This is a genomic window from Paraburkholderia domus (assembly GCF_905220705.1).
In the GTDB taxonomy this organism is placed as follows: domain Bacteria; phylum Pseudomonadota; class Gammaproteobacteria; order Burkholderiales; family Burkholderiaceae; genus Paraburkholderia; species Paraburkholderia domus.
This window is the reverse complement of record NZ_CAJNAT010000041.1, coordinates 1-54,435: the sequence shown is the minus strand read 5'-3', so window position 1 is coordinate 54,435 and position 54,435 is coordinate 1. Positions and strand designations below refer to the sequence as shown.

At 61.8% G+C, this 54,435-nt stretch carries 46 protein-coding genes and 1 tRNA gene; 12 read left to right on the top strand and 35 right to left on the bottom strand.

Annotated features, from left to right (window positions below; translation table 11 throughout):
• Positions 1-328: 328 nt before the first annotated feature.
• The 5 genes from KHO31_RS35795 to KHO31_RS35775 all read right to left on the bottom strand — a co-directional run bounded on the left by KHO31_RS35795 (position 329) and on the right by KHO31_RS35775 (position 10,380).
• Complete coding sequence (locus tag KHO31_RS35795) at positions 329-3,949, bottom strand: sigma factor-like helix-turn-helix DNA-binding protein (protein ID WP_201084178.1); 3,621 nt, start codon at positions 3,947-3,949, stop codon at positions 329-331.
• Positions 3,950-4,377: 428 nt separating this feature from the next.
• On the bottom strand, positions 4,378-5,886 hold the full coding sequence (cuyB, locus tag KHO31_RS35790) for a cysteate racemase (RefSeq protein ID WP_201084179.1): 1,509 nt from the start codon (positions 5,884-5,886) through the stop codon (positions 4,378-4,380).
• A gap of 120 nt (positions 5,887-6,006) precedes the next feature.
• A complete protein-coding gene (locus KHO31_RS35785; protein ID WP_201084180.1) occupies positions 6,007-7,320 on the bottom strand; it encodes an MFS transporter in 1,314 nt (437 codons plus the stop codon).
• 76 nt (positions 7,321-7,396) lie between these two features.
• Complete coding sequence (locus KHO31_RS35780; protein WP_236061800.1) at positions 7,397-8,617, bottom strand: CaiB/BaiF CoA transferase family protein; 1,221 nt, start codon at positions 8,615-8,617, stop codon at positions 7,397-7,399.
• Positions 8,614-10,380, bottom strand: a complete 1,767-nt coding sequence (locus KHO31_RS35775) for an acyl-CoA dehydrogenase family protein (RefSeq protein WP_201084181.1) — start codon at positions 10,378-10,380, stop codon at positions 8,614-8,616. The genes KHO31_RS35780 and KHO31_RS35775 overlap by 4 nt, the downstream gene beginning before the upstream one ends.
• Positions 10,381-10,489: 109 nt before the next feature.
• Between KHO31_RS35775 and KHO31_RS35770 the strand changes: the two genes are divergently transcribed.
• A complete protein-coding gene (locus KHO31_RS35770; RefSeq protein WP_201084182.1) occupies positions 10,490-11,368 on the top strand; it encodes a LysR family transcriptional regulator in 879 nt (292 codons plus the stop codon).
• Positions 11,369-12,172: 804 nt separating this feature from the next.
• Here KHO31_RS35770 and KHO31_RS35765 read toward each other — a convergent pair.
• The 3 genes from KHO31_RS35765 to KHO31_RS35755 form a co-directional block, all read right to left on the bottom strand.
• Positions 12,173-12,478, bottom strand: a complete 306-nt coding sequence (locus tag KHO31_RS35765; protein WP_201084183.1) for a single-stranded DNA-binding protein — start codon at positions 12,476-12,478, stop codon at positions 12,173-12,175.
• 112 nt (positions 12,479-12,590) lie between these two features.
• Positions 12,591-13,514, bottom strand: a complete 924-nt coding sequence (locus tag KHO31_RS35760; RefSeq protein ID WP_201084184.1) for a LysR family transcriptional regulator — start codon at positions 13,512-13,514, stop codon at positions 12,591-12,593.
• A gap of 208 nt (positions 13,515-13,722) precedes the next feature.
• On the bottom strand, positions 13,723-14,631 hold the full coding sequence (locus KHO31_RS35755) for a LysR family transcriptional regulator (protein ID WP_211625648.1): 909 nt from the start codon (positions 14,629-14,631) through the stop codon (positions 13,723-13,725).
• A gap of 154 nt (positions 14,632-14,785) precedes the next feature.
• On the opposite strand from KHO31_RS35755, the gene KHO31_RS35750 reads away from it, so the two are divergent.
• The 3 genes from KHO31_RS35750 (at position 14,786) to KHO31_RS35740 (ending at position 17,144) form a co-directional block, all read left to right on the top strand.
• Positions 14,786-15,529, top strand: coding sequence for an SDR family oxidoreductase (locus tag KHO31_RS35750; RefSeq protein ID WP_211625645.1), 744 nt, complete (start codon positions 14,786-14,788; stop codon positions 15,527-15,529).
• 79 nt (positions 15,530-15,608) lie between these two features.
• Positions 15,609-16,505, top strand: a complete 897-nt coding sequence (locus KHO31_RS35745) for an SDR family oxidoreductase (protein ID WP_211625643.1) — start codon at positions 15,609-15,611, stop codon at positions 16,503-16,505.
• An 84-nt stretch (positions 16,506-16,589) separates the two neighbouring features.
• Positions 16,590-17,144 (top strand): cyclic nucleotide-binding domain-containing protein, encoded by a 555-nt coding sequence (locus KHO31_RS35740; protein WP_211625641.1) that lies wholly within the window; start codon positions 16,590-16,592, stop codon positions 17,142-17,144.
• A 49-nt stretch (positions 17,145-17,193) separates the two neighbouring features.
• On the opposite strand, the gene KHO31_RS35735 is transcribed toward KHO31_RS35740, so the two are convergent.
• The 3 genes from KHO31_RS35735 to KHO31_RS35725 form a co-directional block, all read right to left on the bottom strand.
• Positions 17,194-18,219 carry an aldo/keto reductase gene (locus KHO31_RS35735; protein ID WP_201084189.1) on the bottom strand — a complete coding sequence of 342 codons (1,026 nt, stop codon included), beginning with the start codon at positions 18,217-18,219 and terminating at the stop codon, positions 17,194-17,196.
• A 184-nt stretch (positions 18,220-18,403) separates the two neighbouring features.
• Positions 18,404-20,131: a tetratricopeptide repeat protein gene (locus tag KHO31_RS35730; RefSeq protein ID WP_211625639.1), complete on the bottom strand. Its 1,728-nt coding sequence runs from the start codon at positions 20,129-20,131 to the stop codon at positions 18,404-18,406.
• Positions 20,132-20,405: 274 nt separating this feature from the next.
• Positions 20,406-20,948: a DUF4142 domain-containing protein gene (locus KHO31_RS35725; protein WP_201084191.1), complete on the bottom strand. Its 543-nt coding sequence runs from the start codon at positions 20,946-20,948 to the stop codon at positions 20,406-20,408.
• A gap of 402 nt (positions 20,949-21,350) precedes the next feature.
• Here KHO31_RS35725 and KHO31_RS35720 point away from each other — a divergent pair, with 402 nt between their 5' ends.
• Together KHO31_RS35720 and KHO31_RS35715 are read left to right on the top strand one after the other, a co-directional pair.
• A complete protein-coding gene (locus tag KHO31_RS35720) occupies positions 21,351-22,331 on the top strand; it encodes a chemotaxis protein (protein ID WP_201084192.1) in 981 nt (326 codons plus the stop codon).
• Positions 22,332-23,121: 790 nt separating this feature from the next.
• Complete coding sequence (locus KHO31_RS35715) at positions 23,122-23,901, top strand: hypothetical protein (protein ID WP_211625637.1); 780 nt, start codon at positions 23,122-23,124, stop codon at positions 23,899-23,901.
• A 21-nt stretch (positions 23,902-23,922) separates the two neighbouring features.
• On the opposite strand, the gene KHO31_RS35710 is transcribed toward KHO31_RS35715, so the two are convergent.
• Positions 23,923-25,020, bottom strand: coding sequence for an asparaginase (locus KHO31_RS35710; RefSeq protein WP_201084194.1), 1,098 nt, complete (start codon positions 25,018-25,020; stop codon positions 23,923-23,925).
• Positions 25,021-25,167: 147 nt separating this feature from the next.
• Positions 25,168-26,088, bottom strand: coding sequence for a LysR family transcriptional regulator (locus KHO31_RS35705; protein WP_211625635.1), 921 nt, complete (start codon positions 26,086-26,088; stop codon positions 25,168-25,170).
• Positions 26,089-26,211: 123 nt separating this feature from the next.
• Between KHO31_RS35705 and KHO31_RS35700 the strand changes: the two genes are divergently transcribed.
• Entirely contained in the window at positions 26,212-27,123 is a 912-nt protein-coding gene (locus KHO31_RS35700; protein ID WP_211625632.1) for a DMT family transporter, read from the top strand.
• A 129-nt stretch (positions 27,124-27,252) separates the two neighbouring features.
• On the opposite strand, the gene KHO31_RS35695 is transcribed toward KHO31_RS35700, so the two are convergent.
• A complete protein-coding gene (locus KHO31_RS35695) occupies positions 27,253-28,515 on the bottom strand; it encodes an MFS transporter (RefSeq protein ID WP_201084197.1) in 1,263 nt (420 codons plus the stop codon).
• Between the two features lie 282 nt (positions 28,516-28,797).
• On the opposite strand from KHO31_RS35695, the gene KHO31_RS35690 reads away from it, so the two are divergent.
• Both KHO31_RS35690 and KHO31_RS35685 read left to right on the top strand, forming a co-directional pair.
• Positions 28,798-29,469, top strand: coding sequence for a pyridoxamine 5'-phosphate oxidase family protein (locus tag KHO31_RS35690; RefSeq protein WP_201084198.1), 672 nt, complete (start codon positions 28,798-28,800; stop codon positions 29,467-29,469).
• A gap of 225 nt (positions 29,470-29,694) precedes the next feature.
• Positions 29,695-31,302, top strand: a complete 1,608-nt coding sequence (locus KHO31_RS35685) for a methyl-accepting chemotaxis protein (protein ID WP_201084199.1) — start codon at positions 29,695-29,697, stop codon at positions 31,300-31,302.
• Between the two features lie 268 nt (positions 31,303-31,570).
• Here the strand turns inward: KHO31_RS35685 and KHO31_RS35680 are convergent, their stop codons facing one another.
• From KHO31_RS35680 to KHO31_RS35665, 4 genes are all read right to left on the bottom strand, one after another.
• Positions 31,571-32,011, bottom strand: coding sequence for a DUF4279 domain-containing protein (locus KHO31_RS35680; protein ID WP_201084203.1), 441 nt, complete (start codon positions 32,009-32,011; stop codon positions 31,571-31,573).
• Positions 32,001-32,420, bottom strand: a complete 420-nt coding sequence (locus KHO31_RS39630) for a hypothetical protein (RefSeq protein ID WP_236061799.1) — start codon at positions 32,418-32,420, stop codon at positions 32,001-32,003. The genes KHO31_RS35680 and KHO31_RS39630 overlap by 11 nt, the downstream gene beginning before the upstream one ends.
• A gap of 1,047 nt (positions 32,421-33,467) precedes the next feature.
• Positions 33,468-33,698, bottom strand: coding sequence for a hypothetical protein (locus tag KHO31_RS35670; RefSeq protein WP_211625630.1), 231 nt, complete (start codon positions 33,696-33,698; stop codon positions 33,468-33,470).
• A complete protein-coding gene (locus KHO31_RS35665) occupies positions 33,691-33,918 on the bottom strand; it encodes a hypothetical protein (RefSeq protein WP_201084201.1) in 228 nt (75 codons plus the stop codon). Before KHO31_RS35665 ends, KHO31_RS35670 begins: the two co-directional genes overlap by 8 nt.
• A 430-nt stretch (positions 33,919-34,348) precedes the next feature.
• On the opposite strand from KHO31_RS35665, the gene KHO31_RS35660 reads away from it, so the two are divergent.
• Positions 34,349-35,008 carry a hypothetical protein gene (locus tag KHO31_RS35660; RefSeq protein WP_201086155.1) on the top strand — a complete coding sequence of 220 codons (660 nt, stop codon included), beginning with the start codon at positions 34,349-34,351 and terminating at the stop codon, positions 35,006-35,008.
• A 187-nt stretch (positions 35,009-35,195) separates the two neighbouring features.
• Here KHO31_RS35660 and KHO31_RS35655 read toward each other — a convergent pair.
• The 4 genes from KHO31_RS35655 to acs all read right to left on the bottom strand — a co-directional run bounded on the left by KHO31_RS35655 (position 35,196) and on the right by acs (position 39,869).
• Positions 35,196-35,286, bottom strand: a tRNA-Ser gene (locus KHO31_RS35655).
• A 60-nt stretch (positions 35,287-35,346) separates the two neighbouring features.
• Positions 35,347-37,365, bottom strand: a complete 2,019-nt coding sequence (locus tag KHO31_RS35650) for a sodium:solute symporter family protein (protein ID WP_201083999.1) — start codon at positions 37,363-37,365, stop codon at positions 35,347-35,349.
• Positions 37,366-37,369: 4 nt separating this feature from the next.
• Positions 37,370-37,738, bottom strand: coding sequence for a DUF4212 domain-containing protein (locus KHO31_RS35645; RefSeq protein ID WP_201083998.1), 369 nt, complete (start codon positions 37,736-37,738; stop codon positions 37,370-37,372).
• A gap of 148 nt (positions 37,739-37,886) precedes the next feature.
• Positions 37,887-39,869 (bottom strand): acetate--CoA ligase, encoded by a 1,983-nt coding sequence (gene acs, locus KHO31_RS35640; protein WP_201084001.1) that lies wholly within the window; start codon positions 39,867-39,869, stop codon positions 37,887-37,889.
• A gap of 1,017 nt (positions 39,870-40,886) precedes the next feature.
• On the opposite strand from acs, the gene KHO31_RS35635 reads away from it, so the two are divergent.
• Both KHO31_RS35635 and KHO31_RS35630 read left to right on the top strand, forming a co-directional pair.
• The gene (locus tag KHO31_RS35635; RefSeq protein WP_211625628.1) at positions 40,887-41,984 is read left to right on the top strand and encodes a DUF1521 domain-containing protein; all 1,098 of its coding nucleotides are present in this window, start codon (positions 40,887-40,889) and stop codon (positions 41,982-41,984) included.
• A 644-nt stretch (positions 41,985-42,628) separates the two neighbouring features.
• Positions 42,629-43,954 (top strand): hypothetical protein, encoded by a 1,326-nt coding sequence (locus KHO31_RS35630; RefSeq protein WP_211625626.1) that lies wholly within the window; start codon positions 42,629-42,631, stop codon positions 43,952-43,954.
• 75 nt (positions 43,955-44,029) lie between these two features.
• On the opposite strand, the gene KHO31_RS35625 is transcribed toward KHO31_RS35630, so the two are convergent.
• The 13 genes from KHO31_RS35625 to KHO31_RS35565 all read right to left on the bottom strand — a co-directional run bounded on the left by KHO31_RS35625 (position 44,030) and on the right by KHO31_RS35565 (position 54,266).
• Positions 44,030-44,395: a hypothetical protein gene (locus KHO31_RS35625; protein WP_236061782.1), complete on the bottom strand. Its 366-nt coding sequence runs from the start codon at positions 44,393-44,395 to the stop codon at positions 44,030-44,032.
• Between the two features lie 62 nt (positions 44,396-44,457).
• Positions 44,458-45,783: a FliI/YscN family ATPase gene (locus KHO31_RS35620; RefSeq protein ID WP_211625624.1), complete on the bottom strand. Its 1,326-nt coding sequence runs from the start codon at positions 45,781-45,783 to the stop codon at positions 44,458-44,460.
• Between the two features lie 11 nt (positions 45,784-45,794).
• Positions 45,795-47,873 carry a flagellar biosynthesis protein FlhA gene (locus tag KHO31_RS35615; protein WP_211625622.1) on the bottom strand — a complete coding sequence of 693 codons (2,079 nt, stop codon included), beginning with the start codon at positions 47,871-47,873 and terminating at the stop codon, positions 45,795-45,797.
• Position 47,874: 1 nt separating this feature from the next.
• A complete protein-coding gene (locus KHO31_RS35610; RefSeq protein ID WP_201083992.1) occupies positions 47,875-48,615 on the bottom strand; it encodes an EscU/YscU/HrcU family type III secretion system export apparatus switch protein in 741 nt (246 codons plus the stop codon).
• On the bottom strand, positions 48,612-49,334 hold the full coding sequence (locus tag KHO31_RS35605; RefSeq protein ID WP_211625620.1) for an EscT/YscT/HrcT family type III secretion system export apparatus protein: 723 nt from the start codon (positions 49,332-49,334) through the stop codon (positions 48,612-48,614). The genes KHO31_RS35610 and KHO31_RS35605 overlap by 4 nt, the downstream gene beginning before the upstream one ends.
• Before the next feature lie 2 nt (positions 49,335-49,336).
• Positions 49,337-49,612 carry a type III secretion system export apparatus subunit SctS gene (sctS, locus tag KHO31_RS35600; protein WP_201083990.1) on the bottom strand — a complete coding sequence of 92 codons (276 nt, stop codon included), beginning with the start codon at positions 49,610-49,612 and terminating at the stop codon, positions 49,337-49,339.
• Entirely contained in the window at positions 49,609-50,253 is a 645-nt protein-coding gene (sctR, locus tag KHO31_RS35595) for a type III secretion system export apparatus subunit SctR (protein WP_201083989.1), read from the bottom strand. The genes sctS and sctR overlap by 4 nt, the downstream gene beginning before the upstream one ends.
• The gene (locus tag KHO31_RS35590) at positions 50,250-51,221 is read right to left on the bottom strand and encodes a FliM/FliN family flagellar motor switch protein (RefSeq protein ID WP_201083987.1); all 972 of its coding nucleotides are present in this window, start codon (positions 51,219-51,221) and stop codon (positions 50,250-50,252) included. The genes sctR and KHO31_RS35590 overlap by 4 nt, the downstream gene beginning before the upstream one ends.
• Positions 51,218-51,997: a flagellar biosynthesis protein gene (locus KHO31_RS35585; RefSeq protein WP_201083982.1), complete on the bottom strand. Its 780-nt coding sequence runs from the start codon at positions 51,995-51,997 to the stop codon at positions 51,218-51,220. Before KHO31_RS35585 ends, KHO31_RS35590 begins: the two co-directional genes overlap by 4 nt.
• A complete protein-coding gene (locus tag KHO31_RS35580) occupies positions 51,991-52,566 on the bottom strand; it encodes a hypothetical protein (protein WP_211625618.1) in 576 nt (191 codons plus the stop codon). The genes KHO31_RS35585 and KHO31_RS35580 overlap by 7 nt, the downstream gene beginning before the upstream one ends.
• The gene (gene sctJ / locus KHO31_RS35575) at positions 52,563-53,492 is read right to left on the bottom strand and encodes a type III secretion system inner membrane ring lipoprotein SctJ (RefSeq protein WP_201083980.1); all 930 of its coding nucleotides are present in this window, start codon (positions 53,490-53,492) and stop codon (positions 52,563-52,565) included. The genes KHO31_RS35580 and sctJ overlap by 4 nt, the downstream gene beginning before the upstream one ends.
• Positions 53,492-53,815 carry an acyl carrier protein gene (locus KHO31_RS35570; RefSeq protein ID WP_201083971.1) on the bottom strand — a complete coding sequence of 108 codons (324 nt, stop codon included), beginning with the start codon at positions 53,813-53,815 and terminating at the stop codon, positions 53,492-53,494. Before KHO31_RS35570 ends, sctJ begins: the two co-directional genes overlap by 1 nt.
• A gap of 1 nt (position 53,816) precedes the next feature.
• Positions 53,817-54,266, bottom strand: a complete 450-nt coding sequence (locus tag KHO31_RS35565) for a tetratricopeptide repeat protein (protein WP_201083968.1) — start codon at positions 54,264-54,266, stop codon at positions 53,817-53,819.
• Between the last annotated feature and the right edge of the window lie 169 nt (positions 54,267-54,435).

Genomic DNA, 54,435 nt, shown 5'->3' with positions numbered 1-54,435 from the left:
CGGGTTGGCATGCGCCAGCCTTATTGAGGCTTGAGCCGTATGCGGGGAAACTCGCACGTACGGTTCTTAGGGGAGGACGCGACGGCAACGTCGCGTCCTTACCCGACTTTTCTATCCTGGCGGCTACGGATCGGCGTAGGTCTGGTGTGCGTGTTTCAGCGAAGAAAGCAGCCCGGGCAGGCCGTTGGCCACGCTCAGGCTTGTGCAGGTGGAACTAGGCGCCAGCCGGAAATGACTGCGCACCGGCACTTTCACGAGCAGGCCGGGCGCAGTCGAATCACATCAATAGGAGAAGAACGGCCGCCACCCAGAACAACCGCTCCTTATCTTACTGATTCTGGTTGTCGTGCTCCCAGGCGCGCACGACGCGCTCGACATCGTCATCGGATACACGGTCTAGCGTCACGTTAATGTCCGCATAAAGCAGCCGCAATACTTCTTCCCCGAGTTCCGGGTAGCCGGTCGTGCCAGTTTCGCCGCCGGTCGAGGTGCCCGGCTGGGGAGAGCCGGCGGGTGCCGGGTGGTCGGCCAGCCCGGTGTCGCCGCCTGTCGAGGTGCCCGGCTGGGGCGATCCTACGGGTGCCGGGGGCGCCCGCCCAGGTTCCTGGATGAGGCCCACGTCGTCCACGAGGTTCTGCATCAAGGGCAGTCCTTCCGGGCCGAGCGCATCGAGGAGTTCATCCATGTAGGCGGGGATCAGTTCGTCCGAGGACTCTGTCGCGGCAGCGCCGCCCTCCGGGTCAGGACGTGCACGTTTTGGTGCAGGGCCTGGCTGGGCGGTTTCCCCGCCGGTCGACGTGCCCGGTTGCGGGGAATCGGGAGCCCGCGCCCTGCGCCTTCCCATGTTCGACGAAAGCGCGTCTATCTCCTGGGGATCCGCCCCGGCAAAGGTCGCGGCCATGATCTCTTCCAGCTTGTTCCGGCTGACAATCCTCGAAACCGACCTAACTGAAATATCGAGATCCTTTGCGATGTCCTTTTGCAGATCCCTGCGTCTCACCCGTTCAATGACCTGCTGGCGCGTGTCCGGAGAAATATCTGGGCCGGAAGAAAGTACACCAGTCTCGTGCGCGATCCTCGCCACTGTTCTCACCGGTATGCCTAGCTCGCGCGCCACCGCTGTTGGCCCTATTCCGGTCCTCAACTTTTCAATCGCCGCCTGCCTGGTCTCCGGGGGAATCAACCTGGCGCTCGCAGGCACAACGACATGATACTCACGGCCGATCGCCGTTACTGTCTTGTGTGATATTCCTAACTGGCTGGCAACCTCCCTCCCGGAGAGCCCCTCGCTGAGCAAGTCGGCAACCCGCTGCCTTGTTTCTATTGGTATCCGAATCTGGCGGTCGATGGGCAGCAACGCTACACCAGCTTCTCCGCCGACCTTGCGCACAGTGGTCCTCGACACCAATGTCCGGGCCGCCACATCATCCACACTCAGGCCCCGCCGGAGCCCATCCAGAATATCCTGTTTCTTCTCGTCCGAAACCTTACCTTTGTCGACCCGCCACCTGGCCGTCTCCTCACGCGCGAACTGCCGGACCTGCCCTAGCGGCACGCCCAGCTCATCGGCCACCTCCTGATGCGTTTTATCTTCATTGAACAGCCTGCGCATCTCCTGCTTCTGCTCCGGCGTAAGCTCCGGCGCGCGCTTCGGCGCCCCTCCCTTCAGACCCACATCGCTATGCACCTCGTAGGTTCCATCGGGTCCGGTGCGCACCGGATACGTCGGCTTGCTCGCGTCCTGCGGGTGCGTCACACGCAACGTGCGGTTATCCGCGTCGTACTTCACGCTGTACCAGTGCCCGTCCTTCTCGATATGCCTGCCGCCCTTCGGGTCCATAAACACGCCGTTATGCCAGTCCAGCTCTCCCTTCGGCCGCGGCTCTTCGTATGTCGACGGCACCGGCAGTCTGTTATCCGTCGGACTACCCGCTTTCCCGCTACCGGACTGACCGGCTGGAGGGCCCGGCTCCTTTTTCTGGGGCTCCGTTTCCCACGGCGCCTTCTCCGTCTGCCCCGGCGGCGTATGCGCAGCTTCACCCACCTTCAGTCCGAACGCCCTGCCAATCTCCCCCGGCGCCGTCTCCGGCAATGACGGCGGCACACCCGGCTCGACAGGATGGAGTTGCCCCAGCTTCCCCTCCGACACCTCGTTCAGCCCGAACTTGCCCTTGAGCATCGGCAGCCTGTCCAGTCCTCCCATCAGCAGTCCACCGACCATCAGGCTGGTGTCCAGCACCGCCTCCTCGCCCGAGCTCAGCCCACCGTGATTCGGCACCGCCACGTCCAGCATCTGCCCGGCCAGCCAGTCCAACCCCGGCAGTGGAATCAGGCTGTTGAGCACCTTGCCCGCGGCATAGAGCACCTTGTCGAGCGTATCCGGCTCGTGCTCACGCATCATCTGCCGGCTCTTGTGGTCGACGTCCTGCGACGCATCGAGATACTTCTGCGCCAGATTCCGCACGTAATGCCCGTCCGCCTGCGGCAGCCCATCGCCGATATCCTGATAGAGCTTCGGCTTGCCCACCTGATCCAGATAGTGGTCCTTGTCGCCGTTCGCCGTCAGCTCATGCACCGCCTGTGCCTCTAGCGCATGCACGCGCTTGGAAATGGCGGAGTTCGGGTCGTTCAGGCCCTGCTGAAAGGTCAGCACGTCGCGCGCCTTCTCCTGCGCGCTGCGCGTCATACCCGGTCCGTGCCACCAGCCGGGATTGTCGCGCTCCTGTTGCGACAGTCCGTCGTCCGATACCAGCTTCTCGCCGATCGACTGATAGCCATACGTCTGCGCGTACGCCTCGGCACGACGGTCGTTCCATTGCGAGTCATCCGTATACTTCGGCAGACGGATGTTCTTTGCCGTGTATTGCTCTGCCTGGTTCAGAATCTGGTTGACCCGTTGCGTCGACGCGTCCCATGCCTGCTGTTCGCCCGTACTGTGTGTGGCCACCTCCTGCCCGATATCCTTCTGCATCTGCGTCCTGATGCTCACGGCGCTCTTCAGTGCGCCTTCGCGCGCGGCATCGTCCGCGCCCGGGGCGACAAACGCTTCGTACTGCTTGCGCAAGTCAGCCGTCTGGGCACGACCGCCGTCGTGCAGATACTCGGCGCCCACCGGGGTGTTGAAGATCGCAGCCAGACGGCGCGCCGGGTCCTGCCCGATCCTGTGTACCTCCTGCGACGCCTCGGCGGTGAGCGCCGCGAGTGCCCCGGCCCGCTGCACCCGTGGTTGCTGCAACACATTCAGTGCGCGCACGGCGTACGTCTCACGCAGCTGTTCATCCATCTGCGCCAGCGGCGCGGACAGTCCCGCGACTGCCTGCTGGTCACTGATGGTCGCCGGCGGCATGCCCGTCATTGAAAGACTCACGTATTGCGCAAGCTGCTGCGCCGTGCGCTGGTCATTCTGGTAGTTCAACGACGCCTTGCCGCTGCCGCCGTCGTACCGGTCGAGGAGTTTCGTCGCGGTGGTGCTAGCTGAGGTTGTTGGGGCTGTTGAAGCTGTTGAAGCTGTTGACGTCGTTGGGCCCGTTGACGTCGCTGGCGCGCCGGACATGTCCACCCCTGATGACAACGCAGACATATCTGCTCTCCCGCCCAGCCTGGTTGCCGCCATCGCACTTATTGGCGCATCCGTCGCGCTGTCCCGACGCGCCATTGCAGCCTGCACACGCCCAAGCGTCGACGGCTGCAACGTCGCCCGGGTGTCCGGCGCCGGCTTCGATTCCCTGCCCTCCGGCACTTCCGCTTTCCGCTCGCTGCCCTGCGATCCATGCTGTTTCAGATCCTCGTCCGACCGGATCCGCTCCAGTAACGACTGTTGCGCGATCGGTCGCTCGTCCGGTTTCGATTTCAATATCTCATCATCGGACGACGAATATTTATTCTCATCGCTCTGTAGTCCATATTTTTCGGAACCCGCCTCGCTGCTCTGTTTGACACCTACTTTCATTCTCACACTCCGTATTTGCAGTCCTCACTCTGACGCACCGGCCAATCGACACGTTTCGATTCGATAGTAACGAACGCACGGATCGATCACGACATATCCAGGTTATACGTCCCCGGGTTTCAAACTCCGTCCGCGCAAGCCCCAAAAAGGCGGCACGGCATCCTCCTTGAAAATAGACCCTGCTGTGCCGCGCTAATCCGCACTTCAATATGAGCAACCAGGGCAATAGCCCCTCCGCGTCCGTTCTGGGAAACGGACGTCCATTTCATGCAGCGGATCAAGTGTCCAGGCACTGAGAATGCCGACGTCAAGGCATGGCGCGGCACGCGCACATGGCACGCCGCGCGCTCCACGGATTCGCGGGCAACGAAATCGGACAAACCGGACACCAACGCTATTGCTCTAGCCGGCGCGTTGAGATCAACGCTTCAACTCGCACTGGCGCGCGCAGAGAATGCACGACCGCACTCGCTCCCGGCACCGAACACATACGCCGCCTCTCTGCCACCCAGCGCATAGGCCACGCAGCGTCTTGCCAGCACATCGGTCGGATCGACCAGCCGCACCACCGGCAGGCCGGGTCTCGCGAGTGTCGTGCCGCGCAACAGCAACGGCAACTCGGTGCAGCCTAATACGATCACCTGCACGCCTTGCGCGAGCAGATCGTCCACGGCTGCGGCGACATCGTCATAGCATTCGCCTGACGTGTAGCCGGCTTTGACGCCACACGGCCCGTAGATGCCGTTCATCAACCGTGCCTGTGCCGAATCGCCCGGCGCGACTTGTACCAAGCCGCACGCTTCAAGCGCCTTCTCATAGACGCCGCTCGCCAGCGTGCCCGAGGTGGCCAGCACGCCGACTTCGCGCACGCTCGGGAATGCCTCGCGCAGATAATCGGCGGTACAGGTCAGCATATTGACGATCGGAATGGTCAACGACGGCTGGATCCGTTCAACGAACGCGTGCGCCGTATTGCACGGAATCGCGATAAGATCGGCGCCGCCCTCTTCGAGCGTCTTGCAGGCGGCATAGAGCGCGAGTGTCGGATCGTCGCCGTTGCCGAGCAGCGCTTCAGTGCGATCCGGAATCTGCGGATTCTGCTCGACCATCACCTTGATGTGGTCCTGATCGCGCGCGGCCGGTGTATTGCGCACCAGTTTCGCCATGAAATCGACAGTCGCCGCCGGGCCGACACCACCCAGCACGCCGACCTTGAAACGCCGTTCCGGCTGCGAATATTGCGCCGCCGCGACGTAGCGCGCATAGACCAGACTCGTATCGACGAACGGCACCTCCAGCGTGCCAAGCGCGCGCGCGACCATACCGATTTCGGCGAGCCCAGGCAGGATGATCTCAGCGCCTTGCCCAATGAGGTCCGCGCAAGCCGCGCGCAGCAACGCGACCGGCCGTCCGTACAGATGGCCGCTTTTGATGCCTTCGTCGCCGTACACGGCGCTCGTTACGCGATCGACGCCCGCTTCGTTACGCGGATGCAGCACGTCGAACTGCGCGCTGTCGAAATAACGTTCGAAGAGACCGTTACCGCGGATCGCGTCGGAAGTCAGCACGCCGACGCGGCGAACCGACGGAAACGCTTGCCGTACATGTGCGAGGAGCGCAGCCATGAGATTGGCGATCGGTAACGCCACGTTCGCCGAGAGTTCGTCGATGAAGGTGTGACTGAGGAAGCACGGTAAGACGATCGCGTCGACACCGCGTTTCTCGAAAGCGCGAATCGTATCGAACACGTGGATCTTGAACGGCACGCTTGCGGCGCCCGGCGAAACCGGTCCTTGCCACGATTGCTGTTCGAGGACGAAATCGAATGGCTTGGCCGCACCGGACCGGCGCCAGCTGGTAGTCATCCTGCTCAACACGTCGACGCCGGCGAGCGGCGACGCGCCTGTCACTACACCCAGCGAGCGATGGCGATACATGATGGCTTCCCCTTGGTCGTTTTTCAGTTCGCCTTGATATTAGGACGCTTTTGGGGATTCGGGATGTTGTTAACCACGAAATAGCGGGTTTATGCCTGGCTGGGCGCTACACACTTTAATCTAGGCCACTTCGACGATACCGTGCGCTGCGCCTCGCTTGCGGCGCTCCAACGTGCCGATACAAACCAGCGAGACCCCGGCGAGGCAGCTATAAAACACCGCCAACGGCCACCATGCCCCGGGATATCGATGCGCGAGCAACGTCCCGATCAAAGGCGTCAACCCGCCCGCCAGTGCGGCGCACACCTGATAAGACAACGAAATAGCGGAATACCGGACTCGCACCGGGAATGCAGTCGACATAAAACCGGCCATCACCGCGTAAGAACTCGACATGCACATCACTGCCAGCGCGATGCCGACCACGATCGCCACCGGGCGCCCGGTCGATACAAGCGCGAACATCGGATAAGGCGAAAGCATCGCCAACGCTGCCGCACCCTTCAAAAACCTTCCAGTACCGATTCGTTGCGCAAACCACCCGGAACCCAGTTGCGTGAACAACTGAATAAACGCCACCACGAACAGGCAATCGAGAATCAGCGAACGATCGAGCCCGAGCGTCTGCGTCGTGTAGTTCAGCATGAACGTATTGACGAACCAGGCACCGGCGACGCCGATCACGTTCGCGCCAAGACATAGCAACACCGTGCGCCACGCGTCGCGCACAACTTCGGCGACCGGCAGCGCTGCGACTCGCCGTTGCGCTTTCAGCGCCTTGAATTCGGGCGATTCGTCGACACCCGCGCGGATCAGCAAACCCACCACCAGCAACACCGCGCTGGCGAGAAACGGCAGGCGCCAGCCCCAGCTGAGAAACGCGTCTTTATCCATCGACGCCACCGCGCGAAACGCAAGCAGCGACAGGATCAACCCCGCCGGACTGCCGAGCTGCGCAAACGAAGCGAAGAAAGTACGCCGTCCCTGCGGCGCATGTTCGCTTGCCATCAGCACCGCGCCGCCCCACTCGCCGCCGATCGCGATGCCCTGCGCGACGCGCAGCAGCACCAGCAACACCGGCGCCCACACGCCGGCACTCGCATACGTCGGCAGGAAGCCGATGCCGACCGTGCCGATGCCCATGATCGCCAGCGTCGCCACGAGCGCCTTCTTGCGACCGATGCGGTCGCCGAGGTGGCCGAACACGAGGCCGCCGAACGGACGCGCGAAGAACCCCACCGCAAAGGTGCCGAACGAAGCCAGCGTCGCGAAGAATGGGTCGCTACCCGGAAAGAACAGCTTGCCGAAAATCAGCGCCGAAGCGGTGGCGTAAATGTAAAAGTCGTACCACTCGATCGTGGTGCCCACAAATGCCGCTGCTGCGGCGCGGGTGGGTTGCCGCCCTGCGGCGTGGTCGTCTGGCTCGCGATTCATGTCTTTCGTCTCCAAGGTCGTTCTTCTGGATGGCGCGGCTTCTTCGTGCCGTCACCGGAAAACTGCGTGTTTACGGCTAGGCTTTCAGTACGCCCGCTTCGAGCAAACGCTGCTGGGTTACAGCGTCGATGCCCAGTGCATCGAGCACATCGCGTGTGTCGCCGCCAAGCGTCGGCGGCGCACTGCGATACGTGGCCGGCGTGCGCGACAACTTGATCGGCGACGCCGTGCCGCGGTACTCACCCATCTCGATCACCATGCCGCGATGCCGCGTATGCGGATGGCGCGCGACGACGTCGACGGTTTGCACCGGCCCGCACGGCACACCTGCATTGATCAATGCCTGCGCGAGCGGCTCGCAGTCGTGTGAGACAAGCAAATTTTCGAGCGCGGCCTTCAGCGGCTCGCGATGGGCGCAGCGGCTGCGGTTATCCACGTAGCGCGGATCGTCCGCCAGTTCCGGCGCGCCGAGATGCGCACACAGGCGCGCGAACTGCCGGTCGTTGCCGACGGCGAGAAAGATCGGCGCTGTCGCGGTGCGATAACTGTCGTAAGGCGTGATGTTCGGATGCGCGTTGCCGCTGCGCTGGGGCGTATTGCCCGAGCCGAAATAGTTCGGCAGATGCGGATGCAGGAGCGACACACCGCAGTCGTACAGCGCGATATCGATGGATTGGCCGCGCCCGCTTTTCGTGCGCTCCGCCAGCGCCAGCAGAATGCCGGCCAGCGCATTCAAACCGGTCACCATGTCGACGACCGGCAAGCCGACACGCGTCGCCGGTCCGTCACGTTCACCGTTCACGCTCATCAAGCCGGTCATCGCCTGAATCGCGGCGTCGTAGCCGGGCAAGCCGCCGAGCGGGCCGTCGGGACCGAAGCCCGATACCGCGCAATGAATCAGCTTCGGGAAACGCTCGCGCAAATCGCGCTCGTAGTCCATGCCCCACCGCGCGAGCGTGCCGGGCTTGAAGTTTTCCACCAACACGTCAGCGTCTTCGAGCAGTTTCCACAGAATGTCCCGCCCTTCTTCGCATGACAGATCGACCGCGATGCCCTGCTTGTTGCGGTTGACGCCTGCGAAGTACCACGCGGTGTCACCGTAAAACGGCGGCCCCCAGCCGCGCGTTTCGTCGCCGTCGGGGGGCTCCAGCTTGATGACCTGGGCGCCGTGATCGGCTAGTGCCTGCGTGCAGTATGGGCCGCCGAGCACGCGGCTGAGGTCGACGACTTTGATGCCTTGCAACGCGCCTAGCGTGTTCTGCGTGGTTTGCATCCCGTTGTTCACGTGTTCGGTCATTGCGGGCTCCGTGCCGGCAGCAGTTGCAACGCCTCATCGAGCGTCACGCTGCGGGCATTGACCAGTGCATCAATGACGTCGCTTTCATTCGGCGACGCCTGTACGTCGAGAGGATCGAACGGCAACAGCTTGTGCCGCAACACCAGATGACTCAGCGCGAGACGCCGGAAATCCGGCGCGAGGCGCACGCCTTCGCAAGCCATCAGTACCGCTGTGCTCGCGTGATACAAGGCAGTGCCCGCCTGCCGGACCGATTCATCGCGTCCGCACTCGGCGACGCTCGCAAGCGCATCGCAAGCGCGCGTCAAGGTAGAACGAAGCATCTCGAGACTCTCGGCTGGCAATCCCGCAGCGCCGAGCAGATCCTGCAGATACGTACGCAGCGGTTCGAGCGCGCCGTCCCGTTTCGCCGCGCGCGCGATGTCGAGCGCGACGATGTTGCTGGTGCCTTCCCAGATCGAACCGAGATGCGCGTCGCGCACGAGACGTGCATCGCTCCACTCTTCGATGTAACCGGTGCCGCCGCGCACTTCCATCGCGTCGCCTGTCACGCGGCGGGCATCGCGGCACGCGCGGAATTTGATCAATGGCGTGAGGATGCGCACGCATTTCGCCGCCTGCCGATCGCCGGCGTCGGCCTTTTCGAGCAGCAAGGCGATCTGCATGAACATCGAACGCGCCTGCTCCGCGGGCAGCATCATCTTGAGCAACTGCCGCTGCATCAGCGGCATATCGATCAGCTTGCGGCCGAACGCTTCACGATTGCGCGCGATGTGCAGCGCCTCGGTCAGCGCGCGGCGCATCAAGCCCGCTGCACGCACGCCATTCGACAGACGCGACATGTTGATCATGTCGGCCATCTGGTGGAAGCCGCGCCCCACTTCGCCGATCAGATACGCCACGGCTCCTTCCAGCACGATCTCGCCGCTCGCCATCGAACGGCTGCCGAGCTTGTCCTTCAGACGCACGATCCGATAGCTGTTACGCGAGCCGTCCGGCAAGGTCTTCGGCAGCAGGAACAACCCAAGACCGTTGATACCGGCAGGCGCATTGTCCACGCGCGCGAGCACCATCGCGAGATCGGCGTCGGCGTTCGAGCAGAACCATTTGTCGCCGTACAGATGCCACACTGCTTCACCGTTCACACCGGTTTCGAGCGCTGCACGCGTCGCGATACGGGCCACGTCCGAGCCCGCCGCCTGTTCGGTCATGAACATGGCGCCCTGAAAGAGCGTGTCGAAATCGCGCGACGCCAGCATCGGCAAAAATCGCGCGACCAGTTCGGGCGCGCCGAATTTGCGCAGCGTACGCGTGAGCGAATCGGTCATGCTGACGGGACAGCACAGGCCGAATTCCGCCTGCACGAACAGAAAGGTCAACGCATATTTGACCAGCGGCGGCGGCGCCTTCTTACCTTCGCGGGTGTCATGGCTCATCGACGCCAGCCCCAATTCTGCGTAGGCCACGCGTTCGAGCGCGACGTAATCGGGATGCTTGTCGATGCTTTGCAGTGCTTCGCCGCGCCGCGTGCGATGCCGCAATTGCGGCGGATTCTTGTCGGCGGACAGCGCCCAGACGTCGAGTTCATCGGACGCTCGCTGACCTAACGAAACGAACTGACTTTCGAGTTCCTGATACAGCGCGTCGCCGAGATGCAATTTGAGCAAACGGGCGAGGTCGGGATCGCTGCTGAAGAAGTTGATGCCCCGGCTGTCGGGAATATTGGACGAGCCGTGTGCCGGCTGCGCGGTGATTTCGCTCATGCGTGTCTCCTTTATGGAAGCAGCATAGAAGCGGTTTCGATAAACGTCTAATACAAGTTTTATCCGGTACGATAGACGTTGCTTATCGATAAAAGAACCGGAGACTGCCATGGACCTGAAGCAATTACGCTATTTCGTGGCGGTCGCCGAGGAACTGCATTTCGGCCGCGCCGCCAAGCGCCTGTTCATTTCGCAGCCGGCGCTCAGTTTCGACATTCGCAAGTTCGAGGAGCAATTGGGGGTGCAATTGCTCGCGCGCACCAACAAGACGGTCGCGCTGACCAATGCTGGGCAGGTGCTGCTTGGCGAAGCGCGCCGCTTGCTGCTGCAGGCTGGCGAGGCTGAACGCATCACGGTTCGATCGGCGCACGGGTTGGCTGGCCGCTTGCGGATCGGGTTTGTGAATTCGATGTTGTATCGCGGTATGCCGCAGGCGGTGAGCCGCTTCGAGGCTGACTATCCGGGCGTCGAAATTGTCCTGAAGGAGATGAACACCAGCGAGCAGGTGTATGCGATCCAGCGGATGCAGATCGACATGGGCTGCGCGCATTGGGGTAGTTTTCCGTCGGATGTGGTTTCGACGCCGATTTTTTCCGAGCCGTTTTTGTGTTGCTTACCGGTTGATCATCCGCTGGCGCGCAAGCGCAAGGTCGACCTGCGGGCGTTGGCGCAGGAGCCGTTCATTCTGTTTCCGCGCACGGTGTCGCCGCATTATCACGATCTGATCATCGCGCAATGCGTGGGGGCGGGTTTTAGTCCTTTGATTCGCCATGAGGCGCGGTTGTGGCAGACCGTTGTAACGATGGTCGGGTTTGGGATGGGGGTGGCGTTGGTGCCGTTTACCTTGCGGCAGGTGCAGGATCCGCGGGTTTGCTTTTTGCCCTTGCAGGGCGAGACGCTTTTGTCGCAGGTTTTGCTTTTGCGGAGAAGCGGCGACTCGGAGCCGGTCGCGGATCGGTTTGTTGAGTATCTTCGACAGGGCAAATGAGGTTTTTTGCCTGCGCGGCGCTTTTTTCTGTGCGCTTACGGTGTTGGCCTTTCCTTGTTTTGTTAGTGGTCTATTAGCGTTGCCCCTGTGCGGGGCGGCACCTACTTCTCTTTGCTGCTGCAAAGAGAAGTAGGCAAGAGAAAGCAGCTCAAACCGCTGATTCTTAAGCGGGTCCCCCGCGCAGTTGCGGTAGTGGTGCATCTGAAGTCCGTGCTCTCGCACATTCGGCGTTAGTGACAAAGGGCTCATCAGCGCCCACTTCGCACTGCGTGCGTCGCGGACGGGTCTGCATGGGAAACCCGGGGCTTCGGTTGGGTGCGGTGGGGCCATCGGCTTCGCCTCGGCGCGGATGGGTCTGCGAGGGAAACCAAGGGCCTCGTTTGCATGCAGTAGGAGCCATCGGCTTCGCCTCGGCAAAATGCCGGATGAAGCGCGAGTGCGAAACCGTAGTGGTCGGTTTTATGAAGTACGCTTCGGCGCGCGCAGCGCCGCCGGAAGAATGACTGCTTTGTCACTACCGCGGAGTGTGCGAGAGCACGGATTCCAGATGCACCACTACCGCGACTGCGCGGGGGACCCGCTTAAAAGTTAGCGGTTTGAGCTGCTTTCTCTTGCCTACTTCTCTTTGCAGCAGCAAAGAGAAGTAGGTGCCGCCCCGCACAGGGGCAACGCTAATAGACCAATAACAATTCAAGGAAAGGCCAAAGAGTCAGATCAAGGAAAGGCCAACACCATAAAAGCACAGACAAACAAGCGCCGAGCAGACAAACCAACACTGCCGCCGCCAAAGGCAAAAACCAACCGTTAATCTTCCCCCCGATAAGCCACAAGCACCCTATACGCAACCATATCCATAGCAGGCTTAATCAACCCATTCTTGTCAGTCCAAACCTTGGGCGTCAACGCCCCACTCAACGCGACGCTATCAGCGTCCCCCAGAGCAAGCAGTGCAGTCTGCACATCATCATCAAACGCAATCACGTTGACGAAAATCGTATCGCCATCATTGGTGGTCGCCCGTACCTTGCAGGTCACAAAGCGCTTGCCATTCTGCCCCGTGCGAATCTGCGCCTCGCCGTACAGGCGCCCGCCCACCAGTCCATCGATCATCGTCCTGCTCCTGTTATTCCATACCGTGCAAAAAAGCGATATCACCCAACACGACACATATGATCCCACGATACGCCGCGCGGCCTGCACAAAAGCACGAACCACTCGCGGATTACGCGCCAATCGTCATATCCACTCCGCGCACCAGACGCTTCGCTAACCGCGGCTGCCGCAATTGCTCAAGCCACCATTGCAACGCACGCCCTTCATGATCGCCGCGCCACGCGACATACAGCACATTCGGCTCGCGCGGATCGGCTGTGCTCTTCTCCACCAGTTCGCCCTTCTTCAGCAACGAGGCCACGCGCTGACGCGGCAACCAGCCCACGCCCAGGCCATCGCGCTGCGCGAGAATCTTCGCTCGCATGGTCGGCACAGCAAGCGATGCCTGCCCACCGATCACACCATACGCGCGCCCCGCCGTCGTGTGCGACGAATCAGCCACCACCACACCGCGATGCTCAAGAATCTGTTCGCGTCCAAGCGACCCCGCGACGCTCGCGAGCGGATGGCGTGGCGACAGCGCGAACACCCACTCCATCACGCCAAGTTCGAACCAGCGCAACCCAGGAATCGCCGGCGGTTCATTCGTCGCGCCGACGATCAGGTCGGCACGGCCATCACGCAATGCTTCCCATGTGCCACTCAATACTTCATGCGTAAAACGCAGCTTCACGCCGGATCCGAGCGAGTCGAAGGCGCGCACCACCGGCATCAGCAGTTCGAATTCGAGAATCTCGTCCGTCACCACCCATAGGCGATCCTCCCAGCCACTCGCAATCTGCCGCACACGCTGTGTCATGCGCGACATGTCGAGCATCAGACGCGCGGCTTCGTCGGCGAGCAGCTGGCCTGCGGGTGTCAATTGCAACCGGTAGCGGCGGCGGTCGAACAGCAATGCGTCAAACCGCGTCTCCAGTTGCCGCGCGGCGTGCGAGACAGTCGAAGGCGCTTTGCCAAGACGCGCAGCCGCACGTGACAGGCTGCCGGTCTCCCGGATTGCCTCCAGCAAGGCCAGTTCATCCTCTGACAACATGTTCCATTCCTTCGAATGAGTTCAATGGAATATAGGGTACGGCCGGACGGCCATTCGGGTCCACCATGGCGAGAATGCGTGAAACTGCTAACAAACAGGCGACGACCGGCGCTTTCGAAAAAACCGCACGACCAACGCACCGAGCTTCATGCATCATGCTCGAGGCACCGCGCACTACGCGCCGCACTCCTGCACTGGACCCGCACGTTCACCGCGAACCCGTTTGCGCCCCGGCCGCCTCGAAAATATCGCGCAACCACTGCGCAAACACCCGCACACGCGACGACAACTGGCGATTCTGCGGATACAGCACCGAAACCGGCATCGGTGGCGGCGGGAAGTCAGCGAGGATGATTTTCAGCCGTCCCGACGCCAGCTCTCCGGCCACGCGGTATTGCGGCACCTGCACGATGCCGAGCCCGGCCACCGCCGAACCCGTGTAGAGATCGGCGCCGGTCACCGATACCGCCGACGGCAGGTACATGGTCGTATCGCGGCCGTCGATTCTGAATTCGAGCGGCACCGGCTTGCCGGTCGCGCTGGACAGATAATTGACCGCCCGATGCGTGGACAAGGCCGCCGGATCGGCTGGCTCGCCATACGCCTCCAGATAAACCGGACTCGCCACCGTCACTTGCGGCAACTCCGCAACGCGCCGCCCCACCATCGACGAATCCTGCAGATTGCCCGCCCGCAACACGCAATCGACCCCCTCCCGCACGAGATCGACCAGCCGGTCATCCTCGCCGATCGTCAGTTCGATGTCGGGAAACCGCGCGAGAAACGCCGGTAGCGCCGGCACGACGAAGTGCCGCGCCAGGGTGCCCTGCAAATTCACGCGCAATAGGCCCTTCGGCGCGAGGTTGGAAAACGAACCCTCCGCCTCCTCCATGTCCGCGATCAACCGCACGCAGCGGCGGTAATACGCCTCGCCGTCGTGCGTGAGGCGTACCGAACGTGTGGTGCGCTCGAGAAGCCGCGCGCCGAGCCGCTGCTCCATGCGCTTCATCAGGTTGGTGACGGTAGCGCGCGGAATCTGCAGGTCATCCGAAGCGCGCGTGAAGCTTTGCCGCTCGGCAATTCGGATGAACACCCGCATTTCCTCGAAACGATCCATGGCCGATGCCTTTGTGCCGGACTGGCAATTTGGCGGCCTTCCGGTCAATTGTTAAAGCAAATGGAATGATGATGGCAAGTCTAACCGGATTATCTCAGCGATGAAAGCGACCATGATTCATCTCACCAACCCACCACACAGAAGGAAACGAATCATGAACACGATCAAGAACGCTCAAGTCGCCATCGTTACCGGCGCATCCCGCGGCATCGGCGCAGCGGTCGCGCAACGCCTCGCCAAGGACGGCTTCGCGATTGCCGTCAACTACGCATCCAGTTCGTCGGAAGCCGATGCGCTCGTCACGGAACTCACCGCGGCAGGCGCCAAGGCCATCGCAGTGAAGGCCGACGTTTCGAATGCCGACGATGTGCGTCGCATGTTCGAGACCACCGAACAGCAACTTGGCAAAGTGGACGTGCTGGTCAACAACGCCGGCGTGCTCAAGACGGTGCCGCTCGCCGACACCAGCGACGCGCTGTACGAGCAGACCTTCGACATCAACGTACGCGGCACCTTCAACACCCTGCGCGAAGCGGCCGCACGGATGAACACCGGCGGACGCATCGTCAACTTCTCGAGCACGACGCTTGCGCTGAACATGCCGGGCTATGCGATCTACAACGGCACCAAGGCCGCCGTCGAAGCCTTCACGCACGTGTTCGCCAAGGAATTGCGTGGCCGCAACATCACCGTCAACGCGGTTGCGCCAGGTCCGATCGCCACCTCGCTGTTCCTCGACGGCAAGACCGAAGAACAGATCCAGACCTTCGCGAAGATGCCGCCGCTACAACGCCTCGGCCAGCCGGACGACATCGCCTCCGTCGTGTCCTTCCTCGTCGGCCCGGATGCAGGCTGGGTCAACGGGCAGATCCTGCGCGCCAACGGCGGTGTGGCTTAGCTCAGTTTGAAAACGCGTAAAGAACCTTTCTCATAGCACTTTCAAACGTCGCATCACTTTCATCGAATCGGAGAAGAAAATGCAAAAGAACGTCATCCTGGTGACGGGCGCCGGTACGGGCATCGGCAAACTGACCGCGCAATCGTTGGCCGAAGCCGGCCATATCGTCTACGCGACGATGCGCGATGTCGAAGGACGCAACCAGCCGCGCGCCGACGAATTGCGGGCACTCGCCAAAGCGAAAAACATCCAGTTGTATCCGCTCGAACTCGATGTCCTGTCGCAAGCATCCGCCGATGCTGCCGCTGCGTCGATCATCCGCGAGCAAGGACGGCTCGACGTGGTGATGCAGAACGCGGGGCATCTGGTAGTTGGTCCGAGCGAAGCGTTCACGCCCGAAGAAATGGTGAAGGTGTTCGACACCAACCTGTTCGGCGCGCAGCGTGTGAACCGCGCGGTGCTGCCGTATCTGCGCCAGCAGGAAGCCGGCCTGATGGTGTGGATCAGCAGCACGACGACCAAGGGCGGTTTTCCTCCGTTCCTCGGCCCCTACGGCGCCGCAAAGGCCGCGATGGATTCTTTGGCGGTGACCCTTGCCTACGAAATCGCACGCTTCGGGATCGAAACCTCGATCGTGGTGCCCGGCGCGTTCACACGCGGCACCGCGCACTTTCCGAGCGCCGGCAAACCAGCCGATGTGGAACGCGCCGCCGCGTATGCACGCTATGACGGCGTGATGGATCAGATCGGCGAGCGCCTGTCCGAACTCACACCGGACGACGCCGATCCGCAAGCAGTGGCTGATGAAATCGTGCGAATCGTCGCGTTGCCTTCGGGCGAGCGGCCGATGCGCTCGGTGATCGACTTCGTCGGTGACGGCGCGCGTGAAGTGCTCGAAGTCTCGGAGCGCGTGCGCATCGAGTTCGCCAAACGGATCGGCATGGGTGATCTGCTCGAAGCGAAGGTCACGCGTTAATTGAGCATTGCGGCGAGGGACGTCAGGCGTGATTAACCGACCTTGGCGTCCCGCAGTTCCTTTCCCGCTTTAAAACACACGTTCATGAAACCTTCAATCCTGATCGCCTGCGCCGTGCTGCTGCCGTGTCTGGTCGCCGCATGCGATGCACAACCGCAGCAGCCGGACGCGTCCATCAACACGCGGAGCACAGAAATGAAACCCTCAGTGACTTACCTTCATTTGCTGAAGCACACGCCCTTCTTCACGAGTCTGACGACCGAACAACTGCGTTGGGTGATCAGCCATTCGCAAGAATGGGAAGCGCAACCCGACACGGTGGTCGCGCAATGCAACGGCAGAGCGCACGATGTCGCGAGCGATCAAGGCATGTGGATTCTTCTGGACGGCGGCTGGCAGATCGAACACGGCCAACAGGCGTATCCGGCTGGCCACGCGAGTGCGGGGAAATGGTTTAGCGCAGCGGTGACCGATCAGCCGTGCCGCCTCGTTACGACCGAACACAGCTATGTGATGAAGATCGAACGCGCCGACTTCGACGCGATGCTCGAACAAGGTTTCGCATTCGACCAACATCTCAATGCAGGCCGTCGCTACTACAGCGACCTGTTCACCACTCCGGCCGAACTCGTCAAATAGCAGTCGAGCCGGAGCGAGTTGTCACGTAGCGACAGGCAAAAGGACGCGCTTAAACCGCCTTCGGATTACGCTCCACAAATCCTTCCTGATGCCAGTACGGATACGCGGGAGGTACAGCGCTGGCGGCGTCGAGTTTCGCCACCTGTTCGGGCGTCAGATTCCAACCTACCGCGCCGAGGTTCTGCCGCAACTGCTCTTCGTTGCGCGCGCCGATCAGCACCGTCGATACGGTAGGCCGCTGCAGCAGCCAGTTCAGCGCGATTTGCGGCACGGTCTTGCCGGTTTCGGCGGCCACTTCGTCGATCGCATCGAGCACGCGGAACAGATACTCGTCCGGTACCGGTGGCCCCATGTCGGCGGTTTTATGCAGACGGCTCGTTTCAGGCAAGGGCTGACCACGCTTGATCTTGCCGGTGAGACGCCCCCAGCCAAGCGGACTCCACACCACCGCACCCACACCTTGATCGACGCCGAGCGGCATCAACTCCCACTCGTAATCTCGGCCGATCAACGAATAGTAAGTCTGATTCGCGACATAGCGCGGATAGCCGTAACGATCCGCGGTGTCCTGCGATTTCATCAGGTGCCAGCCGGAAAAATTCGACACACCGGTGTAGCGGATCTTGCCGGCGCGCACGAGATCGTCGAGCGTCGACATGACTTCGACGATCGGCGTCTTTGCGTCGAAACCGTGCAACTGGAACAGATCGATGTAGTCGGTTTGCAGACGTTTGAGCGCTGCGTCCACCGCCTGAATCAGATGGAAGCGCGAGGAGCCGACATTGTTCGGACCCTCGTCGAAACGGAAGGTCGCCTTGGTCGAGATGATGGCTTTGTCGCGCTTGCCCTTGAGCGCTTCACCGAGCACCGACTCTGAAGCACCGCTCGAATAGATGTCGGCGCTGTCGAACATCGTGACGCCCGCATCGAAACAGATATCGATCAGGCGACGCGCCTCGGCGACGTCGGTGGCGCCCCACTCCTGGAAAAATTCACCCTTGCCGCCGAATGTGGCGGTGCCGAAACTCAGTACCGGTACCTTGAAACCGGATGCACCCAGATGTCTGTATTCCATTGACGTATCTCCGTGGCCTGGCCGTCGATAAGCGGACGTTCAGTCTACGCGCGTCTGCGCAAACGTGCCGGCGAGTTCGCAGTGTCGCGATGGATTGCGCTCTCATCAACGAGCGCGGTGAAAGCAACGACGTGAGGCGTACAGCGCCGCCCTTTTCGGCCACGGCACAGCTAAGGCATTAACTTTATTGCATCACCGGTTTTCCCGCGGCGCTCAACGCGGCCAGCGCGTCACGCGCACTTCGAATCACGCTGTCCCAATCGCCCAATGCCGGCTGCCGGAATAACCTCGCTTGCGCATACCAGGGCGTATCGGTACGTTCGAGCATCCAGCGCCAGCATGTGTCGAAGCGGTTCAGAATCCATACCGGCTTGTCCAGCGCGCCGGCCAGATGCGCGGTGGACGTGTCCACCGATATCACCAGATCGAGGTTTGCCACCAGTGCGGCCGTGTCGGCGAAGTCCTCGAGTTCTTCCGTGTAGTCAACAACGTCGGGAGGCGAATCGTTGCGCGGCAATTGCAGCGCCGACGGTCCTTTTTGCAGGCTGAAGAACTGCACGTTCGGCACGTCGAGAATCGGAGCGAGTCGTTCAAACGCAATCGAACGGCGCGCGTCGTTCTTGCGGAGCTCGGCGACATGCGGCCGGTTCCCGCCCGCCCAGACGAGTCCGACTTTCAGGCGCCCTTCCGCTTGTGCTGCGATACGCTCGTGCCATTCACGCGTTGCTTGCGGGTCGGCGAACAGATAAGGCGTCTTTGCGGGAATACTTGCGAGATCGGTCTTGAACGCGAGCGGCAGACTCAGCAATGGGCAGTGACAGTCGAACGGCGGCAGTGCTTGCCCTGCTTCGATCAATTGATCCACACCGTCGAGCGTGGACATTAGCCGCATCAATTCACTCGGTACTTCCAGCACGACTTTTGCGCCGAGCTTCGACACCCTCTCCGCATAGCGGCAAAACTGCAGCGTGTCGCCTAGACCCTGCTCGGCGTGCAACAGAATCGTTTTGCCGTCGATTGAAAAATCGCCCAGCCAGAGCGGTTGCGTAAAGGTGCGCCTGCCTGCTTTGATCCGGCTTCGCTCCCAGCGCCATTCGTATTCCTTCCAACCTGCTTCTAACTGCCCCATCTGCAACAGACACAACGACCGGTTCCAATGCGTCTCGGCAGTGTCGGGATTCACGGCCAGCGCGCGCTCATAACTCTGCAACGCCTGCGCGTGGTCATTGAGATCGACCTGAGTCAGGCCGAGGTTGTTCCAAGCATCGGCAAATGCAGGGGCGAGTTCGAGCGCACGCTGATAGCTTTGCCTCGCCTCATCCGGCTGGTTCAGATCGCTCAGTGCGTTACCGCGATTGCTCCATGCGTCCGGATAGTTCGGCTGCAGTGCAAGCGCGTGATCGCAGCTTGTCAGAGCATCCGCGGGACGGCCCAGATCGCGCAGCACACAGGCGCGATTGTTCCAGGCTTGCACGAAATCCGGCATCAAGGCGATAGCGCGATCAAAACTGTCGAGCGCTTCGCGCGGCAAGTTCAGGCCGGCTTGCGCATTGCCGCGGTTGTTTAGTGCGTCAGGAAATCTGGCTTGCAATGCGAGCGCGCGATCGGCACTCCCGAGTGCTTCGTCGAAACGTTGCAAGGCATTGAGCGCATAGGCGAGATTCGAATGAAGCGGCGCCTGTCTCGAATTGACGGCGAGCGCCCTTTTTAGGAACTCGAAACCCTCTTGTACACGCCCCGCTTGCAGCGCGAGCGAGCCCAGCAATTGCAGCGCATCGAAATGGCGTGGCTTGAGTTCGAGAATCTCACGATAGAGTTCTTCGGCCTCGGCGAATGCGCCGTTCTGCTGAAGCGCGACGGCTTGCCGAAGCATATGGTCCAACTGTTGCGGAAGATTGGCAGGCTTGCTCATGAGGTGAGCTTTGATTGAATGCACGTGGAATCGGGAAACCGCTTTCGAATTGCCTGGGTCGCGCTGAAAGCCGCGTAGGCCAGGCCCGAAAGAACGAAGCCGATTATCGCCGAAAAGTATGCATTCAGCCTGCTGTGTGCACGCGGCCGTGATTGTCCGCGAGCGAGCGGGTCGCTGCGGGCTTTGCAGGCGTTCTAGCTGATACCGCCTGGTGACGGCGCGTCACGCCGCAACGTGACGCGCGTTGGGTACCTCAATGTGCCGCGTGTGGGGCTTATTGGGCGGTCAGATGCTTGCGCTTGGCGAGATCCTGAGCCATCGCGTAATGCTCCTGGATGGTCGGCAGTGCCTTCTTCGCCACGTCCTTCAACTGCTCGTCGCGGCCCGAGGCGATTTCCGCCTGGAATGCCGACAGCGCTTTCTGTTCGCCGGCGAGCGCGACCTGCTCGATGTAAGTCTTGTCGAAGTCGGCGCCGCGCAGGTTATTGATGCTCGCGAGCACCGCTGCATCCGGATCGTTTTTCGGCACGTCGACCCCACGCGGGCTCGCGGCGCGCAGCGCGTCCGAAATTTTTGCGTTGTCGCTCGACACGCGTTCTGCGAATGCCTTCACGTCGCGGTCGGTGGAACGCGAGGTGGCAATGCGTGCGGCGTCGCGTTGCGTGGCGACATCCTTGGTGGCGTCGGCGATGAAGGCCTGGTCGGCGGCATGAATACGTGCGGCGTCCGGCGCGGTTTGAGCACTGGCTGCGGTAGCGACGACCATAAGGCTGGCCATGCAGGCACTGGTGATAGTGGCGAGAGGCAAGCGGATCATACGTTCTCCTTGGAGTGGAAGCGAAACGACGGCGATGCGCGTGTGCCTGCGCCACTGCGTGCGATTGCCTTGATACCTTGCAAGTCGCTTGCGACTGGCTAACGGCGCCGCGCTCTTATCGCTGTGCATTCTAGGAGCCGCGCTACCCATCATGTGAAACCATGCTGTCGCTTCTGTAACGTTAGGTAACCTTCATACGAATTACCCGCTTTTGCTGTAGGGCCGCGCCCCTCTTCCTGCATCGAATAACGGCTGGTGTTAACCAGAAAGCATAAGTAAACCGTCTGAAATCACTGAACTTTCCTGCTGCTGCGCCGATAACAAAAAAGTAGGGCACGCGCCAGGGCCGAACGAAAGGGTTGCATGGCGCACCATTTGCACCGCAATCCCTGGAGAGTTTCGATGGCAGTAGACCACCGCGCGAACGACGAACGCAGCAACCTGACGAGTTCCAACAAGTTTGAGTTGTTGCTGTATCGGCTGGGATGTGTTCCCGGCAGCGACGCGCATGAGCTTTACGGCATCAACGTCTTCAAAGTGCGTGAAATCTCGACGATGCCACTGGTCACGCCGATCGCGGGTTCTTCGCCATACGTCATGGGCGCTGTGGACATTCGCGGGCAGATCATTCCGGTGATCGATTTACCGCGCCTGATGGGCTGCGAGCCGACGCGAGGCTTGAACATTTTGCTGGTGACGGAATTCGCACGTTCGACGCAGGCGTTTGCGGTCGAAGAAGTGGATGACATCGTGCGGCTCGAGTGGAATCAGGTGTTGTCCGCCGAGGGCACCGCGGGAGGCAATCTGGTGACGAGCATCGCGCGTATCGACGGCAACACCGGCGACTCGCGGCTTGCCCAGGTGATCGATGTGGAGCAGGTGTTGCGCGATGTATTTCCGTCGCAGCATCCGAGCGTCGACCCCACCTCCGTGGGTGAAGCGCTTGGCATTCGCCGTGGCGCGAAGATTCTCGCCGCTGACGATTCCGGGTTTGCACGCAAGCTGATCGAGCAGGCGTTGAGCGCGATCGGCGCGGATTACGTGATGACCAAGACCGGCGAGGAGGCGTGGAATACGTTGCAGAAGGCCGCGCGTGAAGCGCAGTCTAACGGCACGCGGGTGAAGGATAGTATTGCACTGGTGTTGACCGATCTCGAGATGCCGGAGATGGATGGGTTCATGTTGACTCGTCAGATCAAGGCTGACGAGCGGACCCGGGATATTCCGGTGATCATTCATTCTTCTTTGACCGGCGCCGCTAATGAGGCGCATGTGAAGAATGCTGGCGCGAATGGGTATGTGGCGAAGTTTGCAGCCGCTGAGCTGGCTGATGCTATTCGTAATGCGCTGGGGGGGGTGCCTGCGGCGGAGGGGGTTGTTTGAAGGTGGGGGTTTTGCCTGCGGCGCTTGTTTCTGTATGCCTGTGGCGTTGGCCTTTCCTTGTTTTGTTAGTGGTTGATTAGCGTTGCCCCTGTGCGGGGCGGCACCTACTTCTCTTTGCTGCTGCAAAGAGAAGTAGGCAAGAGAAAGCAGCTCACACCGCCAGCTCATAAGTGGGTCCCCTAGCTTGGAGGGGATCGTGGTGCATCTGGAATCTGTGCCCTCGCACATTCTGCGTTGGTGACAAAGGCGTCATACTTCCGGCGGCGCTGCGCGCGCCGAAGCGTGCTCCATAAAACCGACCACTACGTTTCGTACTCGCGCTTCATTCGGCGCTTCATTCGGCACTTCGCCGAGGCGAAGCCGACGGCCTCCGCTACGCCCAACCGAAGCCATGGGTTTGCATGATGAACCCTTCCGGCGAGCACGGTGTGCGCCGCCGGAAGTATGAATGCCTTGTCACCAGGGCTGAATGTGCGAGGGCACAGATTCCAGATGCACCACTACCGTAACTGCGCGGGGGACCCGCTTAAGAATTGGCGGTGTGAGCTGCTTTCTCTTGCCTACTTCTCTTTGCAGCAGCAAAGAGAAGTAGGTGCCGCCCCGCACAGGGGCAACGCTAATAAACCACTAAAAAAAAGGAAAGGCCAACGCCATAAGAACACAGACAAACAAAGCGCCGAGCAGGCAAAACCAACAAACAACCCGCGCCGCAGGCAAAAAAACCAGCATAAAAACCCAATTTCTATGTGACCATACCCAAACCCCAACCCGCACGGAGTGCAAAGGCAAAATGCAACAACCAGACCCACTCCATCCCCTGCGCCCCTTCCTGAAAAACTACGTGTGGGAACACGGCCACATCGGCACTCGCTACATAAACTGCGCCACCGGCGAAATCGCCTTCGATGACGGCAAAAAATCCCGCTTCGCCGCAGAAAAATACCTCTACGTCCCGCTAGACAAAGACGCTACGGACGACCCGCTCGTCACCGGCCCCTCAACTCAGGATGCCGCCCTCGCGCGCTTCCTCCGCGCCGCGCAACTCGGCAAACCCGAAGAAGCCGGCTCCGCCGCAGAAGTCCAACGCGCCGTTCACGATTGCGTCGACCTGGCCATCTTCAGCGCCTATCAACACGATGCGCTGCAAGCAGTCGATCGCTACACCCAGGAAGCCATGTTCGACGACGAAATCCGCGCAGCACTCGTCGACGATATTCGCCGGGTTTACAGGCCGATGCGCGAACAACTCGCGCTCTATGACTTCACCGTGCTGCATGGTCTGCCCACGCCGCTTCTCTTCAGCGATTCGCCATTTATCGACTGGCGCGTGCGCGTCAAGCCGGCCATGCCGTTCGTCTCGCTGCCCCTCGGGCCCTACGCATTGCTGGTCGGCACGCCGTCTGGAAGAACCAGCCGCGCTGCACCCGTCGCGTGGAAAACCGCCGTCTCGATGGGCGCGCTAAAGGATCACAATCGCCTGATGGTCGAGCGCGCCCGTCTTTGGATCGTGGCCACCAGCGACGATCAACTGGTAGCCATTCAAGATCGCTTCAAGAAAGACGACGCATAAGCGGCACCGCCCCGCATACCTTCACGCCTGGCGGTGCGGATGCGCTTCGAGCGCAAGCGAAAATGCCAGATGGCCGATTTCTATACCCATGGTGTTGATCATCGGCGGCGCATGAAACGCACGCAGTTGTGCACGCTGTTCAGGGCTACCAATATCGAGTCGCGCGAGCAGTTCAGCAACGGTCGCATACAGCACGCCGATGTTGCCGTCCTCCACCTTCACCGCAATGCCGAGTGCACCGTCGGCGCCCAGCCGCGCAGTCTGCCGCGAGGCCCTAACGCCGATTGCATAGCTGCCGTCGGCGCCAACCTTGCCGATCAGCGCACCATCGAATGCCCGCATCAGCGCGGTACAGAAGCGCCCCTCGCCTGCCACCCACTCCGGATGCGCCGCCATCGCACGATAGATGCGTGCGAGCGCCGCAGTGCGTGGCGGAATGGAAGAAGAAGCGGCAGTGGAAACCGACGTCTCGTCCTCCGCTGCAGCGAGCTTCGCGAACAGACGGGCGAGGCGGTCGAGCGCGAACGCCGGCGTCGGCAGATTGCAACCGTCGATCGACCATTGCACCGCGTCGTCCGGCAAGTCGCATACCTCGGCGACGGTATGCTTCACGCGCACCTGTAACGGATGCTCCGGCAGTTCATAACCGCTAATCGCCGCCCCGATCGAACGCGCCCCGGCAAGCATGCCGGCGTGCTTGCCCGAGCAATTGCTGCACACGGCGCCCGGTCTGAAATCACGCTTCAGCCAGTCGACATAGACGGCGTCGGACAGCGGGGGATGCCCGCCGCAACGCAGATCGGTTTCGCTGACCTGCACCTTGGCCAGCATCTGACGCGCACGTTCAATGTGACGCGCCTCGCTGCTGTGCGATGCGCACATGAGTGCGAGATCGGTTTCGTCGAATCCGAAACGCTCGAGCGCGCCGGTTTCCAGCACCGCCAGGGCCTGTGCGGGCTTTGCAGCGGAGCGTACCAGCGTGATACGTGACGGATCGCCGAATGAATACAGCAGGCGGCCGTCGGCCTGTACCACCGCGACATGGGCGATGTGCGTGTTCTCGATGGCTTCGCCGCGATAGACAGTCGCCGCAATCGGCCGGGTTTCGTAAGAGCTCATATTCGTTCTCCTCCTGATCGCATCGATCGTGCGATCGTTATGAATCGTGGTGACGCGAGCGATTCTACGTTCGTCTTTCGTTCAATCCAAACCGATGCTGTACGACCACGGCATGCGAGCATGGTGCATGACGAGTTGGACCTGTGCTTAAGCTGCCTCGGGAATATGCTCGACGAGGTAGTCGATCAGCGCCCTCACCTTCGGCGGCAAGAAACGGTTCGGCGGATACAGCAGCCACACCGATCCCACGTAAGCGCGCGCTTCGAGATTCCAGTCGGGCAGCACTTGCACAAGCTCGCCGCTTTGCAATGCATCGGTGGCGGCAAACTCAGGCAAGTTCGCGATGCCGAAATCCTGCTGCGCAGCTTCGAGCCGTGCGCCCGCATGATTGGCGATGTAACGCCCTTTCACGTCGACGCTTTGGGTCTCCGTGCCGCGGCGAAAGCGCCAGCGGTTGTCGTCGGCAGTTTCGCCGAGGTAGATGCAATCGTGCTTGAGAAGATCGCGCGGTTGCGCCGGCATACCGCGCTCACGCAAATAAGCCGGCGATGCACCCAGCAGCCAGCGCACTGTGCCCAGCCTGCGTCCCGCGAGTCCTTGCGGTGGATGCTCGGTGAGACGGATCACCAGATCGACATCGTCGGCGAGCGGGTCGACGTCGTGGTCGGTGAAAAGCAGTTGCAGGTCGACTTCATCGTAGGCGCGCAGAAAGCCGGGAATCAGCGGGTGAATCACGGTCTTCGCGAACGCGGTCGGCGCGCTCACGCGCACTTTGCCTTGCGGTCTGTCGGCCAGTTGCCCGGCGGCATCCACCGCGCCCGATGCGGCGCTCACCATATCGCGGCAGAAGCGCGCCACCTGAGCCCCCGATTCTGTGACTCGCACGGTGCGCGTGGACCGTTCGAGCAGGCGTGTCGCCAACGCATCCTCGAGGCGCTTGATCTGGCGGCTGACAGTTGACGGCGTACTGCCGAGTTGACGCGCGGCTACCGAAAAATTGCCGGCATCGACGACGCGCGCGAAAACCGCCATGTCCGGCAGCAAGGCGAAAAGGTCGGTTGGGTTCATCGTCGAGCGCTCGCGAGGTTGAGCCGATTAATGCATTTTCGACACAAATGCTACGCACATCGACCCGATTATCGCCTCACAAGCAAAGTTCGACAATACGCTCTCATCTGCCCGAGGTCCGCCATGTCGAAACAAGAACGCCTGCTTCTGCTCTCCGATCTGATGCTGCTCGCCGTCGCCGTGGTCTGGGGCACCAGTTACGGCGTCGTCAAAAGCGCCCTGGTGTTCTATCCGGTTCTGGGTTTGCTGGCGCTGCGCTTCGGCATTACCTTCGTGATCCTGTCGCCCACCTTGCGCCATTTGCGCGCCGCCGACGCCCGCACGCTGCGCGGTGTACTGATCGCGGGCGCCCTGCTGCTCGCCATCTTTCTCTGCGAAACCTTCGGTATTCTGCTGACCCGCGCGGCCAACGCGGCGTTTCTGATCAGCCTGTGCGTGGTGCTGACGCCGCTCGTCGAATGGTGGATGCTCAAGCGCAAGCCGAGCCGCATCGAATGGGCGGCGGTCGCGCTTTCACTGGTCGGCGCCTGGCTGCTGGCGGGGGATGGCGCGCTGAGTTTCAATCCCGGCGACGCGCTGATTTTGCTCGCCGCGCTGTTGCGCGCGCTGACTGTGTGTGTGACTAAACGCGTGATGCGCGACTCCGCGTTGCCACCCTTGTCGGTGACGGCGGTTCAGTCGGGTGTGGTGGCATTCGGCAGCGCCGCGGTGGCGATGCTGTTTGCGCCGCAACAGTGGCAGCCCGTGCCGTCGCTCGCCGGGCACGCCTTATTCTGGGGCTACATCGGCTATCTGGTGGTCGCGTGCACGCTGTTCGCGTTCTTCGCGCAAAACTTCGCGATCAAACGCAGCAGCCCGACGCGTGTGTCGTTGCTGATGGGCAGCGAGCCCGCCTTTGGTGCGCTGTTCGCGTGCCTCTGGTTGGGTGAACGGATTTCAACGGCGGCCTGGATCGGCGGCGCGTTGATCGTCGCGGCATCCATTCTCGCGACGGTGCGATGGACAGCGTTCCGTGTGAGCACGGCAGGCGCCTAAAGAACTGAAAGCAATCCGCGCCGATCGCTGCACACGCAATTGTCAACTCCAGGGCGCGGTGCTCGCGCACGAAAAGCGAGCGGCCGAGGAAGTCTTGGCGTTGCGCGATTTCAGCCTCAAGCGCCTCGATCAACTGCTCGGCGCCAGCGCCTCTTCCCGGCCCAGCGAACGCGTGCGCTTGAGTTCCGGAAAGAACCGCATCCACAGCAAGGCAACGGCGATCGTCGCGATGCCACCCACCAGCACGGCCGGTTGTGCACCCCACCACCCTGCTGTCACGCCGGATTCGAATTCACCTAATTGATTCGATGTCCCGATGAAAAGTGAATTGACCGCGCTGACGCGGCCCAGCATCTCGTCAGGCGTGCGCAGTTGGACGAGCGACAGGCGCACCACGACGCTGATGGTGTCCGATGCGCCCAGCACCATGAGCGCGAAGAGCGACACGAAAAAATGATGCGACAGACCAAACACGACCGTGGCCGCCCCAAACGCGATCACGCCACCGAACATCGCAGCGCCGGGCCGGTTGCGCAGGGGGAAATGGGCGAGCCAGATGGTGCCCGCGAGCGCGCCGATGGCGGTGCCCGAGCGCAACAGGCCGAGACCGAGCGGCCCTGTGTGCAGGATGTCACGTGCAAAAACCGGCAGCAGGGCCGTCGCGCCGCCGAATAGCACCGCGAACAGATCGAGCGAGAGTGCGCCGAGTATCACAGGTTCCTTGCGGATAAAAGCAATGCCCGAGAACACCGACTCAAGCGTGACTGGCGCGCGGCTCGCCAGCCTGGCTTGCAATGGGATGCCCCACACGGAGGCTGCAGCGGCAGCGAACGATAGCGTGCATGCGAGATACGCTGCGCCCGGACCGATGCCGTAAAGCAGGCCGCCCAAGGCGGGCCCTGCAATCTGGGCGGATTGATTCGCGGAGGTGGCCCACGCCGTGGCTTTCGGCAATTGTCCACGTGGCACGACGCCCGGCAATAGCGAGGCAACCGCAGGCGATTCGAAAGCGCGGGCCGCGCCCACGCATGCGGCCAGTACATAAATGACGGGTGCGCTGATCCAGCCACCGAAGGTGCCAAAAGCAAATAGCAATGCAGCGACACTTTCGAGGCTTTGACAGATGGCCGCTATCCGGCGACGGTCGTAGCGGTCGGCGACGTGGCCGACCACGAGCGTCAGCACGAACATAGGCAGGAATTGGGCGAGACCGACGAGGCCCAGTGCGAAGGCGCTATGCGTTAGCGCGTAGATGTGCCAGCCCATTGCTACTGCGAGCATCTGGAACGACAGCGATGAAAGGATGCGGGTACTCCAGAAGCGCTGAAAGGCGGGGTGTTTTGGCAAACTGAAGCCAGGGTCGCCGGTGGGATCGGCAGGAGGTGGAGGCATTGGTTTCTTGCTCGCTACTAGACTGGCTTGGGCGGCAAGTAGTTTAGAGCAAGTTTATTTATTTTGCTTTTACGCTGCCGCGATCGGCAACGGCGACAAACGCCTGCACACTTTCTCTCATCGCTCCGCTTCATTTGCACAAAGACAGTTGCCTCAAGACAGCGCGGCAGAACACCACACGGCAATTCCTCGTGGCCCCAAAAACGAGACCTTCCCTGGATCTACAGATGATCTCGAGATTTCCCTACGATGGAACTTGCTCTCACTATTGCCGGAACAGGTATGAACACATTTGATAAAAAGGGTGCCCCCTCTCCTCGCACTCAGATCCGTCGGGAAGCCCAGCGCGCGCAATATGATCAGGCCGTGCTTTACGCCATCCTGGATGAGGCGTACGTCTGTCATATCGCGTTCGCAGACGATAATGGTGTGCACTGCATTCCCACCGCCTGCTGGCGGGAAGGCGAGCATCTCTACGTCCACGGATCCAATGGTAGTCGCATGCTTAAGTTGGCGGCCAGTGGCGCGCAAGTGTGCGTGACGGTCACGCACCTCGATGGCCTTGTGCTGGCTCGCTCGGCGTTCAATCATTCGATGAACTATCGTTCTACCGTGGTCTATGGAGTCTTCGAGTTGGTGTCTGGTGAAGGCAAGGCGGCAGCGCTGGAAACCTTCCTTGAGAGCATCGCACCCGGCCGCTCCCGAGAGGTGCGTGCGGGAAACGCGAAAGAACTCGCCGCAACAACGGTGCTGCGTATCTCTCTGACAGAAGCGGCCGCCAAGGTCCGCACAGGTGGTCCGAGCGACGACGACGATGATCTCGGCTTAGCGGTTTGGGCAGGCGTGTTACCCATGACATTGGCGCCACTTGCGCCAATCGCGGAAGCGGAAACGACTGAGCCGCCTGAATACGTTCGAAGATGGCATGCCGCCAGTCCGAATTCAAAAAAATAGCAAGTCTCAATCACGATCAGAACCACGAGGAAAGTTTGTTTTCTGACAATACTGATCGCACCAGGCGAAACCCGCATCGCCAGAATTTTCGCACTGCAAATCTAAAAAAAACAGTTACTTCCGCTACGGAAAGTGCCCTAGCATTGCCCGGCAAACAATAAACCGGCCAGCGCGCGTATATAAATACGTCAATCGACGCGCGGCCTATCGACCAAAAAAAACGCCATGGCTCAAATTAACGTCTCTGCACGACTGGCACTTGGTTTCGGCACAGTACTCATATTGCTCACAGCCATTTCCGCCATGGGGATGACCGGAGTGGCCAGCATCCGCGGCAAACTCGACGACATCGTCGAGGTCCACGACGCTGAGACGGCACTTGCCACGAACCTGCGGGGCGCCGTCAGCGGCATCGCCATTGCGATCCGTAACATGGCGTTGCTGACGGACGAGAAAGATGTCGCGAGCGAGCAAGCGTCCATCGCAGCGCAGGAAGCGGCTTATACAAAGAATTATCAAGCGCTTGGGCGCCTGTTCAACGCGTCCTCGCTGACGACTGACGACGAACGCCGGCTATTCGCCATGCTGAGGCAGGAAGAAGCCGCAACCTTACCGCTCGTCGAAAAGGAAGCGCGGAGTTGGGCGCTGTCGACTGATCAGGACGCGGCAGTGAAGGTCCTCGTGAGCGAATTGCGTCCGAAACAGGTCGCCTGGCTGTCCACGCTCGACGAACTGCTTACGCTGGAAGAAGCCCGCAGTCGGGCCGCAGCGAACGGCGCCACGTCCACCTACGCGACCTTGCAGGTGATCACCGCCGCCTCGGTGGCAATCGCGCTGCTGATCGGCTTGACGGCGGCGTTTCTGATTACGCGCGGCATACTCAGGCAGCTTGGCGCGGAACCCGCCGAGGCGCAGCGCATGGCACGGGAGATCGCCGCCGGCAATCTTGCGGTGACAGTCAAACTGAACAAAGGCGATGCACATAGCCTGATGGCCTCGCTCGAAACGATGCGCGTGCAATTGACATCCATCGTCACGCAAATCAAGACTTCAGCAGAATCGATCGCAGTACGTGCTGTCGAGACGGCCGAGGGCAACGCCGATCTCTCGCAACGTACCGAGCAGCAAGCCGCTTCGCTACAGCAGACGGCTGCCAGCATGGCGGAATTGACCTCCACTGTCAGACAGAACAGCGAGGACGCCATGCAAGCTAGCGCGATTGCGAACATGGCGTCCGATACCGCAGTCCAGGGTGGCCATGTGGTCGAGCGCGTCGTCACGACCATGCAGGACATCTCCACGAGTTCGTCGAAAGTCGGGCAGATCATCAGCGTGATCGAAAGCATCGCGTTCCAGACGAACATCCTTGCGCTGAACGCCGCCGTCGAAGCGGCCCGCGCTGGTAACCAAGGACGCGGATTTGCGGTGGTTGCGAGCGAGGTGCGCACGCTGGCGCAGCGTAGCGCGGGAGCGGCCAAAGAAATCAAGGCGTTGATCGAGCAGTCGGCCGGGCACGTCGTAGCCGGCGCTCACCTCGTTGCCGAGGCAGGCTCGACCATTGACCGGGTCATGCAATCCGTGCATAAGCTCACCGGCATCATGGGCAAAATCGCGCATGCATCGACCACGCAAACGACGGGCATCGAGCAGGTCAACCACGCCGTTGCCGAAATGGACAAGGTCACCCAGCAGAATGCGGCACTCGTCGAGCAGGTCGCCACCGCAGCGCGATCCATGGCGAGCCGGGCAAGCGGCCTGCGCGATTCAGTGGCGGTCTTCAGAATCGGCGATACGCCGGAAGCGGACGCCGCCATGCATGGCGAGATTGTCTAGCGCGCGGGACCGGCGAAAGTGGTCGCTTGGCGTGGCAGAAACGCTGCGTCGAGCCGATCAGATCGACGGCTATGGCCTTACGCGGGTAGTGCTTGCCCTGCGTGTGTGCGCCGACCAACTGCATCCTGACGACTTGGCGGCTTGGCTCGAAAATGAGGCTGAATATCCGATCCGGACTGGCAAGTAGACACCTGCACCGGGCTGGAAAGACCAGTGAGGCCGATCCGCGAAAGTCGGCTTTTTCGTTGAAGCGCAAGCGGACAACAGGCTACCGATATTCGTCAATCTCGATTGTGCCGTCCAAGGACTCCATCATGGCGCGAATATTGGCGGGTACATCGGGCACGCGGTCGCCCGATGGGTTAAACCAGAAACAGGAGAATCGCACTTTCGCGCCAGCCTGTTGCAAGACCTCCCGAAGATTCTCACGGGGCAACCCAAGGCGATTTACAAGGTATCGTAAATGCGGGGCCAGCAAGTTGCTTTGCACAGCAAGCTCACTGCTGACGCCCCATAGACCGGTTTTCCCCAAGGCCTTGCTGGCCTTGCCTGACGGCAGTGTAAACGACCGCCCTTTAACAATCGTTAAATCGGGCGATACCTGAAAATATCCAGTCCAGAATTCTGGCGATACCGTGTCCCCAGTTATCAGGAAAGACGCATATGCTCCGGCGTCTGCGTCCGGTGCTGAAGATTGTTCATGGTGCATAGTCGTGAATACTGCCCTCAAAGATCCGCCCATTGAATTCCACATCGCCATTATCGTGAAAGATGCTGTTGTCAGCCGGTCCAAGCCCGTTGGCATTCTTGAACTTGTGCAACATCGTTCCGAACGTTTTGTAATCGTATCCAAGCATCTTTGCAGCGAACTTAGGGCTGTTAGTAGAAGCGGCCAGTTCCAGAGTGTCTGCGCTTGCCGTGTCTTCGGTGTACTCGAAAGGCTTCGCATCGCCGAGCGGTGCAGACGTATAGCCGCTATCGTCGGCGTCATCCGCGCCGGAGTTAATGCCGAACGCGGCACCGGCCACGGCATCAACCACGCCAAGCAGATCACCGCCGCTGTCACTTCTGGCAATCGCGCCACGCGCAGCGCCGAGCCGCCTGAGTGGCCGGGTCATACGGACCGGAAAGGATCGGCTCGCCGTTGAACAACGCTGAGCTTGAACTCGCCCAGCTTGAGCCGTATGAGGCAGCCCTTACCATTCCGCCGCCCCCGGACGATCGCCAGCGTAACGGCGCTGGCGTAGGGCGGGATACCCGGCACGAATACCCGTACCCGTGGTTCAAGACAGGCACCAGTCGACCTTCCGCTACCGCTTCCCGAAGCATGCGTTCGACACTCGCGTTGTCGGTAGGCAGGTTCCAGTGGACCACATTCAGCGTATCGCGCAGGAATGACTGAATCTCGTGTAGTTCGGTCCCTCCGCTCACAGTACGCACGTCAGAACGTGGCCGGAAATGGGAGTCGAAATCTCGCCTGTCCTGCTCGACCTGTTCTTGCTCATCGCTCTTCCCGAAGATCAGCCAATTACCTGATGGGGTACGGTAGTCGCTGCCGGGAACCAGCGTACATTGCCAACCGTTCTCCAGCGGGACCGAAAGCGTATTCCATTGCGACATAGACAAACCTGCTTTACTTGTTGTGACAGGAGACTCCAGGCCCGCCCGGTGGTCAACACCTTGCCCAGGCGCTTTATTCGCGGCGATGTAAACGTAGCAGATTGCCGGGGTCCGATGTTTTTGGGATGTGCGCTGTCTTTTTCTGGGCGGAAGATTGTCAACCGTGTGAGCACGGCTTTAAGAAGTGGTTAATCTGCGCCAGCCTCGCAAATTTATACCTGCGGCGGTTTGCGTCGCTTCACCTCTGGCGCGATTTGTGGCAGTCGATTTTGATTAATTATCAAAGAATCAAACGAAGGGGCACGCGCTATCACCGCCGTGCGCTTTTAGTGCGTTGTCTCGATGACCTTCGCAAGCTACCGCTGTTCGTGTGGACGATCGCCGGTCTTTCGCAACAAAAAACCGACCCTTGCGGGGTCGGTTTCCATGCCGCACTCTCCCGGCTGTCAATTTGTCGGACCGTGTGCCGTGACAGGTATCCGCCGTCCGCTATTGGGCGGAAGGTTCACGCCAGCCGCCCAAGGTCTCGAAACCCGCACCGCAGATCACTCACACGCAATCACCGTTTGCGTCAATGCTGCGCGAATGTCGGCAAGCGCATCCTCGAACAGACCAAAAATGGAAACCTGGGCAACGGTCGGGAGATCGGAGAACTGCTCCGCGACTTCTTCCAGACTCAACAGCCCCGCCAGCGCGTGCAATTGATCAATGCGGATAACAGCGGTGTCAGGCGTCGCAGCATGCCGTTGCGGAGAAGCGCATGAAATATCAGTCATGACGCCCCTCCGTTGCGTTGTTATACGCTTCGATGTAAGTGAGTACGGCAGCGCGCTCGGTCCTCTTTGTCTGCTGGAATTTCGATTGCGCCCTGGACAGGTTGCGAAGCGCATCTGCAAGGCGATCCTGAGCGACCACCTTGGCGGTACGCAGAACGGCAATAGTTTCGGATGAGACGGGGGATTGTGTTTGCTCGGGACGAACGGGGATATGACGCATGGTGCGGCTTCCTTTTGCGGGTTTAATGACCCGGCCCCGACGCCAATCGGGGTGGCCGGGCGCAAGGCAGGGTTGGCGTACCGGCGCAAAAGGAAACCGGCGAGCGCAAGCGCTCCCCCACCAAGGCCCGACCATAAAAGGCGCAAGGTGTGCGGACGCAAAAAAACCGCCAGTTGGCGGTTGTCCGCCTTTTGCATTCCGGGACGCCAATCCCGCGTCACTTTTGTTTCAGCGACGTGCCAAGCATACTGGGCGCAGCCGATCCGTGCAAGCACGTGATGCGGCGTACGGCATCAATCCAAAGTCCGTATGCAAGGCCGTAAAGTTCGCGAAGTCGTAGGAGCGATCGATAACCGCTGCAGGATTAAATCAAGATATTGCCGGCTGCATGAGTGCTAGGATCGTGCGGTCCAATTTTGATAGTTAACCGATGAGTCAATGGCGTGAACTCAAGCGAGTGGGATGGACTACTGCGGCTATCTTGGGAATTGCACTGCTTATCTTCATGTTCAACCGCAGACTGGGTAGCACAAAGGATTTTTGGGATATCTTTACCGCAGTTGGCACTGTTGCCGCAGCCGCGATAGCCTTAGCGATCGGCGTGCGGCAGGAGCAGGTACGCTGGGAAGACGCGAACCAACGGGCGCAGCTAGTAGCAGCAAGACTCATCCCTCAACTGACGGCAACCCGTGACGCGCTAAAGTTGCTGACAAGCGAGCTTAGGCGCTACGCAAGGTTCAAGTCGGAATGGCCCAACATCATTCCCTGGTTCGATAAGCTGGGAGACTTGGCGCGCCGCCCCGAATTGCCGATTCCAACAAGTGAGCTAGCTGCGCTGTGCACGCTGCCGAACAATTGCGCAGTTCTTCTCGCGCGCGCGGTCGCATTAATCGAAATGACGGATCGAAACGTCGCCTCGTTTATTAACGACTTTCCGACCGGTGGCGACTCAGACACCCTACAAAGCGATGCGGTACAAATTTGGTCGGATTGGGCAGACGAAGCGTTAAAGCTTGTCCAGGCCACTCTTGCCGAGTGCGAATTCGCGACGAACAGGCTTACTCACTTATCGCGCCGCGACGGTGTTTGATAGCGTTAACGTGCGAAACCTACTCCCCACCATCTTCTGGCGACCCCACCCGCGTCTGACGCGAGGGAGACAACAGCATTAGCAAAAATGCGCTGCGGAATTCAACCCGATGATCGGCTATTTGATGGGCCAGAAAAAACAAAAACCCCGTAAGCGCTTTAACTTACGGGGGTTTTTTATTCATTCTTGGCGGAGAGACGGGGATTCGAACCCCGGATAGGTTATTAACCTATACACGCTTTCCAGGCGTGCGACTTAAACCGCTCATCCATCTCTCCGGCGGGGAGCCGAATTATAGCAAACTTCGCGCCCTGCGCCACACCCATGCGCAAACCCGCCTAAGGATGCCGGATGTAGTCCACCAATGCTCTCGTATAAGCATCCGGTTTCCGGTCCACCAGGCTCACCCCGATCGCCACCAGAAACCCCGCCGGCACGCCGAACACGCCGGAGCTGATCGGCTCGATCCCGAACCACCGGGCGCCCGCGAAGCCCGTCATCTGCGTAAAAAACGGATACGTCGACACGATGTAGTAAATGCACACCACCAGCCCCGCCACCATGCCCGCCACCGCCCCAAGCCGGGTCGTGCGCTTCCAGAACACGCCCAGCACCAGCACCGGAAACAGGCTCGAAGCCGCCAGCGAAAACGCCGCGCCCACCAGAAACAGAATATTCCCCGTATTCAGCGACGCCACATACGACGCGAACAACGCCACCCCAAGCAGCAGAATCTTCGAGATCGTCACGCGCCGCTGGCTCGAAGCCGTCGGATCGACCATGTGATAGTAGACGTCGTGCGATAACGCATTGGCGATCGTCAACAGCAAACCATCCGCAGTCGAAAGCGCCGCGGCCAGCGCGCCCGCCGCGATCAGCCCGGACATCACATACGGCAGCCCCGCGATCTCGGGCGCGGCGAGCACGACCATATCCGGCTGCATCTGAATCTCGCTCCAGCGCACGATACCGTCGCCGTTCGTGTCAGCAAGACTGATCAGACTCGGTTCGACCTTGCGCCACTGCATGAGCCACTGCGGCAAATCCGCAAAATGATGGCCGACCAGGTTGGTCAATATCTCGTACTTGATCAGCACCGCCAGCACCGGCACCGTCAGATAGAACAGCGCGACGAAGAACAGCGTCCAGCCGACCGAGCGTCGTGCGGACGCCACCGAAGTCGTCGTGTTGTAGCGCGTCAGGATGTGCGGCAGGCTCGCGGTGCCAAGCGACAGGCACAGCAGCAGCGACAGGAAATTGCGCTCATGGGTGCGCCGGTCTTCTTCGCTCGTGACGGGAAACGGCTCGTGCATCGGCACCGGCGCTGCCGCGCGCATCAGCATCTCGTCGCGGCGCTGGGTCCAGACGATTTGCGCGGCGGCGGCATCGCGCGGAAATTGTTCAAGCGCCCGCTCGCGTTCCTTGATGTCACGCAGCGGGCCATTGTGGCGGCGCAAATCCGCGACTTCCTGCGTGAGGCGCAGCTTCTCATCAACGAACGATTGCGGCAACGTATCGAGCCGCATCTGCATCAGCGTGGCACGCCGCCGGTAGTCGTCGCGGACGGTCTGCTCAAGCGGCGCCTCACGCACCTGCTTCTCCAGGCCTTCGACCCGCTCCATCAAGCGCCCGTAGTTGAACTGCGGCACCCAGCCGAGGCCATCCTTGTGCGCGATCATCGACACGGGAATCAGAATCGCCGCGATCAGGATGATGTATTGCGCGACCTGGGTCCACGTCACGGCACGCATGCCGCCTAGAAACGAGCACACGAGAATGCCCGCCAGTCCGCAGAAAATGCCGACCGCGAAATCCACACCGATAAACCGCGTCGCAATCAAGCCGACGCCCTGAATCTGCGCGACCAGATAAACGAACGAGCACAGGATCGCCGCTAACGCAGCGAGTCCACGTACGGCATTGCTCGAAAAGCGTGTGCCTAGAAAGTCGGGAATCGTGTAGCGCGCGAGCTTGCGCACGTACGGCGCGAGCAGGAATGCGACGAGGCAATAGCCGCCGGTCCAGCCCATCAGATACGCAAGACCGTCGTATCCAGTCGCATAGATCGACCCGGCGAGGCCGATGAACGATGCGGCGGACAACCAGTCGGCCGCAGTCGCCATGCCGTTGAAGAAGGACGGCACGCGCCGCCCGGCCACGTAATATTCGACCAGGTCAGACGTGCGCGACAGCAACCCGATCACGGCATACACCGCGATCGGTACGAACAGGAACACATAGCCGATCCACACACCCGGGCCGGTGGTGCGCTCGATGCGCCACATCACATAGATGAATAGCAGGAAGCCGAGCGTATAGAGGGTGTACGAGCGGATCAGCCGGTTCGTGAGCTTCATTGGCTCAGCTTCCGTGCACAGGGGGTGCGCCGGAATCGGCACTGGCATCGGCATCGAAAGCGCGTTGCAGACGGCGGTCAGCGCGCTGCATCAGCACGATATAAACGACGATCAACGCAACATAGATCAGAATCGCCCCTTGTGCGCCGAAGTAGAACGGCAAGCTGAAGCCGATGAAGCGCACCTGCTCCAACGCCGGCGCCGCCAACGGCAAAACGAACGACACCGCAAAGCCCACCGTCATCAACGTCGCGATCAAAGCAAGATTGAAGCGCCAGTACTGCTGATGTGCGCGCGCCATCGCTGCCGAGACCGCAGGGGGTTCGGGCGCGGGATTGAGCGTAGCGTGAGAGGTGTGGTGCGGCGCGGCCATGCGCCTATGTATCAAAAAGCCACCGGGCAGGCAATCGGGATTGTCCGCGCGGTGGCTTTAATAGCCGAAGCTAAGCGGCCTATATCTGGGTCCGGTCAAGGGCGCATCGTCCGACATGCCCTTGCCGAAACCTCAGGCGAAGCCAAACTCAGAGCGACTCGCCGAGCTGATCGAGAATCGCCGGGTTCTCCAGCGTGGACACGTCCTGGGTGATTTCCTCGCCCTTTGCAAGCGAGCGCAACAGGCGGCGCATGATCTTGCCCGAACGCGTCTTCGGCAGGTTTTCACCGAAGCGGATGTCCTTCGGCTTGGCGATCGGACCGATCTCCTTGGCGACCCAATTGCGCAGTTCGTTGGCGAGTTTCACCGCTTCTTCGCCTTCAGGACGTGCGCGTTTGAGCACCACGAATGCGCACACGGCCTCGCCGGTCGTATCGTCAGGACGTCCGACCACGGCTGCCTCAGCGACGAGCGGGTTCGACACCAGCGCCGACTCGATCTCCATGGTGCCGAGGCGGTGCCCCGACACGTTGAGCACGTCGTCGATGCGGCCCATGATCGTGAAGTAGCCGGTTTCCTTGTCGCGCACCGCGCCATCGCCGGCAAGGTACAGCATGCCGCCGAGTTCTTCGGGAAAATAGCTCTTCTTGTAACGCTCCGGATCGCCCCACACGTTACGCAGCATCGACGGCCACGGACGCTTCACGACCAGGATGCCGCCCTGCCCGTTCGGCACGTCCTGGCCGGTTTCGTCGACCACGGCCGCCATGATGCCCGGCAGCGGCAGTGTGCATGAACCCGGCACCAGCGGCGTGGCGCCCGGCAGCGGCGTGATCATGTGCCCGCCGGTTTCGGTTTGCCACCACGTATCGACGATCGGGCAACGGCCGCCGCCGACGTTCTCGTGATACCACACCCACGCTTCCGGATTGATCGGCTCGCCAACCGTGCCGATGATGCGCAGCGTCGACAGATCGTAGCTCTTCGGATGCACTTTCTCATCCGCTTCGGCGTACTTGATCAGTGAACGGATCGCCGTCGGTGCGGTATAGAACAGCGTGACCTTGTGCTTGCCGATCATGTCCCAGAAGCGGCCGGCGTTCGGATAGGTCGGCACGCCTTCGAACACCACCTGGGTGCCACCGAGCGTCAACGGACCATACGTGATGTAGCTGTGGCCGGTGATCCAGCCGATATCGGCGGTACACCAGAACACATCCGTGGGCTTCCAGTCGAAAGTCCACTTCATGGTTTGCGCGGCCCATAGCAGATAGCCGCCGGTGCTGTGCTGCACGCCCTTCGGCTTGCCCGTCGAACCCGATGTATAGAGGATGAAAAGCGGATGCTCGGCGCCGACCCACTCCGGCGCGCATTGATCCGATTCGGTCTGCGTGAGTTCGTGCATCCACAGATCGCGGCTTTCGTTCCATGCGATCTTGCCGCCGGTGCGCTTGTAGACGATCACGCTCTTCACCGCGTCGCAGCCGCCCATTGCGATGGCTTCGTCGGCGATGTTTTTCAGCGGCAATGCTTTACCGCCGCGCATCTGTTCGTCCGAGGTCACGAGGGCTACAGCGCCCACGTCGACCAGGCGCTCATTCAGCGACTTCGACGAGAAGCCGCCGAACACCACCGAATGGGTTGCGCCGATCCGCGCGCACGCCTGCATCGCGACGATGCCTTCGATCGACATCGGCATATAGATCACGACGCGATCGCCCTTCTTCACGCCGCGTTTTTTCAGCGCGTTCGCAAAGCGCGACACGCGCTGCAGCAGATCGTTATAGGTGACGTTGGTGACGGTACCGTCGTCGGCTTCAAAAATGATCGCGACGCGCTCGCCATTGCCGGCTTCGACATGACGGTCGAGGCTGTTATACGACGCGTTCAGCTGGCCGTCTTCGAACCACGTGTAGAAAGGCGCCTTCGATTCGTCGAGCACCTTGCTGAAGGGCTTATTCCAGCTTAGCGTCTCGCGAGCGAGGCGCCCCCAGAAACCTTCGTAATCGCGCTCCGCTTCGGCGGCAAGCGCCCGGTACGCGTCCATACCGGAGATCGTCGCACCCGCCGCTGCTTCAGCGGAGGGCGGGAAAACACGGCGTTCCTGAAGAACCGATTCAATCGCAGACATCGACAACCCCTTGGTGAAGATGAAACGTAAAACCTGTGCAGGCGCGCAAGTGGCGCGCCATGTAATCTCGCGCACAACGATGCGGCGCGTATCCCTCAACTGCTCGACGACGAGGTCGCCGGTGCCGCACGGCACCATGCGCACGACCGGGTGTCGACATGTTGCCAAGATAGATGCCGCAACTTACCCGGCACTTACATCCGGTGGCCGCTGCGCGTCGTTTGCCGAGGCATTCGGGATTGTCATGTTAGCTGATACGGTCCGGCACTGTCATGGGCAGCACTCATGCGATCTGCGTTTGGGTCGACCGCGCGCACGATCGACACCAGGGTTATACCGGAGTCAGCGTTAGATGGTTAGCTGACGATTGGTGTTTACCCGCAATTGGATGCCGTTGCGCGCCGGTTGCTAATGAATCTTCAAGCCTTCATCGCGTCACTACGTTGGCCCCCAGCGAGCACGAATGGCTATTTCGACCCAACACCGTATTCAGAGTCGACGAAATCGCCACAGCGACGTCTCAAGACGGGGCTACAACTCCCCGTATCGGTTTGCGTCTAACCGAGGTGCCGATCGAAGCGCCCACCTATGCGAAAAACATCTACACGGGTGAACAGGAACTGGTCAATCCGCCAGGAACGACACCGGTCTATGCACCGCTCCAGCCGACCCGGTCACCACCGGTCAAGCCAACGCCGCCTAACCCTGACCAGCCACCGCCACCGACGCATGGCGATCCAAACCAGCCGGGACCGTCCAACGCGTGACCTGAACGCGATTTCGATGGGCGCCGCCCCTCACGACTTTCTCGTCGACGACACTCGGTTTTGAAATACATAGTTAAACGAATCAATCAATTCGCCGGACGACGTGTAACGCTATACATAAGTAAGGCCAATCGTCCTAGCACCTCTCTACTATTTCATACGCGGAACCAATCCCATACGGTCGGCGACGCGGTTCCGGCTGTTTAGATCCACGCCGATTTTTTTGCTTATCACATACAGGAATATCGACATGCAAGCAGCAATGCAAATCAACAATCCTTTGCTCTCGCTCCAAGGCAACATCAACACTCATCTCAGCGGCGGAGCACTGTCCCAACTATCGAATGCCGCGAGCTTCATCAACTCCGGCTCCAACAGCGGCTTCAATTCCGGCCGCAACTCGTCCGGCCAGTTGTCGAATATGCTGAGCGGTTTCTCCAAGGCCTCGTTCTCCGTCTTCAGCCAAACGACGGGAAACGGCCAAAGCAGCACATTCATCGCACAGGGAAGCATCAGCAATCGCGGTCAGGCCGCGAACCAGCAACCTGCAAGCGGCGGTCGCAATGACAATCATGGTGCCCCAACCAGTTCAACGGGTAGCAACCACTGCAACGACAACTCGCGCGGCAATTCAGCGGGTAGCAACCGCTGCAACGACAACTCGCGCGGCAATTCAGCGGGTGGCAATCGCTGCAACGACAACTCGCGCGGCAATTCAGCGGGTGGCAACCGCTGCAACGACAACTCGCGCGGCAAGCCAACGGAGGGTGAACGCTGCAACGACAACCGCACGCCATCGCGCAACGACCGCGGCTGCAAGGACTCCGGCAGAAGCGACCAGACGCAGTGGAGCAACACCGCGGTTTGCGACAACAAGGCGAGTGTCGATCTGGGCAACTACAAACTCGACTTCAACAAGGCCGATTCGTCGATGGTCATGACCAACACGAAATCCGGCGATACAACGAAGATCTGGGGCGATCCCCATCTCACCCAGCACGCCAACGCCGCCAACTCGTCGACTGCGATGTTCAACGGCCCGATGACGTTCATGCTGCCTGACAACACCAAAGTCACCGTCGGCACCCAGGCGGCCGCGAACAACAAGAATGTCTCGTTCGCAGACCAGGTGACGATCACCCACGGCAATCAGGCCTACCAGGTCACGGGACTGAGCGAGCAGAACAAGGCGGGCCTCAACGTACAGAAGAGCAGCAATGGCCGTGCGCTCGACGCCGCCGCGCCGGACGGCTACACCGTCCAGGCCGCCCGCGACGGCAGTGGCTGGATCAATCCGGCCACCGGTAAGGCGCTGACGGCTGACGACATCACGAAGGCCAACACGTAAGCGAACCTCACGATACGGGGGCAACCGCATCAGTCATTGCCCCCGACGGATGCCGCACGCACGATCGCCGAATGAGCAACGCGGCATCCAACCACCTCATGAATACCCCTTTCCCCGGCCAAGCGCCCGCACTCTCATGCAGCGGCAAAGCTTGGCCATCCGGACGTGGTCGCAGCAAAAATCGCCAGGCAAACCATTCAACCATTCAAGTGCTGCGATCGAGCCCGACGCAGCGATCATCACAACTGTGCGCCGTACGGATGTCTTTCATTCGTTTGCAATCCTGATTGACTGCAGAATAAAACCTCTGCGATACGGCCGTGACTTTCGGCCGCATGCATAAAAAGAATACATGGCGATAAATACGACCCTGCAAAGCAGCATAAGCGTTCAAATTGACTTGCACCTCTCCTCTGGAGATGTGTTCGGCAAAGCCGATTTCAACATTTAACTTCAGCAGAGATCGAAAAATGCAAGTCGATTCATCCAGTAGCCGTCAGAACGTTACTGCCCCTGTCGCAATGGAACAAAGCGGTGTTCAAAGTACCCAGAGTACTCAAGCACCAGTACAGCCTGCGGTGTACGACACATCGGGTGCCGGCAACACGCAACAGAGCGACTCGGGTAGCGCGGGGCCCGTCCCGGTGCAGAACGGGCTGCCCCCGCCCGGGTTCAATGTCGGAACCGAATGGAAGCTGGGTCCCGACGGTGAACACCAGTATGTCGGATATTTTCCGGCGCCGAACCCGCACCCCGGCAATCAACAAGGTGAGACGCAGTGGGATGTCTTTAAGCGCGGCGTCACAGACGGCGCGACGCATCCGGGACAAACCATTGGCAAGATCGTGGATATGTCGAAGAAGGACGGGTCGCATAGCGGCGAGGAAGCCGGAAAGAAGGTCGATAACACACTGGAAAAGTTGCCCGTCGTCGGCGATGCATTGGGTATCACACGCGGGGTCGCCGGCCAGAAAAATCCGGACGGCAGTCCGGTGGTGCCGTCGGCTCCGAACGCTCAGCCAGATGCGAGCGAATCCGTATCACCTCGATCAGGCGGCAAGGCTCCGGGAACCCCCGCATCCGAAGCGCCTTCGATGACGAAGCCAGGCGAGCAGCCCGCGCCTTCGAAGACTCTGCCCGTAGTGAGTAACGGGGCGTCCCGTACATCCGAAACCATTCGACCGACGACAGCGGAACCGCAAGCCACTGCGCCCAAAGAAGGCAAACGCGGGACGAACACCCCGTCCACGAGCGAGGCGCACTTCGACGTGCCCGCGCAATATGCCGCAAAACCGAGCGGGAACCTGCAGGCGGACCGGAACAGCCCCGGCATTTTCCGGGACGATAAAGGCCAGGCCTATATCCAGGCAGCCGACAAAAACTGGGCCGTCCAATACGACAAGGCCAATGGCACGTGGCGCGCATATAGTCCCGACGACGGGTCGAAGGTTCAATATCCCGTCCGACTCGACGAGCAAGGCAACTGGCAAGTCCACAACGACGTCGGGCTCAAAGGCGGGAACCCCGGCGATACTGCGGCCGGCGGCAGCAATCTGAGCAATCGGGACCGCCTCAACACGGAGGTGCAGAAATCGCCAACCGGCAATGAGCCGGGCTCGTATCCCGGCTCCGTCAACATCGTCAACAATCTGCTGCAGCGCCTCGGTATCAATCTGTCGGACCAGTCCGCGGACTCGATCATCAACAGTGTGCGCCAGGTGGATGCCGGGGAACTGGCCCACGCCGCTGCGTCAGCACGCGAAGTCTGGACTTTTGCCCGCGATGTCGCGGACCCCAATCTATCGATGAGAGACCGCTCTGCCGCAGCGCTCGGCATGGTCCTGAACGGCATTGCGGCGCCGGCTGCCATGGCGCAGTTCGATTTGGAGAACTACCACTTCGGTCGCAATCAATCGGCCGACCTGCGCCGCGCGACGCAAATGTTCATGCAGTTTGATCCGCATGCCTAACCGGTATTAACCGTACGGGCGGTGGAGGGACGTCCCTCCACCGCCGCTCGCCCTGCTCTGCTCTGCGCGGCGGCACTAGCCACGCTCGCGGCCATCATGCGCCACGCGTGCGAGAGCCGCCCCCCAACGCTGCCTCGCGTCGTCATGCCGGACCCGCTCGACATTCCAGTCCCGCAGCGCTTCTCCCGCTTCCTGGCTCGCCAGCGCGTGCGCATGCTGCGCGTCGCTCAGTTGCCGCTGCAGCACGGGCGTCTGTGCGTCGTGCGCACGGAGCGTCGCATGCCACTGTCCGCCGGCCCTCTGATCGCGTCGGCAGAACGCAAGCACGCGCTGCCGCTCGGCTGCGTGCCGTTCCAGCGCGGCGGCCTGTGCTGCCACCGCAGCGGCCGCGCGCCGCTCACGCCGGCGCGCGTCGGCCAGCGCGCGGAGCCTGCGGCGCACCCGCAAACCACGCACCCTCGTGAGCAGCCGCCAAAGATCCACCTCCTGCGCCGCGCTGCGCATCACACCGGGGGCTCGCCAGCGCACAAACCGTGCAAGAGCGCGCGCGTTTCGGCCCACGAACTGCACCGGTCGTACGGCTGGCACAGAAAGCGCTGAATGTCCGGGCGCACGTCGATCGCCCGATCCGTCCCGGCGTCGTTACCCCGTTCGTATTCACCGATCTGCAGCAGCATCTCAACCTCCTCATACCGCGCCAGCCAGTCGCGCACGCGGTTGGCGTCGGCACGCTGCGCGGCATCCGCGACGCGATTCATCAGGCGGCTGCGGCTGCGCAAAATGTCGATCGCCGGATAATGCCCGGCCGCCCCCAGTTTCGGCGACAGCTGGATGTGCCCGTCCAGCAGCGAGCGCGCCTCTTCCGCGACGGGATCGGACAGATCGGCCTCGTCGGCGAGCACGGTATAGAAAGCGGTGATGCTGCCCTGCGCCGTCACGCCGGCCGCTTCGATCAGCCGTGGCAACTGCGCGAACACGCTCGGCGGAAAGCCGCCGCGCAACGGCGGCTCGCCGACCGCCAGGCCGAGCTCGCGCAACGCCCGCGCATAGCGCGTCAGCGAATCGAACAGCAACAGCACATTGCGTCCAGTCGCGCGCAAGCCCGCCGCGACTTTGGCCGCGAGTTCCGCCGCCTTGATCCGCTCCGCGGCGGGACGGTCGGACGTCGCGGCAATCACGATCGTCGACGCACGCCGGTGTTCAAGATGGTCGTGAATGAATTCGGCCACCTCGCGGCCCCGTTCGCCGATCAGCGCCACCACGACCGCATCGGTCGAGGCGCCGTTCGCGATCATGCCCATGATCGTGCTCTTGCCCGCGCCCGCCGGTGCGAAGATGCCTGTGCGCTGGCCGACGCCACAGGTGAGCAGGCCGTCGATCGCGCGCACGCCGGTGGCAAACGGCGTGGCGATGACCGGGCGTTCGAGCGGATTGAGCGTCGCCCCCGCATCGACCTGCACCGTCGCGCCAGTCGCGAGCGGCTGCGGCGCGGGACCGCCGTCGAGCGGGTTGCCGAGACCGTCAACCACCCGTCCGAGCAGTCCCGCCGCGTCGAACGTGCCCCACGCCGAGCCGCAGCCTTGCACCTCGGTGATGTCGGAGAGGCCCGCCAAACCGGCGAGCGGCATGACGAGCGCGCCATCGTGCGCAAAGCCGACCACTTCGCCGTATTGCGCCTCGAACGTATCCGGGCGCACCAGCCGCACCTTCTCGCCGATGCGCAACGATACTCCCACCACCCGCGCAACCACACCACGCGCTTCGACCACGCGCCCGCGCAGCGCCGGTGCAGAGGTCAGTACCGGTACGCTATTTCCGGACGATCGCATGATGGTCCCGCTCATGCCGCACCAAGCGTCGCGACAGTCTGGATACGGTAGACGTCGAGTGGAATCTCTTCGATCGCCAGCACCTCGACACGCCAGCCGAAGTCGCTGAACACACGCGCAAGGTGCGGGCGCAGTACAGCATGCGTGACGACCAGACGGATCCCGGACAGGTCAGCGGCAAGAATCTGCTGCACTTGCGTGAGTTGTTCAGCGGACAGCACGCACTGCGGCTCGCCGTCGACACCGCTTCTGATCTGCGCTTCGAGATTGGCCTCCCATGCCGGGTCCAGCACGGCCGCCGCGATCGTCCATGTCTCAAGGTCGGCATAAGCGCGCGTCAGCTGCCGTCCAAGCTGGATGCGCGCTTCCCGCACCATCCGATCAATCGTGCGCTCACCCGCCGGCACGCGCACGACCGCTTCGAGAATCGCGCGCAGATTGCGAATCGGCACACGCTGTTCCAGCAGTTGCCGCAGCACGCTGGCAAGTTGCACCGTGCTCGCGGCCTGCCCCGCCTGCGCGACCAGCTCGCGAAACTCGATCGCCAGTTGATCGAGCAGGAAGCGCGTCTCCTGCGTGCCGAGAAAATCGGCCGCCGAACGTTCGCAGATTTCGGCGAGGTGATCGCACAAGGCCTCGTCCACAGTCGCCTTGTGAATCCCCGGATCGTTGATCGACGCCGCCCTCGCGGCCGGCAGCCAGACCGATTTCGCCGCGCGAGGCCGGTAGCCCTCGACACCTTCGAACGCGATCAGGCTCTCGGCGCCGCTCACCAGCGTGTGGGCGGCAACCAGCGTGCCACTCGCAAACGGTACATCCTCGATATCGACGATGTAGCGCTCCGATTCGAGCCGCGCGTCGCGCAGCAACGCGAGGCCGGGAAACGGCACGCCCAGTTCAACCATCAGGTGGCGGCGCAACTGGCCGAGTTGGCGGTTCAGCGCCTCGGGTCGCAACGCATCGAAGGCCTTCAGGCCGAGCCGCAGCCGCAACGTCGCACTGGTGCCCAGTTCGACATCGTCGAGAATGCGCGGCACGTAGTTGCCACCGTCGCGTGTCATCTCCGGCATCAGCGCGCGCTGCGAGTTCGTCGCGAGTGCGGCGTTGCGTATCAGCGTAATCGCCAGTGCAAGCAGCAGTCCGCCGGCAACCAGAAACTGAATGTGCGGAAAACCGGGAATCGCCGCCAACGAGAGCGATGCAACGCCGGCCATCGCGAGCGCTTTCGGATGCAGCGCCAGTTGCCGGTAAATGTCCGCGCCCAGATGCGTATCCGCACTATCGGCCGAAGCCACGCGGGTAACCAGGATGCCCGCCGCCACCGACACGATCAGCGACGGAATCTGCGACACCAGACCATCGCCGACCGTGAGAATCGTATAGGTGTGCAGCGCGTCGCCGAACGACATGCCGCGCTGCGCGATACCGACCGCCAGCCCGCCCACGATATTCACCAGCGCGACGACGAGCCCCGCCACCGCGTCGCCCTTGACGAATTTCATCGCGCCGTCGAGCGAGCCATAGAAGTACGTCTCACGTTCGAGCGCCGCGCGCATCCGGCTTGCCTGAGCGGCCGTGATCACGCCGTTGCGCATGTCGGCGTCGATGCTCATCTGGCGGCCCGGAATGCCGTCCAGCGTGAAGCGCGCGGCCACTTCGGCCACCCGGTCGGCACCCTTCGCGACCACGATGAACTGGATCGCCGCGAGCACGATGAACACCACCAGTCCGACCGCGACGTTGCCGCCCACCACCAGTTCGCCGAATGCACCGATGATCTGGCCGGCGTGCGCATGCAGCAGGATCATCTTGGTCGACGCGATCGCCAGCGCAAGGCGCAGCAGTGTGGTGATCAGCAATAGCGACGGAAAACTCGCGAGTTCCGCGGCCTTCGATACGTAGAGCGTGGCGCTCAACATCGTCAGGCTGGCGGCAAAACTTGCGCAAATGAACAGGTCGAGCACGAACGGCGGCACAGGCACAATCAGCAGCGCAAGCACCGCGAGGATGCCGATGCCGACGGCGAGGTCGGCGTGACGCGCAAAAAAGGCCGATAGATCGTAACGGCTGAGAATGGAACGGTTCGACATTTTATTGACCAAGCTCCCGATGAAGCGTGCGGCGACGGTTCTTTACGTAGGGGTCGCCTTCGTCGTCGCGGAATTCCCGTTTGATTTCGCTCTTGTCCATGCGCAAACCGCGCAGCCACAGAAAGCGCTGGATGAAATAGTCGGCGGCGCCGGGCACGATTTGCGATGCCGCCATCCAGGCAAGCAGATGCGAGTGCGAGATCGCCGTATAGCCGAGGTGAACCGGCAACGAAAAAACCCAGATGGGCGCGAGCTGCCGCAACCATGCGGCGAGCGCCTGCGCGAACAGAAATAGCAGGATCGCGAACTGCAGCAGCGTGAGTACGATGTCCCACACGAGGCGCAAGCTGAACATCTGCTTGAGCCCGTTGACCGGGTTCAGACGCTTCACGTCGGGTGTCACGCGTTTCCACGCGAGCAGTCCGCGCGTCTGCACCAATTCCGGCACCAGAACTGCAAGCGCGCCGACGCCAAGCGCGGTCAGTACTGCCGGCATGAACGCGCTCAGCGCGCCGAGCGTCGACGCAAGCCGGTCGCCGAACGCAAGCGTGGCGTCGAGTGTCGTCATATGCAGCATCAGCCTCGTGCCCAGCGCATATAGCCGCGGGGCCTCGATGAATAGATACAGCCACCAGCACAGACCGCTGAACGCGACCGTCAGGTGCGTGCTCTTCGCGATCTCGCCGTCCTGGCGCGCGCGGCGGATCCGCTTGGGGGTTGGGGCTTCAGTCTTGTTACTCATCGCAGATGGATCACTTGATCGAATGCAATGCGCAACAGGGCAAAGAGCGGCGGTACGCTCAGCATCGCGGCAAACGACAGGATCAATGCCTTGACGGTGCGCGCGGTGGCAAACGGATTGAGCCGCCTCGCGTGCCGCGACATCAACCCGAAGGCGATATCGATCAGCAGCGCGAGACCGAGCAACGGACTGGCGAGCCGTACGCCTTCGGTCAGCGAGCCGGCCAGGTCGCGCAGCGCAAGGTTGCGGAACACCTCGCTCAGATCGACGTGCAAACGGCCCGGTGGCCATAACACCCACGCATCCGTGAAGAAGCCAAACAGAAGCGGCAGGCCTGGCCCCGTAAAGAGCGTCAATGCGGCAAACTGCAAAAACATCGTTTCGAATAGCGCCGCTTCGTGCTGGAAGTGCGGATCGTAAATCGACGCGCTGGAGTAGCCACCCTGCTGGTCGAGTATCGCGCCCGCCGCAGCCGCCGCATGAAAGATCGTGCCGAGCAGCAGGCCGAGCGCGGCACCCGTCGCCGCTTCGACGCAGATCGCCGGCAGCAGTGGCGCCGGCCAGCCGATCTGTTGAGGCAGCATGGCCAGCGCAAGCAACATCGGCAGCCGTAGCAGGATGCCGAGTGAACCGCTCTGACCAAACGGCACCAGGAACAGCGCCACTGCGGGTCTGATCGCACAGAACGCAAAACCCTCGAGATAGCCGGTGTAGTTCATGTTCAATGCGGGCGCCCCGCCGCGATAAAGGTAAACACATGGGTGAGAAAGCGCGTGAGCTCGCGGCTCGCCCACGGCGCGGTAACGATCAGCACTGCACCGACGCAGATAATCTTTGCACCGTAAGGCAGGCTCTGATCCTGTATCTGCGTGACAGACTGCAACAGTCCGATCAGCAAACCGATGACAGTCGCCACGGCCAGAGCCGGCAGCGACAACCAGAACACCAGCATGAGCGCATCGCTGGACAACGTGGCAAGAGACGGGACACTGTTCATTTGGCATAGCCGACGATAAGGCCGTGCATCAGCTTGGAAATACCTGACACCGACACGAAGATAAAGAGCTTCAATGGGATCGATACCGTGCTTGGCGACAGCATCATCATGCCCATGGCGGTCAGCACGTTGGCGACGACCAGATCCACCACCAGAAAAGCGATGTAGAGCAGAAAGCCCGCCTCGAACCCGCTCGATATTTCGCTGATCAGAAACGCGGGAATCAGCAACTGGAAATCGGTCTCGCGAACGTCGTGCTCGGGATCGATCCGCATCGCGGCGCCGACGAGAAACTTCCGCTCGTCGGCCCGCGAATGCTTCAGCATGAATTCGCCAAGCGGACCGCGCACCGCCTGCCACAGTTCGGCGGGACGCGGCATCGCAACTTCGCCGTTCTCGCCCACCGGCAGCGCGGCTTCAATCTTCGCGGCAGTCGGCGACATCACGACCAGCGTCGCCGCGAGCGCGATCCCCGAAATCACCAGGTTGCTCGGCGCCTGCTGCACGCCGAGCGCCGAGCGCAGCAGTGTCAACACGATGCTGAACTTCGTGAACGAAGTCGTCATCACAACCGCAAGCGGTAGCAGACCAAGCATGAAGAACACGCCGACAGTCTGCAGCTGATCGAGTTGAGCGGTCATGCCGGCAGATCCTCATGGGTTAGCCGGGTCACGCGCACGCCTAACGAACCCTCGATTTCGATCAGCTCGCCACGCGCAAAGGGAATGCCCTGGCACAGCAGCGTGACCTTGCGCTCGCTCGCGGGCAGCCGGAACGCAACGATCGATCCCTGCCGCAGATGGGCCAGTTCAGCGACTGACAACGATAGCGTGCCGAGCACCGCGTCGAACGCGAACGTCAGGGCATCGATAGGCAACAGCTCACTGGTCACTTCAGCGGGCGGGGTTTCATCATTCAGGACATGGTCTATCAAGGTGTGCTCCTCAGTGAATTTCAACAAAATCCGGCACGCGCCCAACCGCAACGGCACGCGCAGGTAACACGAATGACGGTCGATCAACAGCGCGTCGCCCACCGCGATCTTGCGCAAACGCGGCAGCGACATTGACGGGCCGGGCATACAGATCGGCATGCTCACGTACAGGCGGCGCAGCAGCGCCTCGCTGGAGAGCGGCGCCGGCATGCGCCGTTGCAGCCAGGCATCGACCGCGGGGCTGCAAAACGAGAAATGTGCAGCGCGGCCGCTCGCCGCGTGCGTGACGGCGATGCCGTACGCACCAGGCTGCGTGACTGCATCGAAAGCGACGGCGGTGACGTCGATCGTGAAGCCGAACAGCCCTTCCAGTGCGCACAGCCAGTCGCTCAGCGCGTCAGCGACGTGCATCAGGGCCGTGTCGCCGCGCTCGGCGATCACGGACGGCGTCAGCTCCGGCAGCAGCGCGCCGGCATCGCACGCGGCGCTAAACGGCGCTTGCGCCGCCGTGCCGGACACCAGCAATGGATAGCGCGCGCGGCACGGCTCGAACTCCAGCGTGAAGCGGCGTGTGCCGACACGGACTGCCCGTGGCCGGCCGAAGTGCCGGATCGCCAGGTTGTGGCGCTCGGCGTCGGACCTCGCGAGGGTTTCCAGATCCGGCCAGAGACTCATGCGGCCTCCCGCACGAACTGGCGTTGAACGACGCGACCCGGAGTCGGCGACGTGGGCAGCGGCGGCAGGGGCGCCTGTGGCGTGGCCAGCACGGCCAGCGTCAGCCGCACACCACGCTCGATGTTGTCGAGCGCCGTACGCCCCGACCCGTCAGCCAGGTCGTAGGTGCGCAACACTTGCGCCACGCCGTCCCGGATGCCGCGCTCCAGCGCCCGCAGTTGCATTTTCAGGCCACCGTCGATCACGCCAGCCTCGGTTTCGATGACGCACGAATGCGCAGGCAAGCCCGCATCGGCCAGAACCGTGCAAAGCGGCGTGCCGAGTTCCTGCTCGATCGCTGCGATCAGTTGCGTGGCGTCCTTGAACACCGGCGTGGCAACACGCACAGACACAAGTCGTTGCGACTGCGACACGGCGACCGCGCGGCGCAACTGATTGGTCAACGTGGCCGACGGCGGCAGTCCGCCGACAATGTCGCTCACCGCGCTCAGCACGATCTGCGTCAACCGGTCCTGTAAGCGATGCGCAGCAAAAGCCGCGGCAGCCGCACGGCCGACGTGTTCACGCAACGCGGCGGCCTTGCCCGCTGAGTAACCACGACGCCACGCACGACGTTTGAGCCCACGCACCTGCATGGCGAGGCGCGCGCGCTCTTGTGCCGCTTCGGCCACACGCTCGGCTTCGACTGCGCGAAGGCCTTCGAGCGACGCCAGTTCGAGCGCGCTCAAATGACCGTCGGATTCGATTCGCCACACGCCCATTCGACAGATCAGCATGAGTGCCCCTTCATCAAACGCCGCGCGTCGGCAACCAGTTCCCGCGCGTCGAGCGCCGACAAGCCGTGCACGCGATAGTGCGTCGCGGCCTCCGATATCTCGCGCGGCAGGCGCAGGCTCCACCAGAATGCATTGCGGGAGTCCGCCGCAGCCTGCATCGCCAACGCGAGTCCGAGCGCCGTCATGTCGTGCCGGCTGGATAGCGTCGGCGGCGGCTCGACTTCCAGGTCGGCCGCGTCGGCGCGCGGGTGCCGTTGAATCGCAGCAAGCAAGCCCGGCGCGACGCTGACCGCCAGCGCAGCACGAGCCCGGGCAGCGACTACGCGGCGCAACGAACGGGCGAACGCGAGTGCGGCAACGATCCGGCACAAGCGCGCGCACGCCGGCCGCGGCCAGAGCGGCAGGACTGGCGGTACGTCGGCAAGCGCCACCTGAACGAGTTGCGGGTAACGGCTGAACAGCAAGGCATGAGCGGCACGCGCGGCACGCTCGTGACGAATCGGCTGCCTCGCGTCAAGCCAGCTGTGATGCGCCCAGTTGGCGGGTGCACAGGTATAGGCGCGTTTCATGTGTCGTCTCCGGTGCGGGTCGTGGATTTCGACGGACGAGTGCCGGCGTCCGCAGTGTCGACAGTGTTCGCGTCAGTGGCGTCGCGTTGCCCTTTCCGCACGGACTGCGCGAAGTCTCCGAGAGGGAGTCCGGCACTACGCCCGCGAGGCTTCCGTTTGAACCACGTGCGCGTTTCCGAGTGCCACAACCACATGAAGCCGGCCGCCAGCAGCACGAGCATGGCCAACACGCACAACATCGCCGTGGTGCGCATCGACGCTTTGCCGCTGTCGTGCGCGCAGGCCGTCGCTTCGACCGCGCCCGCGGCGCTGGCGACGTCGGCACCGTCTGCGCAGGTGCCCGGAAAGGTCAGCACCGGCGTTACCGGCAGCAACGTCAGCGACACGCGCGCGGGCGTCAGGCCTTCTACACTGCCCGCCACCAGTGCGCGAATCTTGTCGCGCATCAGTTCGATGTTGTAGTCGCTGCGGTAGCGCATCATTACGGACGCCGAAGGCAGCGTGTCCTGCACGGGATCCATCGGATCTTTTGCGGGCAGCACGATGTGCACGCGGGCGAGCAGTACGCCGTCCATCTTTTCGAGCGTGTCGGACAGTTCCTGCGACAGCCCATACACGTAGCGGACGCGATCCTCCTCCGGACTCGAGATCAACCCCTGACGGCTAAACAGGTCGCCGAGATTCGCGTGGCCGCCGCGCGGCAGTGCGTACGCGCTGGCCAATTCGGTGGCGACCACCGCATCGGCGTCGTCGACCGAGATGTTCCAGGTCCGGTCCGCGTTGCGCTCCTTGTAGCCGTTGATGCCGTGATGGCTCAGCGCGGCGACGATGCGGTTCGCCTGGTCCTCGTCCAGGCCTTCAAAAAGCGAGGTTCTGCAGCCGACGAGGAAAAGCAGGACCGGCAGCAGGATCAGAGTGCGGCGCATTAGCTTCGTTGCGTCAGCGTCTGGATTGCGCGGCCGATCTCGTCGGCCACGCGCACCGTCATCTGCACCTTCACCGCGAAGGCACCCATGTCGGCCTGGAGACGCAGCATGTCGGACGTCGAGACGCGGCCAGAGTCAAGTTGATCGAGGTGCTGCGACAGTTGCTGCGCCGACGCATCCTGCACGTTCTGCGCATGCGCCATCAGACGCTCGACCAGCGAAGCGCCGTCGCCCGAACCGTCAGCGGACAGGCCCGCGGCCGGAGCCACGGGGGACAATGGGCCGGCTTGCGTCGGCATGGGGGTGACCGGGGGTTGCAACATATCAATGCCCGCCTAGATTAGTGAGTCGTTCTATGGTTGAAATGGAAGCCGCAGCGGGAACGGCACGAGCGGCGCGGGTATAAGGTGCGCATTCGGGCAGATTCAGAAATGCCGCCGCCATCGAAATCGCACCAGGTTCATCGCCGTCCGTCACGGCCATCAACGTGCGCGCGCCGAGCGCGTAGTGGCCCTCGAAAATCTGACACACGCCGAGCCAGGCGCGTGCCAGCGCGCTGTCCGGCGCAACGTCGAGCGCCCGGCCGAAAAGCAGCGATGCGCCGCGGTAATTCGCACGATCGAGTTCGACAAGACCCTGCCCGAGGTACGGAAAGGCCCGCTGCGGATACAGCAAGGCCAGCCGGTCGAACAGGTAGTGCGCCTCGTCGAAGCGTCGATGAACGCGAGCGTAGTGACCGATCGAAATCAGCAGTTCCAGTGTGTCGTCCTGCATCTGCAATGGCTCCCGAAAACGCCGCGAGGGCGTCTTCGTCCTGGTTAATAAAACGTTACTTGGAAGCATTCCAATCCCGCGTCGGGCTCGGCGTTGGCGGAGAAACGGAGATGCGGTATACCGGTGAACGGCAGCGCCGCAATGACCGACACGGCAATGGTGCATGCCT

Excerpts from the sequence above, each read along its gene's own strand:
- KHO31_RS35795 (WP_201084178.1), bottom strand. The coding sequence starts at position 3,949 with ATGAAAGTAGGTGTCAAACAGAGCAGCGAGGCGGGTTCCGAAAAATAT.
- cuyB (WP_201084179.1), bottom strand. The coding sequence starts at position 5,886 with ATGTATCGCCATCGCTCGCTGGGTGTAGTGACAGGCGCGTCGCCGCTC.
- KHO31_RS35785 (WP_201084180.1), bottom strand. The coding sequence starts at position 7,320 with ATGAATCGCGAGCCAGACGACCACGCCGCAGGGCGGCAACCCACCCGC.
- KHO31_RS35780 (WP_236061800.1), bottom strand. The coding sequence starts at position 8,617 with ATGACCGAACACGTGAACAACGGGATGCAAACCACGCAGAACACGCTA.
- KHO31_RS35775 (WP_201084181.1), bottom strand. The coding sequence starts at position 10,380 with ATGAGCGAAATCACCGCGCAGCCGGCACACGGCTCGTCCAATATTCCC.
- KHO31_RS35770 (WP_201084182.1), top strand. The coding sequence starts at position 10,490 with ATGGACCTGAAGCAATTACGCTATTTCGTGGCGGTCGCCGAGGAACTG.
- KHO31_RS35765 (WP_201084183.1), bottom strand. The coding sequence starts at position 12,478 with ATGATCGATGGACTGGTGGGCGGGCGCCTGTACGGCGAGGCGCAGATT.
- KHO31_RS35760 (WP_201084184.1), bottom strand. The coding sequence starts at position 13,514 with ATGTTGTCAGAGGATGAACTGGCCTTGCTGGAGGCAATCCGGGAGACC.
- KHO31_RS35755 (WP_211625648.1), bottom strand. The coding sequence starts at position 14,631 with ATGGATCGTTTCGAGGAAATGCGGGTGTTCATCCGAATTGCCGAGCGG.
- KHO31_RS35750 (WP_211625645.1), top strand. The coding sequence starts at position 14,786 with ATGAACACGATCAAGAACGCTCAAGTCGCCATCGTTACCGGCGCATCC.
- KHO31_RS35745 (WP_211625643.1), top strand. The coding sequence starts at position 15,609 with ATGCAAAAGAACGTCATCCTGGTGACGGGCGCCGGTACGGGCATCGGC.
- KHO31_RS35740 (WP_211625641.1), top strand. The coding sequence starts at position 16,590 with ATGAAACCTTCAATCCTGATCGCCTGCGCCGTGCTGCTGCCGTGTCTG.
- KHO31_RS35735 (WP_201084189.1), bottom strand. The coding sequence starts at position 18,219 with ATGGAATACAGACATCTGGGTGCATCCGGTTTCAAGGTACCGGTACTG.
- KHO31_RS35730 (WP_211625639.1), bottom strand. The coding sequence starts at position 20,131 with ATGAGCAAGCCTGCCAATCTTCCGCAACAGTTGGACCATATGCTTCGG.
- KHO31_RS35725 (WP_201084191.1), bottom strand. The coding sequence starts at position 20,948 with ATGATCCGCTTGCCTCTCGCCACTATCACCAGTGCCTGCATGGCCAGC.
- KHO31_RS35720 (WP_201084192.1), top strand. The coding sequence starts at position 21,351 with ATGGCAGTAGACCACCGCGCGAACGACGAACGCAGCAACCTGACGAGT.
- KHO31_RS35715 (WP_211625637.1), top strand. The coding sequence starts at position 23,122 with ATGCAACAACCAGACCCACTCCATCCCCTGCGCCCCTTCCTGAAAAAC.
- KHO31_RS35710 (WP_201084194.1), bottom strand. The coding sequence starts at position 25,020 with ATGAGCTCTTACGAAACCCGGCCGATTGCGGCGACTGTCTATCGCGGC.
- KHO31_RS35705 (WP_211625635.1), bottom strand. The coding sequence starts at position 26,088 with ATGAACCCAACCGACCTTTTCGCCTTGCTGCCGGACATGGCGGTTTTC.
- KHO31_RS35700 (WP_211625632.1), top strand. The coding sequence starts at position 26,212 with ATGTCGAAACAAGAACGCCTGCTTCTGCTCTCCGATCTGATGCTGCTC.
- KHO31_RS35695 (WP_201084197.1), bottom strand. The coding sequence starts at position 28,515 with ATGCCTCCACCTCCTGCCGATCCCACCGGCGACCCTGGCTTCAGTTTG.
- KHO31_RS35690 (WP_201084198.1), top strand. The coding sequence starts at position 28,798 with ATGAACACATTTGATAAAAAGGGTGCCCCCTCTCCTCGCACTCAGATC.
- KHO31_RS35685 (WP_201084199.1), top strand. The coding sequence starts at position 29,695 with ATGGCTCAAATTAACGTCTCTGCACGACTGGCACTTGGTTTCGGCACA.
- KHO31_RS35680 (WP_201084203.1), bottom strand. The coding sequence starts at position 32,011 with ATGCACCATGAACAATCTTCAGCACCGGACGCAGACGCCGGAGCATAT.
- KHO31_RS39630 (WP_236061799.1), bottom strand. The coding sequence starts at position 32,420 with ATGACCCGGCCACTCAGGCGGCTCGGCGCTGCGCGTGGCGCGATTGCC.
- KHO31_RS35670 (WP_211625630.1), bottom strand. The coding sequence starts at position 33,698 with ATGACTGATATTTCATGCGCTTCTCCGCAACGGCATGCTGCGACGCCT.
- KHO31_RS35665 (WP_201084201.1), bottom strand. The coding sequence starts at position 33,918 with ATGCGTCATATCCCCGTTCGTCCCGAGCAAACACAATCCCCCGTCTCA.
- KHO31_RS35660 (WP_201086155.1), top strand. The coding sequence starts at position 34,349 with ATGAGTCAATGGCGTGAACTCAAGCGAGTGGGATGGACTACTGCGGCT.
- KHO31_RS35650 (WP_201083999.1), bottom strand. The coding sequence starts at position 37,365 with ATGAAGCTCACGAACCGGCTGATCCGCTCGTACACCCTCTATACGCTC.
- KHO31_RS35645 (WP_201083998.1), bottom strand. The coding sequence starts at position 37,738 with ATGGCCGCGCCGCACCACACCTCTCACGCTACGCTCAATCCCGCGCCC.
- acs (WP_201084001.1), bottom strand. The coding sequence starts at position 39,869 with ATGTCTGCGATTGAATCGGTTCTTCAGGAACGCCGTGTTTTCCCGCCC.
- KHO31_RS35635 (WP_211625628.1), top strand. The coding sequence starts at position 40,887 with ATGCAAGCAGCAATGCAAATCAACAATCCTTTGCTCTCGCTCCAAGGC.
- KHO31_RS35620 (WP_211625624.1), bottom strand. The coding sequence starts at position 45,783 with ATGCGATCGTCCGGAAATAGCGTACCGGTACTGACCTCTGCACCGGCG.
- KHO31_RS35615 (WP_211625622.1), bottom strand. The coding sequence starts at position 47,873 with ATGTCGAACCGTTCCATTCTCAGCCGTTACGATCTATCGGCCTTTTTT.
- KHO31_RS35610 (WP_201083992.1), bottom strand. The coding sequence starts at position 48,615 with ATGAGTAACAAGACTGAAGCCCCAACCCCCAAGCGGATCCGCCGCGCG.
- KHO31_RS35605 (WP_211625620.1), bottom strand. The coding sequence starts at position 49,334 with ATGAACTACACCGGCTATCTCGAGGGTTTTGCGTTCTGTGCGATCAGA.
- sctS (WP_201083990.1), bottom strand. The coding sequence starts at position 49,612 with ATGAACAGTGTCCCGTCTCTTGCCACGTTGTCCAGCGATGCGCTCATG.
- sctR (WP_201083989.1), bottom strand. The coding sequence starts at position 50,253 with ATGACCGCTCAACTCGATCAGCTGCAGACTGTCGGCGTGTTCTTCATG.
- KHO31_RS35590 (WP_201083987.1), bottom strand. The coding sequence starts at position 51,221 with ATGAGTCTCTGGCCGGATCTGGAAACCCTCGCGAGGTCCGACGCCGAG.
- KHO31_RS35585 (WP_201083982.1), bottom strand. The coding sequence starts at position 51,997 with ATGCTGATCTGTCGAATGGGCGTGTGGCGAATCGAATCCGACGGTCAT.
- KHO31_RS35580 (WP_211625618.1), bottom strand. The coding sequence starts at position 52,566 with ATGAAACGCGCCTATACCTGTGCACCCGCCAACTGGGCGCATCACAGC.
- sctJ (WP_201083980.1), bottom strand. The coding sequence starts at position 53,492 with ATGCGCCGCACTCTGATCCTGCTGCCGGTCCTGCTTTTCCTCGTCGGC.
- KHO31_RS35570 (WP_201083971.1), bottom strand. The coding sequence starts at position 53,815 with ATGTTGCAACCCCCGGTCACCCCCATGCCGACGCAAGCCGGCCCATTG.
- KHO31_RS35565 (WP_201083968.1), bottom strand. The coding sequence starts at position 54,266 with ATGCAGGACGACACACTGGAACTGCTGATTTCGATCGGTCACTACGCT.